Origin of the sequence: Candidatus Pelagibacter sp., assembly GCF_052049935.1 — a bacterium.
Classification (GTDB): domain Bacteria; phylum Pseudomonadota; class Alphaproteobacteria; order Pelagibacterales; family Pelagibacteraceae; genus Pelagibacter.
Genome location: NZ_JBNGZA010000001.1, coordinates 1 through 57,671 on the forward strand (window position 1 = coordinate 1; position 57,671 = coordinate 57,671).

Annotated in this window: 41 protein-coding genes (1 of these 41 running past the window's edge); 16 read left to right on the forward strand and 25 right to left on the reverse strand. The window is 30.1% G+C overall.

The window, feature by feature from the left end; translation table 11 throughout:
- Both ACTT90_RS00005 and ACTT90_RS00010 read left to right on the forward strand, forming a co-directional pair.
- Positions 1-990 (forward strand): tetratricopeptide repeat protein (locus ACTT90_RS00005; protein WP_440936859.1); only part of this gene is annotated, 990 nt, incomplete at its 5' end.
- A 36-nt stretch (positions 991-1,026) separates the two neighbouring features.
- A complete protein-coding gene (locus ACTT90_RS00010) occupies positions 1,027-1,728 on the forward strand; it encodes a glycosyltransferase (protein ID WP_440936860.1) in 702 nt (233 codons plus the stop codon).
- On the opposite strand, the gene ACTT90_RS00015 is transcribed toward ACTT90_RS00010, so the two are convergent.
- Positions 1,717-3,315, reverse strand: a complete 1,599-nt coding sequence (locus ACTT90_RS00015; protein ID WP_440936861.1) for a hypothetical protein — start codon at positions 3,313-3,315, stop codon at positions 1,717-1,719. The genes ACTT90_RS00010 and ACTT90_RS00015 overlap by 12 nt on opposite strands.
- 66 nt (positions 3,316-3,381) lie before the next feature.
- Between ACTT90_RS00015 and ACTT90_RS00020 the strand changes: the two genes are divergently transcribed.
- Positions 3,382-4,068 carry a hypothetical protein gene (locus tag ACTT90_RS00020; protein WP_440936862.1) on the forward strand — a complete coding sequence of 229 codons (687 nt, stop codon included), beginning with the start codon at positions 3,382-3,384 and terminating at the stop codon, positions 4,066-4,068.
- Between the two features lies 1 nt (position 4,069).
- Here the strand turns inward: ACTT90_RS00020 and ACTT90_RS00025 are convergent, their stop codons facing one another.
- On the reverse strand, positions 4,070-4,780 hold the full coding sequence (locus ACTT90_RS00025; protein ID WP_440936863.1) for a zinc-ribbon domain-containing protein: 711 nt from the start codon (positions 4,778-4,780) through the stop codon (positions 4,070-4,072).
- A 38-nt stretch (positions 4,781-4,818) separates the two neighbouring features.
- Between ACTT90_RS00025 and ACTT90_RS00030 the strand changes: the two genes are divergently transcribed.
- The 3 genes from ACTT90_RS00030 to ACTT90_RS00040 are packed head-to-tail and all read left to right on the forward strand — an operon-like array spanning position 4,819 to position 7,810.
- Positions 4,819-5,322, forward strand: a complete 504-nt coding sequence (locus ACTT90_RS00030; RefSeq protein WP_440936864.1) for an STAS domain-containing protein — start codon at positions 4,819-4,821, stop codon at positions 5,320-5,322.
- Positions 5,323-6,078 carry a prepilin peptidase gene (locus ACTT90_RS00035; RefSeq protein WP_440936865.1) on the forward strand — a complete coding sequence of 252 codons (756 nt, stop codon included), beginning with the start codon at positions 5,323-5,325 and terminating at the stop codon, positions 6,076-6,078.
- A 34-nt stretch (positions 6,079-6,112) separates the two neighbouring features.
- Positions 6,113-7,810, forward strand: coding sequence for a tetratricopeptide repeat protein (locus ACTT90_RS00040; protein ID WP_440936866.1), 1,698 nt, complete (start codon positions 6,113-6,115; stop codon positions 7,808-7,810).
- On the opposite strand, the gene ACTT90_RS00045 is transcribed toward ACTT90_RS00040, so the two are convergent.
- Both ACTT90_RS00045 and ACTT90_RS00050 read right to left on the reverse strand, forming a co-directional pair.
- Positions 7,807-8,862, reverse strand: coding sequence for a putative zinc-binding metallopeptidase (locus ACTT90_RS00045; protein ID WP_440936867.1), 1,056 nt, complete (start codon positions 8,860-8,862; stop codon positions 7,807-7,809). The two genes, ACTT90_RS00040 and ACTT90_RS00045, sit on opposite strands and share 4 nt — an antisense overlap.
- Positions 8,862-9,503, reverse strand: coding sequence for a hypothetical protein (locus ACTT90_RS00050; RefSeq protein ID WP_440936868.1), 642 nt, complete (start codon positions 9,501-9,503; stop codon positions 8,862-8,864). Before ACTT90_RS00050 ends, ACTT90_RS00045 begins: the two co-directional genes overlap by 1 nt.
- Positions 9,504-9,553: 50 nt before the next feature.
- Here ACTT90_RS00050 and ACTT90_RS00055 point away from each other — a divergent pair, with 50 nt between their 5' ends.
- Positions 9,554-10,390 (forward strand): AAA family ATPase, encoded by an 837-nt coding sequence (locus tag ACTT90_RS00055; protein WP_440936869.1) that lies wholly within the window; start codon positions 9,554-9,556, stop codon positions 10,388-10,390.
- On the opposite strand, the gene ACTT90_RS00060 is transcribed toward ACTT90_RS00055, so the two are convergent.
- Positions 10,387-19,533, reverse strand: a complete 9,147-nt coding sequence (locus ACTT90_RS00060) for an autotransporter-associated beta strand repeat-containing protein (RefSeq protein ID WP_440936870.1) — start codon at positions 19,531-19,533, stop codon at positions 10,387-10,389. The two genes, ACTT90_RS00055 and ACTT90_RS00060, sit on opposite strands and share 4 nt — an antisense overlap.
- Before the next feature lie 63 nt (positions 19,534-19,596).
- Between ACTT90_RS00060 and ACTT90_RS00065 the strand changes: the two genes are divergently transcribed.
- The 6 genes from ACTT90_RS00065 to ACTT90_RS00090 all read left to right on the forward strand — a co-directional run bounded on the left by ACTT90_RS00065 (position 19,597) and on the right by ACTT90_RS00090 (position 27,991).
- On the forward strand, positions 19,597-20,544 hold the full coding sequence (locus ACTT90_RS00065) for a LysR family transcriptional regulator (RefSeq protein ID WP_440936871.1): 948 nt from the start codon (positions 19,597-19,599) through the stop codon (positions 20,542-20,544).
- A 62-nt stretch (positions 20,545-20,606) separates the two neighbouring features.
- Entirely contained in the window at positions 20,607-21,170 is a 564-nt protein-coding gene (locus ACTT90_RS00070) for an invasion associated locus B family protein (RefSeq protein WP_440936872.1), read from the forward strand.
- Between the two features lie 7 nt (positions 21,171-21,177).
- The gene (locus tag ACTT90_RS00075) at positions 21,178-23,178 is read left to right on the forward strand and encodes a CHASE2 domain-containing protein (RefSeq protein ID WP_440936873.1); all 2,001 of its coding nucleotides are present in this window, start codon (positions 21,178-21,180) and stop codon (positions 23,176-23,178) included.
- Entirely contained in the window at positions 23,178-24,575 is a 1,398-nt protein-coding gene (locus ACTT90_RS00080; protein ID WP_440936874.1) for a tetratricopeptide repeat protein, read from the forward strand. Before ACTT90_RS00075 ends, ACTT90_RS00080 begins: the two co-directional genes overlap by 1 nt.
- A gap of 25 nt (positions 24,576-24,600) precedes the next feature.
- A complete protein-coding gene (locus tag ACTT90_RS00085) occupies positions 24,601-27,300 on the forward strand; it encodes a FecR family protein (RefSeq protein ID WP_440936875.1) in 2,700 nt (899 codons plus the stop codon).
- Positions 27,287-27,991 carry a hypothetical protein gene (locus ACTT90_RS00090; RefSeq protein ID WP_440936876.1) on the forward strand — a complete coding sequence of 235 codons (705 nt, stop codon included), beginning with the start codon at positions 27,287-27,289 and terminating at the stop codon, positions 27,989-27,991. The genes ACTT90_RS00085 and ACTT90_RS00090 overlap by 14 nt, the downstream gene beginning before the upstream one ends.
- Positions 27,992-27,994: 3 nt before the next feature.
- Here ACTT90_RS00090 and ACTT90_RS00095 read toward each other — a convergent pair whose 3' ends face one another.
- The 9 genes from ACTT90_RS00095 to ACTT90_RS00135 all read right to left on the reverse strand — a co-directional run bounded on the left by ACTT90_RS00095 (position 27,995) and on the right by ACTT90_RS00135 (position 46,502).
- Positions 27,995-33,661: a LamG-like jellyroll fold domain-containing protein gene (locus ACTT90_RS00095; protein WP_440936877.1), complete on the reverse strand. Its 5,667-nt coding sequence runs from the start codon at positions 33,659-33,661 to the stop codon at positions 27,995-27,997.
- A gap of 4 nt (positions 33,662-33,665) precedes the next feature.
- Entirely contained in the window at positions 33,666-37,334 is a 3,669-nt protein-coding gene (locus tag ACTT90_RS00100) for a prepilin-type N-terminal cleavage/methylation domain-containing protein (protein ID WP_440936878.1), read from the reverse strand.
- A gap of 6 nt (positions 37,335-37,340) precedes the next feature.
- Positions 37,341-38,135 (reverse strand): type IV pilus modification PilV family protein, encoded by a 795-nt coding sequence (locus ACTT90_RS00105; protein ID WP_440936879.1) that lies wholly within the window; start codon positions 38,133-38,135, stop codon positions 37,341-37,343.
- The gene (locus tag ACTT90_RS00110) at positions 38,132-38,713 is read right to left on the reverse strand and encodes a pilus assembly FimT family protein (protein WP_440936880.1); all 582 of its coding nucleotides are present in this window, start codon (positions 38,711-38,713) and stop codon (positions 38,132-38,134) included. The genes ACTT90_RS00105 and ACTT90_RS00110 overlap by 4 nt, the downstream gene beginning before the upstream one ends.
- Positions 38,714-38,802: 89 nt before the next feature.
- Positions 38,803-40,092 carry a type II secretion system F family protein gene (locus tag ACTT90_RS00115; protein WP_440936881.1) on the reverse strand — a complete coding sequence of 430 codons (1,290 nt, stop codon included), beginning with the start codon at positions 40,090-40,092 and terminating at the stop codon, positions 38,803-38,805.
- Positions 40,093-40,095: 3 nt separating this feature from the next.
- Positions 40,096-41,850: a GspE/PulE family protein gene (locus tag ACTT90_RS00120; RefSeq protein WP_440936882.1), complete on the reverse strand. Its 1,755-nt coding sequence runs from the start codon at positions 41,848-41,850 to the stop codon at positions 40,096-40,098.
- A gap of 25 nt (positions 41,851-41,875) precedes the next feature.
- Positions 41,876-43,525, reverse strand: coding sequence for a secretin N-terminal domain-containing protein (locus ACTT90_RS00125; protein ID WP_440936883.1), 1,650 nt, complete (start codon positions 43,523-43,525; stop codon positions 41,876-41,878).
- Entirely contained in the window at positions 43,525-44,697 is a 1,173-nt protein-coding gene (locus ACTT90_RS00130; protein ID WP_440936884.1) for a LysM peptidoglycan-binding domain-containing protein, read from the reverse strand. The genes ACTT90_RS00125 and ACTT90_RS00130 overlap by 1 nt, the downstream gene beginning before the upstream one ends.
- A gap of 29 nt (positions 44,698-44,726) precedes the next feature.
- A complete protein-coding gene (locus tag ACTT90_RS00135; RefSeq protein WP_440936885.1) occupies positions 44,727-46,502 on the reverse strand; it encodes a PilN domain-containing protein in 1,776 nt (591 codons plus the stop codon).
- Between the two features lie 136 nt (positions 46,503-46,638).
- Between ACTT90_RS00135 and ACTT90_RS00140 the strand changes: the two genes are divergently transcribed.
- On the forward strand, positions 46,639-47,631 hold the full coding sequence (locus tag ACTT90_RS00140; protein ID WP_440936886.1) for a type IV pilus twitching motility protein PilT: 993 nt from the start codon (positions 46,639-46,641) through the stop codon (positions 47,629-47,631).
- Between the two features lie 4 nt (positions 47,632-47,635).
- On the opposite strand, the gene ACTT90_RS00145 is transcribed toward ACTT90_RS00140, so the two are convergent.
- Entirely contained in the window at positions 47,636-47,944 is a 309-nt protein-coding gene (locus ACTT90_RS00145) for a hypothetical protein (RefSeq protein ID WP_440936887.1), read from the reverse strand.
- A 1-nt stretch (position 47,945) separates the two neighbouring features.
- On the opposite strand from ACTT90_RS00145, the gene ACTT90_RS00150 reads away from it, so the two are divergent.
- Entirely contained in the window at positions 47,946-48,278 is a 333-nt protein-coding gene (locus tag ACTT90_RS00150; protein WP_440936888.1) for a hypothetical protein, read from the forward strand.
- Here ACTT90_RS00150 and ACTT90_RS00155 read toward each other — a convergent pair whose 3' ends face one another.
- From ACTT90_RS00155 to ACTT90_RS00180, 6 genes are all read right to left on the reverse strand, one after another.
- Positions 48,279-48,665 (reverse strand): ATP-binding protein, encoded by a 387-nt coding sequence (locus ACTT90_RS00155; protein WP_440936889.1) that lies wholly within the window; start codon positions 48,663-48,665, stop codon positions 48,279-48,281. It abuts the gene before it with no gap.
- 5 nt (positions 48,666-48,670) lie between these two features.
- Positions 48,671-49,438, reverse strand: a complete 768-nt coding sequence (locus ACTT90_RS00160) for an ABC transporter permease (protein WP_440936890.1) — start codon at positions 49,436-49,438, stop codon at positions 48,671-48,673.
- The gene (locus ACTT90_RS00165) at positions 49,428-50,363 is read right to left on the reverse strand and encodes an ABC transporter ATP-binding protein (RefSeq protein WP_440936891.1); all 936 of its coding nucleotides are present in this window, start codon (positions 50,361-50,363) and stop codon (positions 49,428-49,430) included. Before ACTT90_RS00165 ends, ACTT90_RS00160 begins: the two co-directional genes overlap by 11 nt.
- Before the next feature lie 65 nt (positions 50,364-50,428).
- Entirely contained in the window at positions 50,429-51,595 is a 1,167-nt protein-coding gene (locus ACTT90_RS00170; RefSeq protein ID WP_440936892.1) for an iron-containing alcohol dehydrogenase, read from the reverse strand.
- 33 nt (positions 51,596-51,628) lie between these two features.
- Complete coding sequence (locus ACTT90_RS00175; protein WP_440936893.1) at positions 51,629-53,068, reverse strand: sodium:solute symporter family transporter; 1,440 nt, start codon at positions 53,066-53,068, stop codon at positions 51,629-51,631.
- 165 nt (positions 53,069-53,233) lie between these two features.
- Positions 53,234-53,524, reverse strand: coding sequence for a hypothetical protein (locus ACTT90_RS00180; protein ID WP_440930568.1), 291 nt, complete (start codon positions 53,522-53,524; stop codon positions 53,234-53,236).
- Positions 53,525-53,584: 60 nt separating this feature from the next.
- Here ACTT90_RS00180 and ACTT90_RS00185 point away from each other — a divergent pair, with 60 nt between their 5' ends.
- Positions 53,585-54,649, forward strand: a complete 1,065-nt coding sequence (locus ACTT90_RS00185; protein WP_440936894.1) for a tartrate dehydrogenase — start codon at positions 53,585-53,587, stop codon at positions 54,647-54,649.
- Here the strand turns inward: ACTT90_RS00185 and ACTT90_RS00190 are convergent.
- The 4 genes from ACTT90_RS00190 to ACTT90_RS00205 form a co-directional block, all read right to left on the reverse strand.
- A complete protein-coding gene (locus ACTT90_RS00190; protein WP_440936895.1) occupies positions 54,646-55,044 on the reverse strand; it encodes a GFA family protein in 399 nt (132 codons plus the stop codon). The two genes, ACTT90_RS00185 and ACTT90_RS00190, sit on opposite strands and share 4 nt — an antisense overlap.
- 7 nt (positions 55,045-55,051) lie before the next feature.
- Positions 55,052-55,234 carry a hypothetical protein gene (locus tag ACTT90_RS00195; protein WP_440936896.1) on the reverse strand — a complete coding sequence of 61 codons (183 nt, stop codon included), beginning with the start codon at positions 55,232-55,234 and terminating at the stop codon, positions 55,052-55,054.
- 346 nt (positions 55,235-55,580) lie between these two features.
- On the reverse strand, positions 55,581-56,114 hold the full coding sequence (locus ACTT90_RS00200; RefSeq protein ID WP_440936897.1) for a hypothetical protein: 534 nt from the start codon (positions 56,112-56,114) through the stop codon (positions 55,581-55,583).
- Positions 56,115-56,126: 12 nt separating this feature from the next.
- Positions 56,127-57,671, reverse strand: the 3' portion of a protein-coding gene (locus ACTT90_RS00205; protein ID WP_440936898.1) for an FAD-dependent oxidoreductase. The gene runs 885 nt beyond the window's last position; 1,545 of the gene's 2,430 nt are visible here — the last part of the coding sequence; its start codon lies beyond the right edge, outside the window; the stop codon is at positions 56,127-56,129.

Consider the following 57,671-nt stretch of genomic DNA (forward strand, 5'->3'; position numbering starts at 1 on the left):
ATTTTATTTTTTATGATATTTATGTATTCAATACATTTATTTTATAAAAATAAAGATCCTTATATTTTAATTGCATTTATCTGGATTTGTGCAAGTTTGAGTTTACCAGTTTTATTTGGTTTAATTGAAAAAGGATTTCCTTTAATTTCTAACTTGGCTGAAAGATATCAATACTCGTCAGTCGTGAGTTTAGCTATAATTATTTCTTGGATTTTTTTAAATAATTTAAGTTTAAAAAAGATCTACAGAAGTGTTTTTTGTGTAACTTTATTTATTGGAATAATATTTTTTTCAATATTTATTCTAAAAGATAGATCCTATGTTTATTTAGATAATAATGTTTTTATGAGTGAAATTGATGAAAAAAGTCCCCGTAATGTTCATAGGTATGCTTTCACAAATAATATAAAACAATCAATCATTTCAAATGATGAAAAAAAATACTTATTTAATTTATATCAACTATACAGCTTGGAACCTTATCATGATGATAGTATTTTAGAATTTTTAAGATATCAAATATTATTAAAAAACAAAAATGGAATAAATTATTTTGAAAATAAATATAAAGATAATTTTAAAGATTCTGCGCAAAAAAATTTTAAACTTGCAAAATTTTATTATTTTTTTGAGGAGTATGAAAAATCTCAAAATACAATAGAAGATATTTTTGAAAAATTTAATAAATTGATTGAAGAAAAATCTAGAGATAATATAGAAATAATTCTACAAAACCCATCAATTGATGATCTTTATTTTGAACTTGGTAAAATTAAATTTAGCTTAGAAAATTATCCACAAGCATTAGATAATTTCAAAGAAGCTTACTTGTATAATCCTTATCATGCTACCGCATTATACAATTCAGCTATTACACTTAAAAAATTAGGCCTTTTTAAAGAGGCCACAAAAGCATTTGAAGATTCAATTAAGATTAATCCTTTTTTAAGAGAACATACAAAAAACAAACTTATTAATAATATCGAATAATTTTGGTAAAAAAGTTTTAATAATTAAAAGTTTTTTATGAAATTAAGTATAATTATTCCAATTTTAAACGAAGAGAAAAATATTTTACCTCTGACAAATAAGATTAAAAATGAACTTAAAAATAATCAATTTGAAATTATTTTCGTAGACGATAATTCAGCTGATAATAGTAAAGATGAATTAATAAATTTAAAAAATAAATATAATTTTTTTAATCCAATTTTAAGAAAAAAAACAAAAAGAGATCTTAGCAAATCATGTTTTGAAGGAATCAAAAAATCAAATTTTGAAAATATTTTAATAATGGATGGAGATTTGCAACACAATCCTAAATATATAAAAAAAATGTATAATCTTTTTTCAAAAAAAAAATTAGATATTGTTATTGGAGCTCGAAAATTATCTATTAAGAATAAAGGTTTATCGGAATTTAGACGTTTTGCTTCAAATATATTAATTATTTTATTTAAAATATTTAAAATAGATACAACTGATCCAATGAGTGGATTTTTTATTATGAAGAAAAAATTATTTAAAAAAAATGAAGATAAATATTTTGGAAAAGGATTTAAGATTTTAGCAGACATTCTTATCAATTCAAAACCTAAGCTAAAATCAGCAGATTATTATATTGCTTTTAATCGTAGATTTGAAAGTAGTAGCAAAATGAATTTAAAAATACTTTTAATACTAATTCAATTTTATTTGATTTCTTTATTTAAAAAATTATTTATCTAAAAGTTTTTTTGCTATTTCATCAATAGCTAAATCATTATTTTTAATCCAATCTCTTGATTTTTTTGAGATTGAATTTTTAACATATTTTTTAGCATCAAATAAATTGCTAAATTTTTTTGTTGGTTTTTTAAACTCTTTATTAAGATCTGTGCTATTAATTTTATCTAAAACACTTTTTATCTCATATTCTGATAGTTGTTCTCTTAGTAGGTCAAATTGTTTATCCATTTCTTTTTGAATTTTTGGAAAAACTTCTTTTTTAAATTCATCTGCAATTAATTCCGGATCAACATCTTTTTTTGATGAAGATGATTTCTTTTCAATATTTTTTTGCAATATCGAATGGCTTTGTTGTAATTCTGATGAATGATACATTTGTAACATTCTCATATTTTGCATATCCATAATTTTTGACATTTGATCGAATTTATCTTGTAACTTTTCAGACTCTGTCTTGTTTCTTTGTTTCTCTTCAATTTTATTAATTAATTCTGGTTCCATTTCTGTTAGTCTTTGGTTTACATCATTTTTATAAACTGAAATTTTATCAAGAGTTTCATCGATTTTATTATTTAAATTATTTAAGGAATTTTCAATTTTAAGATTATAATCTTGTAGCTCACTAATTTTATTATCAAAACGTTGTTCTATACTAGAGGTTTCATCTAAAGATTTTGTTTCATTTATTTTTTGAATACTATCTTCAATTTTAGTTGATATATTAGTTAAATTATTTTGAATATTTGAAAATTGGATATTTAGTTGACCAATTTGATCTTCAAGATTAGCAAAATTTTTATTTGTTTCTTCTTCGTATTTACTAAATTCTTGATGATAGCTGTCATTTATACCTGATAATTTTGACTCCAGGTTATCTTCAGATCTATTTAAAGCTTCACTTAATTTGATGTCTAATTCATCGTTAAATTTATCTGAAAAAATATTTTTTTGGTTTAAAAGTTCATCTAATTTTTCGGTAAGTTCACTGCTATTTAAATCTAAGTCGTTAATCTTAGCATTTAAAATTTCAAGTTGATCATTTGAATATTGAGAAGGTTTTCTCTCAATCTCTTTATAAACTTCTTCATTTAGTAAAATTTCATCATCATAATTATCGCTGCTTGAAGCTACTTCATTGACAACTTCATCTGTTAAATTAATAACATCATCCACTTCCTCAATTAATTCTATAATTTTCTGATTTTTAGATACCTCTATCTCATCCTTAAGTTCTATAATATTATCATTAAGATTTTGAAGCTCATTATTAGCTTCCTCGACATCAGAAAATTGATTTTCAATTATCTCATTATTTAAAAAAATTATTTTATTATTTATTTCTTTAGATTTTTTATTTAGGTCGTTGTTATTATCTATATTGACTGTGGTAGTAATGGATGATTGTCCAGAACCAGCATAAGACATTTTTGTCTGCAAATTTTCATTTAAATCTAAAGTTTTTTTAGAAAAAATTTCTTTTAATTTTTGAATATATAGCTGTCTAGATAGTTGAAGTTGCTTATCTTTTAATAACTCGATCTTAGCATCATCAAGGGTTTTTTTGATGTAATTTGGAGTTTTTTTCATATAATTAATATCAAGTACGAATCATTTACATAATATCAAATGTAAATATGATAGTAAAAATTTATAATGTTAAGTGGATCTAAAAATAAATCTAAAACTGTTGAAGACGAATCAATAAGAGATAAGTCTAAATTTGTTGTAGTTGGATTTGTGGTAATGGTGATTGCCTTAATTGGATTTATAGTAGGTGAAATTTACACAAGCTTAAAATTATCTGAACAAAACAAATTGCTTTCTTCTTCAGGAAATATTCAACAACAAACTGATGATATTGTGATTGAAATTGCAAAACTTGGAAAAGATGTAAATAATGCTGAATATTCTTATATTCAAGAAATAATGAAATTTATGTCACCTACTGAATTCCAAAATTATAAGAATTCTATTTCGGGAATGGCAAATCAATTTAATGTTCAAATTAATAGTCTTAACGAGAGTGAATCTTTAAAGCTAGGAAAATTGTATGCAATTAATTATATTGAGTATCAATTTTTAAGCACTTTTGAAAATCTCACATTTTTAAAAAATAAGCTATCTGAAACTGAATTTAAAATAAATATTGTTAATGAAACAGTAAAAAGAGAAAATCCAAATTCAAATAAAATAATTGCCCAAGGAAGGATAGGAGTTTATGTATTTCCTGGTAAAGAAAAATTATTAAAAGAAAAAAAATCAGTTATCGAACAAGTCGAAAAACAAAAAAATAAAGAAAATGAAAAAGTTTCAGAAGCAAAATCTGAAGAAAAAAATTAATCTATCTAACTTCAATAAAAGGTCGTATATATTCAAAGACAGGAATTAGAAAGTTTATATAACCTTCAAGAAACGGGAACATTAAAACAAGATCACTCTTAATTGGGACCATAAAAATTGATCCAACAATTGAGAGAACAATTAACAAATAAAACAATAGCCTTGTTCTTCTTGATTGATTGGCTTGTTGTTCCTCCTCAGAAATTTCTGCAACTTTTTTCTTTTTAAGTGCTTCAGCTGCATCACGCATTCTATCTTTTTTAAATAATTTTTGGAAAAAATTTAAATTTTTATCTCTCTCAAATTTTAAATTATCTAAATTTTTATCCATTTCTTCTTTAGATGGAAGATCATCATCTTCATCTGTAAAAATTTTAAAATTAGAAACGTTATCATTAGTTTCTTTTTCTGCTTCTGCAGCTACTTCGTCAGGATCAATAGTAGACAATAATTCTTCAGGATCATCAACTGGAGGTTCCTCTGTTGTATTAGATATTGGCTCCTCATAACTTGGTTCTGTAGTAGATGGATTAGTTTGAATTTCAGATTTTTCTTTATATTTTGTCTCTTCTGTTGTTGGATAGTTTCCTTGATTTGGATGGTAGAACCATACTTCTGCACAAGAACCACATCTTACCTTGGAACCTTCAGCTGGCATTTGATCATCAGCTAGCCTAAACTTCTTTTTTCCACAAATACAGTCAATAATCATATGTTGTAATTTAAAATTAATAATATAAAAAAAGCCTTATGTCTATCGAACAAAAAATTAACGGAAACGTAGGAATACTATTTCTATCAGATGAAATAGACCTAGATAAATCACCACAAGTAAGAGAAAACATAAAAGATCTTATAGATAAAGTTAAAACAATAGAAGTTCAGCTTTCAAAAGTAAAATATATCGACTCATCAGGTATTGCAGCACTAGTTGAAGGAATGCAGCTATCAAAGAGTAATTCAAAAGATTTTTTTCTAACTGATGTAAGTAATGAAGTAATGAAAGTTATACAATTAGCTCATTTAGATAAATTTTTTAAAATTAAAAGCCAAACAGGTAAAGATGCGTTGGAAGGTAGCTCAGACCCAGCTCCTACACCTGATCCTGAACCTCAAGCGAGTGAAAATGTAGATCTTGCTCCATCAGAGGAAAAACAACCTGAACAAACAAGTCAAGACAAAGAAGAAACTCAACCTAGCATCAGGAGAGATGATGAAGGTGGTGAGGATGATAAAATAAAATTCAAAAGGTAAGTGTTTAGCTTACTCCTGTTTATTATTGGTGGAATATTTGGAAGTTTTTATAACGTTTGTATCTATAGATTACCCAATGAACTAGATATTGTTTCTAAAAACTCATTTTGCATCCATTGTAAATATAAAATACCTTTTTATCTCAATATTCCAATAATTTCTTACATTCTAAATTTGGGTAAATGCAAAAATTGTAATGAAAAAATAAGTTTGAGTTATTTTATAGTTGAACTGCTTACAGCGTTTTTATTTGTTTACTCTTATAATCTATTTGGATTAAGTTTTGAATTTTTTGGATATATTATATTTTATTCATCGCTAATTATTATTTTTTTTACTGACTTAAAATATTATTTAATATTAGATAAAATCACTATACCGATATCATTAATAGGATTGTTTTTTGTTATAATTGATCTCAATCCATTTAATACAAATTTTTATGACTCAATTCTTGGAGGAATAATTGGATATCTGACAATTTATATAATCCGTTATATATTTTTTAAAATAAGAAAAGTCGAAGGGATGGGTCTTGGAGATGCAAAATTATTTTTAATGATTGGTATTTGGTTAGGTATAAAATCAATTTATCTTATTTTGGCAAGCTCTGCTCTTGCTGGTGCAATTGTAGGATCCATATTTATTTATATTTATAAAAAAGATAAAAATTTTCAAATACCATATGGTTGCTTTATCGTTTTAGCATCAGCTTTATATCCCAAGTTAGGTTCACTCTTTTATAATTTGCTTTAAAGATATAATATAAATCTAATTGATTCGTTAAAATATGAACAAATCTTTAGTTACACATAACATAAAAAAAAATTATCAACTGCTAGACAATAGACAATTTGGTCTTGCTGAACAAAATGCTTTTAACTTATTGAAACAAGATCCAGAAAATCATGAGATTTACAATCTAATTGGAGATATACATTATAAACAAAATAATTTTGATAAATCAATTTGGTATTATTTTTCTTCATTAGATAGAAATTTTGACACAAAAGCTTTAAACAGATTAGGTACAAATATTTTTTTACTTAATAATAATCAAGCTGCTGAAAAAATTTTAACAAATCTTTTAGCCCATGACCCAAAATATATTCCTGGATATTTAAGTTTAGGTCTTGTTTATGAGCAAAGCGAGAAAACTGAAAAAGCAATTGAATGTTATAAGGCTGCTATAAAAATTGATCCTAAAGAAATAAAAGCCTATCTTAGTTTAGCAAACCTATACAAAGATAATTCTAAGTATGAAGAAGCTATCAAAATCTATCAACAGGGATTAATAAACAATTCAAGTAATCATTTTATACTTAGTAATTTGGGAAATTTATTTCATCTACAACATAAATATGATGATGCAATTGTCATGCATCAAAGAGCAATAAAAGCTAAACCAGACTCACATGTTGTTCACTTTAATTACGCTAATACTCTTTTGAATGCTGGAAAATATTCTGATGCTATAGAAATGTATAAAAAAACCACAGAACTAAGTCCAAACTTCAATAGATCTAAAATTAATTTAGGCACTACTTTGTTATCAATGTCAAATTTTGATGATGGATTTAAAGAATATAGCAATAGGATTTTTGAGGACAAAAATTTTAAAAACATTTTAGATAAAAAAAATTTAATTTGGAATGGTCAAAATATTGAAAATAAAAGAATTCTTATTATTGCTGAAGATGGACTTGGAAATACTTTGCAATTTTCAAGATATTTAGAAACATTAAGTCAGTTAAATTGTAAAATAATTTTTAAATGCCAGGAGGAACTGCATCATTTATTTGAAGACTTAGCATTTATTGAAGAACTTATTAGTTTAGAAAATGATTATGATGACTATGATTATTGGGCACCACTTCAAAACTTAATCTATCTCCTGACACCAGATTTAAATAGTAATTGTCCTTATCCAACAGTATTAAAAATTAATGATAACAAACTAATGGAATGGGAAACTTTAATTGCGGTAAATGATAACGTGAAGGTAGGACTAAATTGGCAAGGTAGTAAAGCAAATCCAAGAGTTGCTAGTAATTCAATAACTTTAGATAGATTTAAAAATATTGTTAATAATAAGTCAGCAACTTTTGTAAGTCTTCAAAAGGGATCTGCTGTGAACGAGATTGAAGAATTTAATTTGGGAGAGAGCATAATTAACTATGACTTGCTAATGGATACAGGTAGCAAAAAATTTTTAGATACAGCTGCAATTATAAAATATCTTGATCTTGTAATTACAACTGACACTTCTATAGCTCATTTAGCTGGGACTTTAGGTACACAAACATGGTTATTATTACCAAAAGTTTCTGATTGGAGGTGGTTAAATTCTAATGATGAAACTGTTTGGTATGATAATTTTAGAATTTATAGACAAAAAATTCAAGGTGACTGGTCAGAAGTCTTTTCAAGAGTAGAAAAAGATTGTTTTGAATTAATCAAAAATATTTCTGATTTAAGAAACACTTAATTCAATTTTTTCCAAAAATTCTTATCTATTTTATTAGAAATTTTTTTTAATCTAGAAATCATCAATTTTGATTTTTTAAGCAATATTTCATCTTTAGAAATGATTTGTTTAAAATTATTATGTTGAGTGATCATAAATGCAAAAAGTTCTGCCTTATCCTCTGCTAAATTATTTCTAGCATATTTAGAAATGTAACCTTTAACAGAGTTATCAATTACATTTTTGTCTATTAGTAATTCTTCCGAATAACTTTGTTGATTTAAGTTATTCCACTTATCATCTAAATAGATTGTTGTAAGGGCAGTATCTATTACATGAAAAAATTCATGATGAAACACGTGTTTAACAATTCCAGTTTTATTTTTTCCATAAGAATTCACTCTATTGATGTTTATATAAAAAACTCCAGGAGATTGATCGAAATGTCCAGGCGCCATACCAACGGGCTCAATGCCTTTATCAATTATTTTTTCACAAATCATAACATATTTAAGACCAGAATTATCTAAGAATGACTTTGGATAAAGATTAATTTCTTTGGTCAAAATATTTAAGCTATCTTTAAAATTTGATTTACTTTTTGTACAATTAAAATCATCTTTATTTTTAAAATCTTTTTCAGCTATTAAAATATCAATTCCTTTGGTGGAAGAAACTTTTTTTGCAAAAATAAATTCGTCAAGAACTTTAAGAGTTTTTTTAGAAGAATTGTAATTAGCAAATCTATTATATTTTTGATTTTTTTTTAAAGATCTAAATCTTATTAAGCATTCTAATCCACCGTCATTATTACAATCTTGTAAAGCTAATTTATCTATTTCTTCTTGTGTACCAATACCTAACCTAGTGTAAAGTTTGCCTCCTAAAGTTTCAACTACAGAACCTTTAATTTTATTATTTTTTTTTTGTTTTTCTTTTAAATCATCGATGTATTCTTTTAAAAATTTAACCCTACCCTCATAAAATTCTCGGTTATCTGAAGTATGAGATTTAGAACTATGAGCAATGTTTATTTCAAGAAAAAAAAATAAAACAATGAAAATTAATTTCATTAAATATTTTTGAAAAATTTAATGCTAAAACTTGAAGATATATCTCTATATTTTTCTGAATAGCACGAAGCAAAAATTTCTAAACTATTTGATTGTGGTGCGTCTGTTAATACAAAATTCAAAGAGTTATCCATTGGTTCTTTTTGATTTAAATCAAAACTATTGAAATACTCTTTCCACATTTCAATTTTTTCTTTACATTTATTTAAATCTCCCTGTTTTTTATCATTAAAGACTATAATGGAATAAACCTGGTTTTGAGAATTGGTATAAAAATAATAGTTATTAAAATGATCTGATATTTTAGATGGTTTAACTACATAGCATTTTCCATCTAATAAATTTTTTTCACATTCTCCTATAATTGTTAATTTTTTGTCATTAAGTTCAGCTAAAAAATACTGGTCAAATATTTCTTCTAATCTATTTTTAGGAAGTGTTACATTGGTGTTTTTGGGTTCTAATAATTCATTTACATCGCTAACATTCATTCCTTCTTTTTCCTCAGGTTTTTCCTCAAAGATTTCTTCTGTCTCTTTAATTTCTTGAATTTCTTGTCCTGGCAGATCTCCTGACTCTCCTGAAATTGCATTGAAATTTAGAAAAATTATGAATAAAAATATTTGAATTAATAGTTTCATTTATTTAAAAGACTATATATTAATAATTACCAATTATTTATTATAAATCAATGAGTGATGACCTTCAAAAAAATATCGATGAAATAAATAAGCTACCAGGTCTAAAAAGAGTTAAAGATGAGGTAAAAAGTTTAGTTGCTTTCTTACAAAGTTCCAAAGAGAGAAAAGATCAAGGTTTGGGTGATGGTCCCGCTCTGACACTTCATCTAATTTTTTCAGGAAACCCAGGTACTGGAAAAACTACAGTAGCTAGAATACTGGCTGCAATTTATAGAGATCTTGGTTTAATTCAAGGAGGGAAACTTATTGAAGTAACTAGAAGTGATCTTGTTGTAGCGGAAAAAGGAAAAACTGCCGAAAGAGCTGCAGACAAGTTTAATCAAGCTATAGATAATGTTTTGTTTATTGATGAGGCTTACACTCTAATTAATAAAAAAGATCCAAATGATAATGGTCAAGAAGCAATAGATGAATTGCTAAAATATATGGAAGATTATAGAGATAGATTAATTGTCATTGTTGCAGGATATGAAATAAATATGAGAGATTTTATTGCAGCTAATGCTGGATTAGCATCTAGATTTAAAAGAAATATTATTTTTGAAAATTATAATGATCTAGAACTTTATCAAATATTTTACAAAATGTGTCGTGATAACAATTATATGATAGCCAACGATGCAAGTGCTCCAATTAAAACTGCTTGTAAAAAAGTAATCGAAATTACTGGTGATAGATATTCAAATGCTAGAGATGTTAGAAGATTTTTTGAAAGTTGTGTCCAATATCAATCATTAAGATTATCCAAAAAAGAAAATAAAACTAAAATGGATTTAATGATGATTAAAAAAGATGATGTGGAAGCTTCAATAAAAAATTTTGCCTAAATAGCATTTCTCGAAATAAAAAATCTTAACACAAATCTTCTAGCGATTTCATAAGTTAATATAATAAACGCAATAAAAGTTAATAATGGCATATAATTTAAAAATTTCTTGTAACCAAAATATAATTCTTGCAAAGCTGTAGTTTCATCAATTTGAATTTGGTGTAATCTTTCAGCAATTAAATGAACTTGTGGCTCAGATAATTTTTCACATCTATCTAAAATCTTATATAGTTGTAATTTATCATAATAGTTAATCAATTTTTTAAGTTTTTTCTTAACTATATAACAATTAGCATCTAAATTTTTATAGACATCATTTACTGTTAACTTTTTCTTGACTATTAAACTGTCACTCATACTTTTGTAAACTTGACCAACTTCTGATTGGGTAGGATTATCTTTTAAAACAATTTCTATATTTTTTTCTAATTCATCTAAAGATTTTTCTCCGTCTTTAATGGTTCTTTCATCTTGTGTCTCTGGTAAAAATATTTCAGTAATATCTTCTTCATCAGATTTTTTAGCTATAACAGGTGGAATTTTTCCCTCACTAAATTCACCAAACAGTTTTCTAAAAGTTAAAGAAAATATATTTGAGTCCATATCGCTATGTTCATTTTGCATCATAAAAGCATTAGCCATAAAACTAGTATCAGTTTCTTTGTTTAAAAAATTATAACCTAAACCAACTGAATAATATGTTTCTTGATCTCTAGGTAAATCAACATTAAAAGATGACCCTGAAGTAAACCTTGCATTTGAAGTTGTGCCTTCTAAAAAATGATCTTGTGATGCAAACATTGCAACACTAAATTCATTATTTAAATTATTTTTTTCACTAAAATCCTTTGCGATTGAGAGACCAATTTCAGGTTTTAAAACAAATATATTTTCATTATCAATTGTGAGAGCTAATTCTCCCCCTGTTTCCTCAGTATCACTTTTAATTACATAAGTTGAATTTATTTTAGCAGATGGAGCAAGACTTAATCCAGCAATATCAATTTTTTTAATGTATTGGGCTTCTTGATTAAAACCAATATCCCAATAGTCAGAGACATATTTGTCATTTACAGAAGTGCCAAATACTGAAACATTTCTTTCACTTTCAGTTTTCGAAACATACATTCCAGAAATTAAATTTAAACCATATTTATCTTCGTCATATTGTCGAAATAGAGATGCATGCAAAGAGTAGGTTTTCGATTCACCATAATTGTTGTTATAGTCTGTATCTGTTCCAGTAAACCCATAAGAATATCCTGTGAATTTATTTTCCTCATTTTTAAATTGTTGTCCAAAAAGAACACCTGTAGTTTCTGACTCATATCCTGTATAGCTTGAGCCTATATTGTCTCTTTTTGCAGTTGTTCCATAAGTTCTGATAAAAGTAGAGCTATCATCAGATTTAAAATTATTAAAGATCGATTTATTTTTGTTGTTTTTTATAAAACCTAGAATATTTGTGTCTGAGTAATCATAATATTCATTAAATTTTTTCTTATCTTTAAATAAACCTGCTTGTTGTAATGATGAAAAAGTTAATTCATCTGTATTGTTAGCAAAACTACTGACTAATGATGTGTTAACATTTGAAGATGTAACACTATTTAGGGCTCTATTAAAATGACCATGGTTCAAAACAGGCTGATTGTATGCTGTAGCAAAAATTGTCCCTTCTAATTTGTCTAACTCGGTATTAACTGAATTTGTGTTCGAAGATTTTAATACATTCGCTACTTCTAATATTTTTCCTGCTGTAGCAGCATCAAATATTGCAGCTACATCTTTAAATTCTGAATTAGTTGTTAAACTTGCAACTGTATTAGATACTGCCACGGCATTATCTTCAATTTCTAAAAATACTTTTCTGTTTACAGTATCATAAGAAATTGACGTAGTTGCATCACCAAGATTACTGCTATTATTTGTAGTCGTAGAAGCAAAAGTTCCTGACAAAGTATTTCCCGATCCATCCGAACCATCAAATATTGTAAAAGTAATATCTGAATATGTGCCACTAGCAGGTTCTAAAACTAAAGAACCAGCTAAAGTTATATTTCCATCAACAACAACTTTATCTGCACTTGTTGTATTAAATTCAATTGTTGTTGTTGAAGAACTATCTAGCTCAAGATTTCCATCTATAGTTAAAGTTCCAATACTATTTCCTGGCGCTAAAGATCCACCAGTTGAAGTAACATTACCACCTATTTTACCACCACCACCTAATGTAGCTCCAGCTAAAGTAATATTGTTTGAAAATATTGTAGTAGAAGAATCATCTGCTGTTCCAGCATAAATTGTACCACTATTAAATGAAATCGGTCCAGAGATATCATTGTTACCCCTAAACGTCATTGTACCTGAACCTGAGTATGTAAATCCTCCGCTACCTCTTAATCTTCCAGAAAAAGTTTTTGTTCCAGATCCATTAATTGTTAGAACTTTAGAACTTGCAACATCTACATTACCTGCATCAGCTAACGATGCTGCTGTAACACTTTCATCTAAATCAAATTCTGCACCACTCTCAATAATAAGTTCAGTTGATGAATTAATACTTCCTCCTGAAGCTAACTGTAAAATTCCCTCTGTAACTCTAGTCTCACCAGTATAATTATGCGATCCTCTTAAAATTGACCTTACAGATCCCATCTTTTTAAACCCACCAGACCCTGCTAAGCCATAAATATCATTATTAGCTGTACCTGGGTTTACTGTTAGCATTCTTCCGCTTGCAATTGTTGTTGTAGTTCCGCTACTTGAAGCAAAATCTGCTACAGTAATATTTTCATTAACATTAAGTGAGCCTGAACTTACAGTCATATCAGCACTTGAATTAACTGCTGAAGTTGAGTTTAAGTTCATAGTACCACCACTTAAAGTAACTCCAGTAGTATTAGAAAGAGCACCGGTAACTGTTAAAGTTCCAGCTGATATTGTAGTAGCTCCAGAATAACTTCCTGTACCTGCAAAAGTTGTTGTGCCTGATGAAGTTTTAGATAATGCTCCAGCTCCACCTAGTGTTGCTGATGAGGCAATTGTTCCTGAGCTTAAAGTATGCTGGTTAGATGCATTAATAGTTCCTCCACTAATTGTACCTGAAGTTAAATTTACATTTGCAACAGTGTCAGTATTTGAATTTAAATTTAAAGTACCACTGTTTTCTACAGTAAGATCTTCATCATCAGGTAAAAAATTAGATGCTGCCATTGTTACAGTAGTGCTAGCACCGGATATTCTCGTATTAATATTATCATTTGAACTATCTGTGGTATCGATAAATGCACCGAGTGTATGTGATGCTGCTATAACTATATCTCCTTGACCTTTGACTTTACCTGTATGTGATGAAATATCTGTAACAGTTAAAATATTATCACTTTGAATGTGAATTCCGCCAGCTCCAGAAACTGTGTTTACAGTATTGTCTTCAGCTACATAAAGTCTAGAAGCTGCTCCATTTAAAGTAATATTAGCTGTGCTTAATAAAGCATCTTCAGATTCTAAATATAATCTTCCATCTCCAGAGACATTTATTGTTGTAGAGTCAATTGAAGATCCACTTTGAAGTCTTAATTGACCATTTGTAATAGAAGTAGTTCCTGTATAAGTACTATCTCCAGTTAGATTTAATCTACCCTCACCTTTTTTTGTAAAACCACCAGCACCAGAAATAATACCACCAATAGTTCTTGTAGTTGATGATCCATCTGCGTCACCAGTTGTTAATGTTTTTGAGCTAGCAATTTCAATATTACCATTACCAAAAACGCTTCCTATCTCATCAGTTTCGTCAACATCATAAACAGCACCAGAAGCTACTGATACAATAGTATTATCATTTAAAGTTCCTGAAACAGTTAATCTTCCATTGCTAATTGTTGTGTTTCCAGAATAAGTATTTGTTCCACTTAATGTTAACGTGCCAGAACCTAATTTTCTTAAATTACCTGAGCCTGAAACTACTCCCGACACGCTAGTATTGCCCGAATTTCCTGCAGATAAGGTTACGGAACTTGCAATATCGATTGTACCAGCGCCAGCTATAGAGCCAACTTGATCAGTTGCATCTACATCATAAGTTGCTCCTGAGCTAACTGTTACATTAGTTGAATTATTTAAAGATCCAGTTACTCTTAATGTTCCTTCAGTAATTGAAGTGTTACCTGAATAAGTATTAGTTCCTGACAATATTGCAATACCGTTACCAGTTTTATTCAGCGCACTACTCCCACTTACAACGCCACTTAACGTTAATTGTGTTCCATCAACATCTAAACCAGAATCAGCAAGCAATTGAACTCCTCCAGCAAAAGAACTTGTTCCTGTTGAAGTTGCAATATTACCAGAGTTTCTTAATGTTTCAGTTGTTGAGTAATTTACATTTTGAAAATCAATAGTTGCTCCAGATTGAACAATGGTAGTGTTAGTTGTATCTCCTAACGCATTATTGGCTGTAACAGCAATTGTTCCCGCAACAACTGTTACTCCTCCAGAAAAAGTATTGTTACCTGATAATGTTAAAGTTCCTGTACCTTGTTTAGTTATTCCTCCAGTACCAGAACCTGTGCTTTGAATTACTCCAGAAAAAATTGTAGAAGAATTATCACCACCAACAGTTAATTGGGACTTGTGTTCAATGTCTAGTGTACCTGCTCCTGCAATTGATCCTATAGTTTCATCTCCACTAGTATCAAATGTTGCGCCAGACGAAACTGTTACAGCTTGCGTATCATTTAATGAACCAGATAATACCACACTACCATCCGTAATTGCTAGAGTTCCAGAATGCGTGTTTGTTCCAGACAATATTAAATCACCATCCCCTGCTTTTGTTAAAGTTCCAGAACCAGTAATAATACCTTGTAAAGTTGAAGTTGTTGATGATGCAGTGTTAATAGTTCCAGCACCTGTCATCGTAACGCCTCTATTGGCACTAAAAGTAACTCCCGAAGTAATAGTTAAACCACCACCATTAAATATTATGTTGTCAGCATCTGCAGCTCCTGGAGTAGAACCCAAATTATTCTCTGCTGATATACTTAAGTTACCAGCTCTAATTGTTGTGTTTCCGCTATAAGAATTTGTACCACTTAATGTTAAAGTACCTGTTCCTGATTTAACAATAGAACTTGTTCCGGTACTATCTGTTATAGCACCTGCATAAGTAGTATTACTACTTTGATTGATTGTTAGTGTGGTATTTCTTAAATCTATTGAACCAGTAGAGGTACCCGTTAGAGATGCAATAGTATCACTAGAACTCATATTTAAAGTTCCTTGAACATCTAAATTTACTGTATCAGTAAAACTACCTTCACCTGAAATAAAATTAGCAGTGGCATATCTATCAATATCTAAAGTTCCAGTTCCAGTAACTTGATCTCTAAAATCATACTCTCTAGTATTTGAACCTTCTGCCTTCAAAGTAAAAGTATTACTTCCTAAAGCAACTGCAGTTGTAGTGTTTCCATCAGCACTACCAAAAAATATTTTTCCAGATACGCTAGATCCGTTTGGTCTCATTAAAACAGATGCATTAGAATTTAAAGTAACAGTTCCTGTAAGTGTTGCATTTGATCCTGAACTTGTTGTTAAAGTTGCTGCTGTTCCCCCATTCAAGTTATTGTTACCTGAACCTGCTAAATTGATATCCACTCCATAAGTTCTTCCACCTCCTGTGCCTGGATATAAATTTAAAGAACCACCACTTTGAACTGTAACAGATTTTCCTGATGCAAATGAATTACTATTTATTGATGCTACTCCAGTGTTTCCTACTGTTACATCAAAATTATAGGCATTTGATGTACCACTTAAAAATCTGAATTGACCTCCATTAATTGTTACATCTCCTGTAAGATCGTGGGTATTGGCAGCTCCTAATGCAAATATACCAGATCCAGTTTTTGTTAAATTATTATCTCCCTTAATATCTCCATTGTAATTAACTCTTCCACTTGAATTACTTACATTAATTATCGCACTATCATGAGTTATATCTATACCCCTGTCAGTATCTAAAGTAATTGTTCCAGAATTTGAAAATTGTAATGTTCCATTTCCAATTTGAATATTATCATCATCAAATGAACCAGGGTCTACACCAAAGCTAGCATCGGCTGGAACAACTAATGTACCACCAGTTATAGCAACACCTCCAACAATTTGATTTGATGATCCCAAAGTTAGTGTTCCATTTTGAACTGTTAATCCTTTAGCGCTTGTTGAACCAAAACCAGTTATGTTACCAAGTATTGTTTGAGATCCTGCTCCAGTTTTAAATAATTGACCATCCCCATAACCAGGCCCTGCAACATTTGCATTAGTTGAAAGTGTTCTTCCTGTTGCAACGTTTAAAGTATAATCTCTATCTCTTGTACCAACACTATCAAAAAAAACTTCTGGAGTAAAACCGTCGCCAGCTACATCACCATCTATACCACCAATAGTAATATTAGAGTCATTTTTAAAATATACATTTGGAGTAGATGAAGGTGATTGGAAAACTAGTTCTGTTGTTGTTGGAACAGTTCCATTAATATTAAAAGTACCACCAGAAACAATTGTATTACCTGTATAAGTGTTTGTTCCGTATAAATCTAATTTTTGATTTCCAGATTTAATGATATCTGCAACACCAACAACAGAATTATTAACTGTAATATCATTAGCAGCTAAGAACGTTAGATTTCCTGTACCACTAAATGCATTACCTGAGCTTGGAGAAAAAGTCATTGTACCACTTGTTGCTGAAACTGTTGCGCCACCATCAACTGTAATTGTACTTGAGTAAGTATTGCTGCCCCCAGTATTAATTAAAGCACCTGAGTTAGAAAGATCACCTGTTCCATTTCCAGAAATTGTAATTGCATTAGAGAGACTTTGCTTAACTCTCATTTCACCGCCTGAATTAATATCTATATCAGCACCACTATTAATTGACGAATAAGCACCTAAAATAAATTTACCACCACTATTAATAGTTATATCTGTGTTCGCTAAAGAAGCTGTCTCTGATGAAGTACCTTTAATTCTTAATGTTCCAGCATTAATAACTGTGGAACCCGTGTAAGTATTGGCCCCTTGTAATTGAAGTTCTCCAGCACCAGTTTTTATTATTCCTGATGCAACTGTAGTTGGGTAAGTACTGCCAACCCCATCTTGGATATTAGCATTAATTGTTAAATCAACACTTGAGTCTGAGGTAGCATCAGCCACGTTAAATGTAACATCTCTACTTCCAGCAGCGTTGTTATGAGTTAATGAAATTGTGCCATCACCAGATGTACTATTAATGGTAGATGCACTAGATCCGCCAACAGTTACAGTACCGTCTAAACCTAAAGCTATTTCAGCGCCACTATAAGAATGTCCATCTGATATATTTATTGTTCCACCATTTAAAGTCGTATTACCTAAAATTGAAATATGTCCACTTTCATTTGTAAATGTTCCATTTAAAACCATTGATGGCCTTGAAGAAGCATTGCTCGTTCCAAAAATGTCATGAGTATCTGCAATCAAAGTACCATTAACAGTAACTGTTCCAGCAGTTATAGTATTTTGAGAACCTTCAATTTCTAATGTAGCATTAGAACCAACAGTTATATTTCCAGTCCCAATATTAATTTTGTCCTCAACCTCTACTTTACCTGAACCTGTAATAGTTAAGCTGTTATTTTCTGAGCCTTGACTTGTAATTACTGTATCAGAATCTCCATCATACAATCTTAAAGTATCACCAGAAGCTACACCAATACTTGCATCTGCATTTAATTGAATTGTTGAATTATTAAACGCTGTATTATCTGATCCACCTTCAGAAAGATATAAAGCCCCAACATTTCCAACTCCTGTTCCTTCAATTGTAATTACTCTCGTATTAGATTGAAAATTTTTATCATCTAAATCTAAAGTAGCACCACTTAAAACATTTACTGTCTGAGAACTTGTGCCGGCTGTACTTGCAATTCTGAACGTACCAGCGTTAATATTAATTGTACCATTAAATGGATTTGAACCTGTAATAGTTAACCGGCCAGAACCTGATTTATTCCAAATACCAGAACCAGTCACGCTTCCAGTTAATGTTTGATTACTCGAAGAATTAAAAGTTAATGTTCCACTGTTTGAAATTGTACCTGCATAGGACGCACTTGCACCTAACGTTCCTGTTATCTCTAAAGTTCCTGCACTAATTGTTGTATTACCAGTATAAGTATTTGCACCTGCTAAAACTAAAGTACCAGCTCCAGATTTTGTAATACTTGCTGCAGGCTTGTTTGTTGGCCATCCCAATGTTCCACCTTGTCCATTAACCAAGGGTGCATTTACATTTAAAGTAGAATTTGAACCAATTGTAAAATTTCTATTAGCTGGAGTATCACTACCAGTACCAAGACCATAAGTTCCATTATTTGTTGCATTGAAATTTGCTGTAGCATTCATACCTAGAGTAATATCTCCATCCAAATTCATTCCAGCAATCGCTGTTCCTCCTGAAGAATGATTACCATTAGTGGTAATCGTTGCACCATTAACCAAAGTTACAGCACCAATGTGATTAAAACGATTTGAACCATTTGCTAGAGTCCCACCAGCTGTAAATGTAACTGTAGGTGAATTTGCCTGATGATTTCCAAAAATATCATGTCTATTTAAAGTCAGTGTTGAATTAGCATTTCTAATTTCAATTGCTGTTAAAGCTGCGGTAGTACCTGTAATTGTAATATCACCACCGTTAAGATTTAATGTTCCTGTAATTGAGTTAGTTCCAGCAAGAGTTAAGTTTGTAGTCCCAGTAACAGCAAGAGTTCCTCCTCCAGAAAAATTTCTGCTATAAGTTCTAGTTCCTAAATTACTTAAAGTATATGTTGCATTAATTGTATTGTTTGAACCAGAAGCACCAGTTAAAATCCATTGTGTAACATTATGGGTGGTATTGGTATTTACAGTAATAGCGTATGTAAAATTAGTATTAATAAGTGATAATACTAAACTTAAAAAGAAAACTTTTTTTAATTTTTGAAAATGGGTAATGCTAATTAAACAAGAACAATTATTAGTTAAAATCTTTACAGATTCTTTAATATTATTTTTAATTAGAGCATACTTCGAATCATAGTTTTTCAACCCTTGATTTAATAATAAAATTTGTATATATAAATTGTTTATATATAAAAAAATTCTATATTTATGATCAAAAACCTTGATTTTTTAAGCCCAAGATTTCTGCAATACTTTTCAACTGTAGTTGAAACAGGAAGTATCCTAGCAGCAAGTGAAGAGATCAATGTTTCCCAACCATCCATAACAAGAGTTATTCAAATTATAGAAAAAAATTTAAACACAAAATTATTTGTTAGAAATAAAAAAGGTGTCAAACTTACAGAAGATGGTCAGGAATTTTATTTAAATGTAAAAACAATTTTAAGTCATAGTGAAAAAGCAATAGCAAGCATTCAGTCAAATAAAGTTTCAATTCAAGATGAAAACATAGAATTTAAAATTGGCCTTGCAAATACATTGTCACAAACTCACAAAGAAAGAATTCTTTGGGTTCTAAAAAGAAATAATTTTGACAAAAGATTTAAAATTTCAGAAGAAGAAAGTTTTACTCTAAATGAAAAAATCTTAGAGAATGAAATCGATTATGCATTTACTTGTATTCCAATTTCAAAAAAAAATATTAACAAAATAAATTTATACAATGATAATTTTTGTGTCGCTTTTTACAAAGGTCATGAATTTCAAAATTTAAAAACAGTTGATATTGAAAAAGTTAGATCTACTCCAAATTATATTTTTAGAAATACTTGCGAATTTTTTTATTACGAACATATGAAGAGAACTAACAAAACTCCATCATATGATGAGATAAGAGATATTATTTCAAATAGAAAAAAAGCTGGTAAGAATAGAGATGTAATTTATACAAACAGTGATACTACAGCAGCTTCGTGTATTAGAGCTGGAATGGGTATTGCTGTCATTCCTGAAAGTGTAGCTATAGATCAAAAACTTCTTTATAGACCCATTTCAAAGCCCGCACTTTCAAGAGAAATATGTCTAATTCGAAATATTAAGAATAAAAAAGAATTAGATGCTAAAAAATCAACATTAAGAAATGCTATTTGGCTTTAATTTTTGATCTATAATTAAATTACCTTTTTACTTTAGAAAATAAAATATTATAAATAAACCTTATGATATTTAAAAAACTTCACTTAAAAATTCTTGTTTTACTTTTTTCATTATTTCTTACTCAAACTGTAAATAGTGATGAAAGTAAAAACCAACCAAACTCTCTAACAAAACAATATAGAGATTGGGTTTACAGATGTGTAAATGTAAATAAAAAAAATCAGTGTGAAATTGTTCAAACGTTAACAATTAATAATACAAACATTCAATTCTCATTTGCTTTTTCAAATTTCATTAATGATGAAAATGAACTTAAGGAAGTATTTAACATAATTACTCCTCTAGGTGTAAATGTACAAAAAAAAGTTGAAGTAAAATTTCATGAAGGTACTGCGGTAAATTTAACTTTTAATAAATGTGAAGTATTTGGTTGTGTAATAAGTTTAACAAATAATAGCAAAGATGATGCAGTTGTAAGTTTGTTTAAACAAATTAAAGCTTCAATGAACAAATCAGCTTTTTTTGAACTTAGTATTGATGCATTTCAACAAGAGCCACTTGTAATCAAAAGTTCATTACAAGGATTTAACAACGCTTATAAGGAATTAAGTAAATCGAAAAGCTAATCTTTAAATGAACAATGTAAAAAAATATTCTGGCATTGTTTTATTAATCCTTTTAATTCTCGCAAAAATTCAAGACAGCAACTTTGTAATGAAAGTTGAAAATATTTCTTATGATATTTATCAAACTCTATTTATGGAAAAAAGTAACTACGATGAGGTTGTCATTGTAGATATTGATGAAAAAAGTATAGGGGAAATTGGGCAATTTCCATGGAGAAGAGATGTTTTTGCAAAACTAATTAATAGATTAAATCAATATCAAGCATCTGTTATTGCATTTGATATTTTCTTTAGTGAAGAAGATAAACAAAATCCAAAAAGAATTTTAGAGGAATTTAATATAGAAAATAATGAAGTGATTGATAGTGATCAATCACTTCTTGAAAGCATTAAAGGATCAAATGTAGTTCTTGCAGTTCTTGGGGATGTATCAGCTTATAACAAAGATAATCAATCAAAACCTAAAACAAATATTATTTCTCGTGGAATGGATGCTTCAGAATATGTTTATAGTTTTAAAAATAAAATCACTTCACTAGAAAAATTTAACGATGTAACAGCAGGAATAGGAACAATTTCTTATCTTGATAGTCCAGATGCAGTTTTAAGATCAGTTCCGATTGTATTAAAAATTGATGGTGATATTTGGCCTGCTCTTAGCTTGGAAAGTTTAAGAGTTCTTCATGGACATAAAAGTATTTTAATTAATTCTGATGAAACGGGAATTAATTTAATTAAAACTAGAAAATATCAAATTGAGCCAGATCCTAATGCAATTGTTTACATAAACTATAAAGAGTTCAACAAAGAAAATTATATCCCAGCAGTTGATGTTTTAAACATGAGCGTTAATGCAAATAAACTCAAAAATAAAATGGTTATTATAGGTAGTTCAGCACAAGGTTTATTTGATTTTGTAAAAATTCCAAATGGTGATGTAATTCCTGGTGTTCAAACTCATGCTCATTTGATTGAAAATATTGTCAATAATGATTTTATAATAAAAAATTTATACACAACTATTGTAGAAAATCTTTTACTTATTGTATCTTTAATACTTGTTTTAATTGTTCCAAACAAAATTTTACCTAAATTCAGCATAGTTTTTTTTAGTGGATTGGTTTTAATTCTAATTGTATCAAGTATGATTGTTTATCAGTTTAACTACTTTGTTGATGTACTTTATATAATTGCAAGCTCCTCATTATTATTCTTAACCACTCTTTACTTTAGATACTTAAGAGAAAATGAAATTGCTCTTGAAAATGAAAAGAAACAAATTGTATTAAAACAAGAAAGAGAGATTGCAGGCGAAGTGCAGAAAAAATTATTTCCAGGCGATTTTTCAAATAAAGATTTAATTTTTGCAAAAAATGTTCCTGCAAAAGATGTGTCTGGCGATTACTATGATTACATTTCTATCAATGAAAATGAGGTTTATTTCACTCTAGCTGATGTATCAGGTAAAGGTGTAAAAGCTGGTATTTTGATGGCTAATGCAGCCGCTGTATTTAGATCAATGGCTAAACTTGAAAAATCAGTGTCAAGTATTGCTCAATTTGTTAATAACCAAGTAGCCGACAATTCCTATCAAGGTATGTTTATCACTGCAGTAATAGGGAAATTAAATATAGAGAAAAAAGAAATTGAATATATAAACCTCGGACACGAGCCAATAATGATTTTCGATAAAGAATATAAATTTGAATACTTAAAATCTACCTTACCACCACTTGGGATAATGAGCATGGATGATGAAAACTTCTTTCAGACTAATAAAGTAAACATTCAGGACAAAAATTTAATGATTTATACCGATGGAGTTACTGAAGGATATTTAGAAAATGGAGATGAGCTTCAAGTAAAAGGTCTTGAGCAGGAATTAATTAAGAATAAATTTATTAAACCTACTGAGATCATAGATCACATAAGTAAAATTTTAACTAAAATAAATGCACCTTTAAGAGATGACGTAACGTGTATAGTTGTTTCGGGCCACAATAATTAATGAAAAAAATATTCTTAATTACTTTAATCTTATCTCTGACTATTCAAGCTAAAGCTGAAGTCACTTATCTTGAAATTTTAAAAAATCCAACAGACTTAAGATTAAATCTTCAGTATGCTAAAGAACAAGAGACATTAGGTGAATTTAAAAGTGTGATTGCCACCCTAGAGAGGCTAACAGCTCTCTACCCCACTAATATAGATTTAAAATTATACTTATTATCAGTTGCAGTTAAAACAGATAGCACGGAAAAAGTTTTAAGATTAATTGATGAAATTAGACAATCTGATGAAATTAATGACGATATTAAAAAAAGAGTAGCTCAGGTATTTGATGATATTAATAAAAAAAGAATTGATGAAGAGAAAAATATTGCTCGTCAACAAGCGAGAGAAATTGTTGAGGAAGAAGAAAGAAAAAGATCTCAGTTAGCTGACAATAAGAGTAGCTGGACTTTTTATCAAGATTTTGGATGGAAAACAGCAATACACTCTAATGTTGGAAACATATCTAGCTCAGGTACTCAATTTTCTGCTGGAAGTGTCGTCAATATGACTGGTATTGAAGGTGATAATATCGAAACTATAAATACTTTAACTGGAGCAATTTATCAAATTGATGATAGCTCCAACATTTCACTATCAGCGGGCACTTCTTCTTCAGAACAAAATAGAGGAACTTCTGAAGAAAATGACACTAATACATTTTCATCAAGTTATAGTAAATTTTCAAAATCAAATTCTTTCAGTGCTTCTTATTCTTTTACCGATACCAATACAAGGAGAGCAGCTGATACATATGCAAATAGTTTAAATTTAAATAATACATTCAATTTTAATGATAACCATAAAATAAATGGGGGTTTGACTTTTGCAACAAACAAAGGAAATCAAAATCCATCAAATGCAACTCGTAGAACATCTAATACATGGAAACAAGGTTATTCTCTTGGATACGATTTATTAATGGGAGAAGGTGCACAACATAAATTAAGTTTTAAATATTCTTTTAATGATACGCATGCAATAGCAAACTACAATGGTTTTGATGATCATACTTTTTCAGTTTCTTATACAGAAAACTTACCAATAGGTAATTTTACTATTAGTGCATCTGAAACAGACAAGCAATATGATCAAGCAGACAACTTTGTTAACTCGTCAATAACAAGGGAAGAAAAATCAAACACATATACAGTTTCTTTGAATGGAAATTTAGGCCAAGTTGTTAGATCATCCGCGCCATCAATAAAATTAAATAATTTTCTCAATAATCAATTAAATTCTCTATCATATAATTTATCATGGTCAGAAACGAACAATGAAGGAACTTTACTTCAACACAATTATCACAAAGACACTATTAATTTTGGTCTTACAAAAAGGATTTATTATTAATGAAAAAAGTCTATAAGGATCTCAAATGAAATTACTTTACAAATTTTTAGCCATATTTTTAATATTTTCTAATATTTCGATAGCTGAAGAAATTGGTATTATTGGCTTTGTTATTGGTGATGCTTTTAACCAAAATGGTAAGAAACTCAATGTAGGTGACCCTATTTATTATGGAGATACAATTTCAACTAAAGAAGGAGGGAAATCTCAAATTCTTTTTGTAGATCAAACTGTAATGACTGTTGGCTCTAATACTGAGCTAACGATTGATGAGTTTGTTTATGATGCGGAAAATACCGATGGTAAACTTCTATCGACAATAAAATCAGGAAGTGTAAAAATTTTAACGGGAAAAATTAGTGAAAAAAATCCTGAAAACCTTATTGTAGAAACACCTGCTGGAACTATAGGTACTAGAGGTACAGAGTTCAAAGCAGCGGTTGATCCAGAAACATCGAAAAGTAAAATTTTACTTATTGGACCAGGCCCTAAAAACTCACTAGGATTAAGACCTGGTGCAGTAGAAGTTTCAAACGCAGCTGGAACAGTCTTGCTAGACAAACCTTATTTGTTTACAGAGGTAAATCAAAATACTCCTCCAAGACAACCTGTTATTGTTCCACAAACAGAACTAAAAAAATTTCAAGAATTAGAAATAGAGCCTGATGCTCCTGTTACAGAAAATAATCAGCAAGAAGAGGAAACTCAGTTAGCGCAAAATGAAGAGGAAATTAAAGAATTAATAAAAGCTGAAATTTTTAATGAAGATGAAGATCTTGGAGACCTAGTTTTAGATACATTGGTAACAGCACTTGCTAAAGACGATGGTGGTATTACCGCTCAACTTTTAGGAAAATCTTTTTTAAATAGTGGAAATATTATTCCAAGAACATTAATTCCTGATGACGTGAAAGATCAATTGCCTGAAGGTATTGACATAAACTCTCCTGAAGCAGATGAGTTTTTTGCAAACGAACTTCAAAATGAATTAGAAAAAGTAATGTTGGTTTCTGCAAGAATTGAAGATGTTGAATTTGTTCCAACAGAGTTTAACCAATTTAATGCTAGTTTTAATGATATTAAAGTTCCAATTTTTAATGATGAAACAGGCGATGTCGTGTTTTTAGAAATGGGAGATATAGATTTTAAACCACAATTTGCAGGTTTAAGTGGAAATAGTTTGGATATTGGAGAAACTGTAATACCTGAACAAATTTTTTTAAGAGGACAAGAAAGATTAGCAATAGATTTAGAAAAAGGAAAATTTTTTGAGCAAGAAATTGATCCTCAAATGGAAGCGTTGAATCAACAATTTGAGACTTTAATTGCTACAGGTGCTTCACAACAAGAATTAGATGAAGTTCTTTTCCAAATGGATCAAACAATATTTGAGGCTAATCAAGCTGCACAAGCCTTTGAAGTAGCTACTTTCCAAAATCAATTTGGAAATGAATTTAAACTTGATGTGTTTTCTAATGAAGAGTTTAGCAGAACAAAAGAAAGTTTTATTTTTGATACAAATAAATATTCCAATGAATGGAAAAATGCCTCAGAACAAGGTTTAGTTCCAATATTTGAATTAGATGGAAGTGTAAGTAGATTTGAAAAAGATGAAGCTGATATAGAATGGCAAGTAAGAGATAATCAATATGAACAACTTTTTTCACAACAATTTCCTGATTTATTTCAACTAGAAAAAAAAGCTGAAGAATTGGCATTAGAAGTAGAACAAGAAAGAAAAGCTTTTTCAGCTAGAATAGATCAAGCTAAACAATCAGGAGCTTCAAAAGAAGAACTTGCTCAATTAGCAAATCTAGCAGATCAAGAGCTGAAAAAGAATACAGAGGAATTAGTTCAAACACTAAGTGAGGTAAAAGTAGCGTCTGCTAGAAGAGATGTAATTGAATTAGGCGCAAGTGCATTATCTGCACTAAAAATAGATTTAGAAACTACAGAAAAAAAAGAAACTACAGAAAAAAAAGAAACTAAAGAAAAAACTGAGATTAAAGTTGAGACAGAAGTTAAAAAAGAAACTCCAGTTTTACCGAAAGAAAAATTAGAAGTTCCAATTATATCTTTTGATAAGGCGCTAGGAAGATATTTAGATGCAAGATTTGTGCCCGTTCCTGGTGGTTTACCTATTTTTAGAGGTGATGTTAATACGTTTTCAATTGGAACTACGACTTATGCTGATATGAATACAAGATCAACTGGAACAGACACATATACAGGTACTGCTACAACATTGACAGTTCAGTCGGCTGGCTCTAATGCTGCAAGTGCCGTAAATAGTGTTGGTGATGTTGCGGGATCTTTCACTCCTACTCACACAATTGATTTTAGCAATAGAACAATTAATCAAGGCATAACAGCTAAAGTTCAAATTGGTCAAGCTGGCACAAGATCTTTCACTATTGATAAAGATGTAAATTATACTTCTAGCACATCTGGCAATGTTACGCCTGCCTCATCCTTTAAAGTAAACAGTAGTGGAACAGTAACAGATATTGCAAGTTCAGCAACAGGAGATATTTCAAAAACAGTACCATCTAGTGGCTATGAAGATGGGGCTTCAGCAAATTACTTTGTAACAGTTGAGTCTAATTTTCAAAATCAATCTGGAAGATCTTTTGCTGATACGGTTGATACAACTTTAACAGTTCAAACTGTTGATGGTTCTGATACGAATAAAGTTTCTGGAACAGCATCCAATGGTAGAGATTAAAAAATCTAAAAAAGTAATTCTCTATTTTTTTTTATTTTCAATAATTTTTATTAATAAATCATTAGCTGATATTTATCTCACTAACTGTCAAACTGTTGAAAAGAAAAATGAAACTAAATCGGTTTCAATGGTATTTTCTTTAAATAGAAATAGTGTTGTTATAAATAAAGTAAACAACAATAAAGTTAAGTATAAAATTCAAATTACTCAAATTCATGATAAAAAAAATTTAATCTTTGATGCAAAAAATAATTCTTATACTTTAAATTTTAAACCTGGTTTTTCTTACCTCAAAAAAAATGAAAGTTTTGACGTAAACAATTCCTCAGAAATTAATCTGGTAAGTAAAAGTTTAAATGGAATTAATATAAACTGCACTAAGCCAAAAATGATTAAAAAAGAACAAGGAAAAGATTTAAAGGAAGTAAAGATTGATCAAAAGAAAATTCAAGAAATTATGGAAAAACTTAAAAATAATCAAGGTGTTCAAAACCAAGATTTAAATAAAATCATGGAACAGTTAAATAATTCTAACTCACCTACTAAGATTGATGCATCTCAACTAACAGAACTACTAAAATCAAAAAGTTTTATTGGTCAATTAACTTCAGGAAACACTGTAGATAAAATTAAATCTGAAGATTTTCTTAAGATGATTAAAAGTGAATTTGAAAAACTTATAAATAAATAAAATCTATCTGTTGTTCCATGATATAGGAGTAACTGTTACCACGTTTCTGCTTCCTATTGCTTTTACAATACCAATTTCTTGATTTAAACTTGTATCACCATAAACAAGTCTAACTAGGATTTTTCTATTCCCAGGTGTAAAATCATCAGTATCTAAACTCTCATAAAAAACTTTAGCTAACTCTTCTCTCCATTTTTCTATTGTAATCACTTGAGCTGTTGGTGGAGTAATTACCATTGCTGTTGGGTTAGTGTTAGATGCAAAATTTGTTGTTTTTGTCCAACCAGTAGATAAGGTATTATCACCAGTAGTATTAACGTCTACAGAGTCTTCACTTGGTATATAAATACTATTATCGCTTCCATCAGTATAAAACGAAACTTCTGCTCTAATTGGGCCTAAAATTACATCAATTTCATTACCATCTTCTTCAATATCTGCACCTGTAAAATCTCCAACACTGCCACCAAATCTTACAATATAACCATCAACATCTGAACTAGCCATTCCATTTCTTGTCAAGATACCAGTTGTTGTAGCAGAATTAGTCTGTTGAAATGCTAAGAAATTATTTGTGTTTGCTGCAGGATGGTTGTTTATCCAATTATTAGCTTCAAAAGGTCCAACACGAACACTTGGTTGGGTTGATCTTAAAGTAGTTACTCCACAACTAGATTGATTGACTAAATTAGTTTCAATATCATCAGCATCATCCAAATCAATATCTAATCTTAATCTCCAAAATTCTTTGTCTTTCCATGGTCCAGAAGTATATCTCCAAAAACCAGATCTAAATATTCCACCCTGACATTCGTCTGTTCCATTAACCCATGCTTGACTACCATTAGATGCCCCTAAAGATTCAATTGCAGTTAGGTCAGCAGCTGTTGTTACATTAGCTAAATAACCTTGGATACCACAAAGATTTTGGTAACTAGATTGAAAATCAGCTTGATTATAACTTAATCCGTTATCTTTAAGTTGGTAATAATGTTGTGCTCCAGTAGGTTTCTCAACATCTCCTAACTGTACATAAATTTCTCTAGTGCCCGCTGTAGATGCATTATGTTCAAAATACATTGATTTAATTAAATCTAGGTAATTTTTACAAGTAGCATCTCCTGTTATTGTTACTTCTGAAGTTTCATTTCCAGATGCTGATAAACCTAAATCGGTTAATTCTGTTGTACCTGCAACTAGTTTATCTCCAGTTTGGCTTCCACTCTCAATTTTAACAATTGCTTTTGTAACTCTTCTATCATAAAGTTTAATTACTCTTTTTGTGGCTATTCTTATTATAGGATCTTCATCGTTTTCCATTCCACCATATTCTAAAATTAATCCTCTAATAGAATACAAGTTATTATCTGAATAACTTGCATCCCAGTTGTGTAAGTCATTCCAAGTTAATTCTTGATCATCAGGAAAATGTGTTCCTAATAAGTGTATACCATGTTCTGTTTCAGAAACGTTATTAGGCTCCCATGTTCCATTCCAATTTCTGTAAGGCATTCCATCTACAAAAACTTCACCAATTTGTTGACCTGCGGGATTTGCTCTTGTCCACGTTCCATTATTTGCTGAAGGAGTTTGATCAGAAGCTCTTGTTGGTGAAAAAGCTAATCCTCTACCGTCCCATAACATACCTTCTGGTCCTGTCATCCATCTCCAAACAGGACACTCAGTATCAGCTACTGAATCGTCTACATTACTAAAAGATGCATTAAAAAATAATTTTGTTCTATTGCCTGTTTGTGGAACAGGGGCATTTGTTGACAATGCAATTTTTGGATCTTTGTAAAATAAAGTTAATCCTGATTGTGATTGAGGATTATTATTTGCATTAGTTATGTTACTACTTTTTCTATAAAATTCATTTTGTATTCCTTCTATAACCCACATTTGAGCTGTACTCGCTGTATAATCAGAGAACGATGAAGAATTAATATTTGCTCTAGTGTCTAAATCAACTAAGCTAAATGAGTTTGATGATGCATTTCTAACTCTATAAAAACCAGTGGAAAATTGTGTCATCCCATCTAATTCCATTTGATTACCAGCACTGATATCTGCAATTTTTATAATATCATCATTAGTTAAATTATGATTTCCACTTGTAGTGATCACAGCAGGATTTGCTTTTGATATAGCAGTTATGGTTCTTGGAGATTTTCCAGCAGATGTATATTTTTCCACAATATTTCGTACATAACTTACAGAAGAACCATAATCCTCTCCACCTCTATACATTGGTATGTTTTCAAAATCTCTTAGTGCTCTAAAATCAGCAGTAGCCTCGGCTCTACTAGATCTTTGCCTAAACCCACCACATTTATTTAAATCTGCATTAGAATTTGAATCATCTGAAAGTCCAAGACCACCCATCCATCCATTTCCTACTGCTTTTTCAGTAATAATATCGTCTTCAGCCTCACTCGTTATTGTTGCCAAATATCCACTTTTACCAAAATAATCTAATTGTCTAGATAAAGAGAATGCTTCATTCATTCTTCTATTATTATTGTTATACAAGTTTTGTTGAGCTACAGCAGTACCTTCTGGTCTAGCTGGGAATTGGTAAAACTCATAAAAATGATTGTAACCATCTCTATGTTCATTAACGTGTAAAGGTCCTAAAGAAAATAAAATAGTTCTTTCACCGAGAGAAGGTGTTGACTCTTCGTCATCATCATTATTTGTACCATCTGTTCCATCACTACCCTCATTTGCATAAGGATTCTCTCCATCTTCTGCATCAACTTCTTTAGAATTAAAATATTTTATAGATTCAAATGCTTGTTCCCAAACATCAATATCAGCACATGGAGCATCAGATTCATCTCCTTCATACATTGTCCAAACTTGAGGATTAAAAATTGTGGGTGTTTGCTGTAGATTTAGTGTTGGTCCTCCAGTTATAGTTCCACCAGAAGTATTCTTCCAAACTCTATTATTGAACCAAACAAAAGTATTAGCATTGTAATTTGTAGCAGAGCTCCAATCCGTAGGTTTTTCTGAGTGAACTAAAGTTAATACACCTGTTTCAGCATTCCAGCCTGGATAATCTACAGTTTGACTTCCTTCACCTGTAATTGCAGATGGATAATCTTCTGCGGTTTTATCTAGCTTTAAAAAATCTTCCTTTTCAAATTCATCATTTGTGTCACCATCACTATTTAAATCTCTTGGTGCAACATATGTATCTTTTTCAATTGTTGCTCTAGCTACACAAAAATTATGATCGCTATAATCAACTTCAGCAACACCTGCTATAGTATCATTTGTATCGCCATCCTGATTAATATCATGATCTAATTTGAAATGATCAAATCCACCATATTCTACAATATAACCAGTAATACAATCTAGTCCTGCACCATCATTACAATTTGGAATTCGTCTTAAATCATTCCACTTACCATTTGTTCTACCAGATCTGTTTATTTCCATATCTGCATATGGTTCTCCATCGCTATTTGGTTCATCGTTTTGCCAATTAACATAAGAGACAGCCATCCCCATCAAAGGACCTGACTCTGACTGCATGTTTGTTGCATTGTTTGTAGGGTTTCTCCAATCTGAATTAGACAACCAAATGTAATGTTGGTCTGATGCTCCATCTAACCTTGTTCCATAATAATTAGCTCTAGTTTCACCAGCAGCTACATGGAATGGGGTTACTCCAGTACATCCAGCTTGAGTACTACTATTACACATCACTGCATCTTTAATAAATTCATTTTCTGCAGCACTTTCAATTGACACAAGATATCCTCTCATACCACCACATGTAGATTGTTCTGCTCTTCTTTTTGCTTCCCACCAATCAATAGAGTCTCCATTGTAACCTAAGTCTCCACTACCTGATGTTACGTTTGGAGCTGTAGAAAAATATTTATAATAATGACCGTAGCTATTATCACCTGATGAAGTCGTAAATTGAACACCATCACATCCACTACCTAAAACCTCAGACCAGTCATCTTCTGAAAAATCATCTCCTGCAGCTTTACCATCATCTTTTTCTAAATAATAAAGTTTATTTTGATATTTGGCACAATCCCCTTCATCATATGACGAACTTGCACTAAAATCTGTGAAGCTATTTGCATTATCACATTGTTCAAGTGCTCTTTTAAATACATAAAAATTTGTGTTTGTATTATCTTTTGTTTGAATTTTAATATCTCCAGCAGTTCCATCTTGTCCAATGTAAGTGTTTAATGGTGTTTTAAGCGGAGTTCCTTCTTGACCTGTTAGAGAATTTAAATCTTCCTCAGTTAAAGCTATTAAACCATCTCCAACATCACCTTTTTGAACTGGTGCCGAAACAACTAACTCTAAAGGAATAATTTGGCCATCTGGTCCAGAACCACAAGATAGAATTTTATAATAAACCACGTCTTCACCAGGAGGGACGTTTATAGATGGAGGATTATCATCATCTGAAGTTATGGGATATTTTACTAATTCAGTTTTCCAAAGGGTTCCTTTATTTCCTATACCATAAATTGTTGCATCATTTCTTTTATCTGCACTTCTTGATGTATTAAAATCTTTAGCTGTATTTCCTGATCCCTCATTAAATTTATAGTATGAAACTAATCCTGGTTCTGATCCTGACAATCTTCTTCTGTTATTGTTAGCAATATCATCTCCTGTTCTAGAAATATCCCATATTCTCATCTCTGCAATATTTCCTTTCCAGGGTACACCTTGAATTTTTACTTCTCCATTAATGTAACTATTTAAAGTGAAACCATGTAATCCTTCACCAATAGCTAATGGCCAAAGATCTCCCTCAGGAAGTACTTCGGGTGGATTTGTATAACCAGATTTTGATCTTGATCCAATATCTGCATTATAAGTTCCAACTAGAACTCCATTTTGATAAATTCTTACATTTCCAGTATCAGTTGACCCTGGTGTTCCGCCATCCCATACCCAAGCTATATGGGCCCATTCTTGTTTAATTGGAGTTCCAACAGTTCCACTTCCACCCAATACCTTTTCTCCGAGTCTTGGAGACCATCTATCGTCCAGAACTTTAAAAACTAAATCCCATTCTCTTCCCCATTCAAACGCATGCATATTGTAATCAGAATCATCAAGATCCTTCATATTTTTAATCCACATTTCTATTGTAAATTGTTCAGTTGGGAAATCGTTGAACTTTTCAACTAATGCAAAAGATCTATCTTGATAATCAGTACCTACAGAAGAATTTCTAGCATCTACACCTTGAAAGTAAATTGACCTAACAACATCTGCATGACGCATAACAAAAACTTCATAAGACATTTCCTCAAATTTAGCTTCATCATCACCAAGTAGACCTTGTATTCGTTGAGCATAATAAACGTCTTCGTCTGTATCTGTGTAACCATGTCTATTTAAACATTGGTTGTCTGAATCTTCTATATTTAGTTCATTTTGGATATCAACTAGAGTAAAACTATTAGAATTCAGTTGCTCTGTAATCCATCTTTGACCCTCTTGCAAACCTGTTTCTGCTGCAAGGTTAACCTGTTGCATCACAGAATTTCTTGATACACTTTTTAAATCAGTATCATAATAAAAAAACATTGAACCGGTCATCAATGACAATGCAGCCACAACAGCTATTACAAAAACTAGAGCAAAACCTTTTTGTTTTTTTTCTGAATTCATAATTTTATGAGTCACTCCACATTTGTTGTCTGTTTATATAACTATGAGTAGTTTTACATCTATTTGATAACATACCTATTACAACATCTTCCCCATCAACTTGAACAGTTTGTTCAGAGATTTTTATTGAAGGTTGAACATTTCTATCAGGAAAATCAAATGTGATTGAAGCTTCATCAAGTTCACTTGTTAATGGAACTGTTTGTCTTCTGAATACCTTCTCTCCTTCTTTACCTTGTATATATCCTTCTATAGTCATGGCTGCTTTAGTTTTATAAACCGTAACATTTTCCATGGCTGTTTCAGAACAATCTACTCTATCAACATAAACCTTTTCAGTGGTAGCAAGCTGATTACCTCTTAAATCAGTTGCAATAATTCTTATTGAAAAATATTTTTTATTTGATGGTAAATTTGACCATCTAATATCGCTATCATCATTTAAAACTAAATAAAACTTTTCATCTTTTTGGTCTAATCTGAACCTTGTCCCATGATCAACATCTTTATCAGGATCATCATTTGGAACTTCACCTAAATTAAATCTTACAAAATCATGATCATCAGGCTCTTGTGTGTCATTTGCATAAATCTCGCCAATTACTAATTCTTTGTCATCATCCTCTGCGAAATTGAAATCATTATTATTTGATATAACTGATCCATTAGCTTCTTTAAAAGAAACTCCAGTAGGTGTTGTATTTTCTATGTTAAAACCTATGTAGACTTTTTGAATATCAGAAATTCTATTGTTCGAAGTATCTTCAGTTTGAACAGCATAATAAAAAGAATCTTCATTTTGTTCATCATCATCGTCAAAACCATCTGGTAAAGTTGCATATTTAAAAGAACCATCTGCAAACACATGAATTTTTCCTCCTGCAGTAGTTGTAACAGTTGCCCTTGCTCCACTATAGCTGTCTTTATCTTTTGTATCATACATCTCACCAATATTTGGAAGCTCAGAATTATTCGCCCAAACCGCCGTTGTTGCTCTCCATGTGCCACTTAATCTACAATCCATAATTCTTGTTGATCCATCAACAACTTGTGTTTTTACTGATCCAGACTCAGCAAGATCTCCAGATACGCTTCCAATTTGAGCGCAACTATCAGTGCTTCCATCATGATCAACTAAAATTTCTAAATGCTCTCCTTGTGGATCGTATGATTTACTTAGCAGACCATATATTCTGTTTACTGTTAGGTAATCTGTATCCATATAGTAATAAAGATTTTGAGCTTTAGGCATTGGTTTATTTGCAGCTGTTTTTGATGGAATATATCTGGGTAGTCTTGCAATTTGTATATTAGAATATCTATTATCTGGTTGAGAAAAAGATGCTATAGCCACTGAACCTCTTTGAAATCTTTTAAATCCTTCTGTTTTTAATGCATCTGGTACATCTGCTGCATCTGGCAAAGAAATATCTGTGCCTGAAGAATTTTCGGTGTAAGGAAATGTTGTATTAGTATGATCATGCAGATCACCACTGCTATCAAATCTTAGATCAAAAGCTGTAAATCGTTGACTTAGGCTATTGGCGACATGAGGTTTATTATCAACATTTGCTCTAAATTTATTTGGATGGTAAGTAAGTGTTACGGTATTTTTAATTCCTGTATTTTTTCCTTTACCGCATCCATTGTGGGTTGATCCTGGATTATAACTAATTTGTGAAAACGACTTACTTTTTGTACACGCTCTAGTACCAGTGTTATCAGGCCTTACATCATTAAATCTTCTAAATAATCTATTATAACCATCATCATTATAATCTTCTATCGCACCAGAGTTTGGAGTAGACCAGCCCATTAAATGACTCATGTTTTCATGTGAAAGATAAGACCACTGACTTCCACGACCACAATTTCTATAGTGTTCAAATTCATAACCTTTAAAATGATGAAGTATGATTGAAGATCCATTACCTTGAGCAGCCCACCATGACCACAAATACATATCATATGTCATGTCTGCAGGCTCACCCCACCACATATCTTTTTCATCAGCCGTTAATCCATTCCATTCCGCTTTATCTGTGCTTGATAATGAATTAACTAACTCGGTAGTGTTAAATCCTCCAGTTCCATTCAAACTTGCATAATCTATTCCAGCACACGCTCTAATTTTACCGTCAGGCCATTTTTTTTGAACAACACTTGGTCTTTGATAGCCAACCGCAAAACCTAACATATCATCATCTAGCCATACATCCATTTGTGGATTACAATCTGGATAACCTCCAGAGCAAACCATTCCTTTTAAAACAAATGAGTCATATTCTTCTGTTGAAACTAAAAATGCAGGTGATGCAAGGTTCTGTTGAATATAGAATGATCTTCCATCTTCAGTTAAATCATAATTTGGTCCACCCCATTGACTTTGTGGACCTTTACTTTCATAGTTTGCACTTCCAAAAGTAAAGCCTTTAGGTTCCCAAGTATGTAAATTAATGTCAGAAAACTGAGGGGCATCATATTTCATAACTCTTATAGTATAATCTTTATAAGCTTCATTTTGATCTACCCATCCAGCACCTTCGCAATTAGTGTCAAGATTTGCTTTTAGCCTTATTCTAAAATCTTGATAACCATCAGAATTAAAAGTGTAATTTGTATCAGTTTTATTTAATGTTCCAGAAATCGTTAAGGACCCATTCCACTCTCCAGCGTCTCCGGTATTGTTACTATTTGCATCATCAAAACCTGATGCTGCAGTTAAACCTGGAGGTATTGTAGTTTCTGTTGCAACCGTCTCCAACTTTAACCTCATCGATGAATGACCAATTCCAGGTATACCAGTGATTTCAGGTGGTTTTTCAGTTTCAAATCTTATTTCATTATGAGTTCTATCAATACTTGAGGTTCCAACTTTTTCACCCTGATGAAGTACAATAATATCGTCATTAGTTACAAAGTTTGCTAATTGAATATCTCTTTTAATATTGTTCGAGCATGTAACTTGCAAACTACCTGTAAAACCTAGTACTGCTGTTCTGTTTTCGTGCAAATCTTCTTCATCATAAGCATAAAACGTTTTTCCACCAAAATTCAAATTTCTCATGTATGCAGACGCTGTATAAGTTTCTGTCACTTTTTCATCTTTTGATCTAAGTTGAATTTCAAAATCAATATGTTTGCTTCTAAGTCTAATTCCTAGATTATTAAAAAACTGAGCAACTGGCATCCAGTCATGATCAACTGTAGTACCTGAATCATCTGGGTCACAATTAGTAGTATTCCAAACTTTTTTCTTCAGTACAGTTTTGTCTGTTATTGGAGAATATGGTATTTGAAGTTCATATTTGACTAATTTTCTTTGTATATCACCATCAATATCTTCTGTATCAAAACAAAATGATACAGACTCTCCAAATTCCGTGTCATCTGTAACTTCTGTTCCATCGTCATTTAAAACTTTGACTGGCATTTGAACATCACCATCTTCACTATCTGGATGTTTGTAACCTGCAAGTTTTGCATCTAATTGTAAAACATGTAGGGCAAATCTTGCTTCTTGTTTCATATTATTATGATTAATTTGTCTTACGAATGTTCCCTGAAAATTACTATAGATTGTATAAGTTGCACCCATTACAATTGTTGAAACAACAACAGCTACAAGAGCTTCAACTAATGAAAATCCTTTTTCTAATAAAAACTTTTTCATATAATTCTAAGTTCCTGCTAAGAACATCCTTCTGAATCTTTCTTCTATACTTCCTTGTTGTATTGTAATTGTTACTCTTAATATTCTTTCAGTTTCTGTTACTTCTGTTCCATTTCTTGTAACTGTAATGTCTCTATCTACTTCTTCAACTTCAATTAATCTTTGATCACCATCTCTTGGTGGGCCTAAATGTTTTTTTAATAATTCACCCCAATTAGCTAGATCTGTTTGAACTTTTGCATTTGTTATATCATCTGTATAGTCAGTGTCTTCATATCTAGTTAAATCTAAATCATGATATGGTTGTAAACTTCCTTCTGCATTTGAAATAAAAGTTATTGGTGCGTTCTCTCTTGCATCTGCAGCAAGATTTAAGTTGGGAGTGCCTTCCGGCACATCTGATCTTTCTAAAGACAATGTAGTTATATTGTTATCATCAAAATCTGTAGAGTCTGTTACCTCATACTCTCCACCTACTCCTTCAATAATAATTCTATCACCATCCCCAGGTAGTTGAGCTAAACCTCTAACTTCTAATTCACTTTCTCCACCATCTGTATCTTCATTAACTCTGGGGTTACCAAATTGAGCAGCAACAGGATTAAAAACTGCAGCTAACTCCTCAAAAATTAATTCAACTGCATATGCTGCTTTGTCAAACTTTCTTAAATTAGAAAAGTCTCTTTCTTGAGTAGATTGCAATGTCATAAAAACTGTTACAGCTACACCTAAAACTGCAGCAGCAGTCATACCTTCAACTAATGAAACACCCTTTTGAAATTCAGACTTTATATTTCTCACATTCTTTTCCCGTTATTAAAAAAACCAGATTGATAGGTATGTAGATAATCTTTTTTTCCACCTGCATTTGAAGATGCTTGTATTTCTAATCTTAAACTTTCAGGTGCTGAGCCATCTGGTAAAAAACAAATAAAATTATTAGCTACAGACTCATGACTACAACCACCATCTATAGCTGTACATCTTTTAATCGTCATATGCTCTAATTTTTTAGTAAGATCTGGTTGAGCTATTCCTTTGTTTTCAGTTTCTCCAAATCTTTTACATCTAGGAGTGTTTGCTGCGATATTTTCTTTATGATATTCCACATTGAATCTATCGGCGCCAGACGCTCTCCAAATCTCTAAATCTGCTGTATTGTTAGTATCATCATTTACTATTCTTATAGAGTATGCGGTTCCCTCCTCTAGAGAAATCTGTCTTACATAATTTATTTGACCTCTAATTGTCGCTAGATCAGTTTCATAATTTTCTTGATCTCCAAAGTTGTCAATCGCTGGAAATCCAACCGCAGCTATTGTTGCTATAACTCCAATTGTTGCCATTAATTCAATGACACTGAAACCATTTTTCTTCATACAAAAAGTTTATATTAAATTTAGATCTATAATTAAATAATTATATAACAAAAAAAAATTACGCCAAATATAAAGATATTGGATTTTATCTATCCGACAGCTTGGCCTATGCTGAATATAGGCATATACAAAGCTATCATAAGAACACCAATAATTGCTCCTATTAAGACAATCATCAATGGTTCAATTATTGAAGATAATGCTGCAACTACACCATCAAATTCTTCCTCGTAATAATTTGCAATTGATTGAAACATTTCTTCCATATTACCAGTTCTTTCTCCAACAGCTGTTAGTTGGGCTAAAGCTGGAGGAAAGATGTGTTCTTCTTGTTTAAGTAAAGTCGATAAAGTTTGACCTGTTACGATTAATTTTCCTACTCTTTCGAGTGCATAAATAAATACTAAATTTGTTGTTACTGATTTAGATATCTTAATTGTATCAATAATACTCACACCTGCTCTTGTAAGATTTGCCATAATCATACACATTCTTGATACAGTGGCTTTAACTATTAAATCCCCAAATAAAGGAAACTTTAAAAATCTCTTATGCATTATATGTCTAAATCCTTCTATATTTTTATACATGAACCCATAAGTGACTCTTATAATAACAATAATAGCTAATATTTTTAAAATATTTCCTGGGTCTGCAATAAATCTACTAGCATTAACTATTACTAGTGTTGCAGCTGGAAGTTTAACACCCATTGCTCCATACATTTTTTCAAAAACAGGAACAACTTTCCATAGCATGAAAATTGTAATAGTTGTTGCAACAGTCAAAAGCATAACAGGATAAAATAATGCGCTTTTGATACCAGATCTTATTTTTGCATTTTTTTCTAAGAGTTCTACAAGTTTAATTAAGAATTCATCTAATTTACCACTGGCTTCACCAGCTGAAATCATATTTAAATATATATTGTCAAATACTGTAGGATGTTTTGAAAAAGCATCAGTTAAGTTCATACCACCATTTAAATCTTTAACAATTCTATGAGCTGTCATTTTCATTTTCATATGAACAGTTTGATCTCTGATCATTGCTATAGACTCTAATATAGGTAGTCCTGCTTTTATCATAGTTGAAACTTTTTTTGTAAATTGTAATAATTCTTTAGGTGGAACCTTAGCCCAAGGACCAAAGTTAAGGTAAATGTTACCTTTAGAAATTATTATTGGTGCATTACTTATTGGAATATCATCTAATGAAGGTGGCCCTTTTGACTCCGATTTTCCATTTCCTTTTTTAATTGATGTTACAATTATCTTTTTTTTTCTTAACTCAACAGCAGCTGACTTAGGATCTGCAGCTGAAATTTGACCAGTTATTTTTTTACCAGATTGAACTCCAGCGTATTGAAAAGTTGCCATAAATTAAACCACTAAGATTCTTGAATATTCTTCAACTGATAGTATACCTTTTTTTATAAAATTTCTTCCAATTGTTTGCATTGTTTTAAAACCATCTTTGATTGCTACTTCCAGCATTTCATCTCCTCTTGCATCTCTAAGAATTGCAGCCTCTAAATTTGGAGTTTTTTTCAAAACTTCATAGATACCTTGTCTTCCTTTGTATCCAGTATTATTACATTCAGTACATCCCTCACCTTTTTTAGGATTGAATGTCGTAAGTTCTTCTTCAGTAAAACCAAATTGAAGTAAATTTTCTTTTGTGGCTTTTTCATCATCCTTTAAGCAATTTGAACAATTTTTTCTGGCTAATCTTTGAGCAACTATCAAACTTAAGGCTGACGCAACCATGAAACTTGGTACACCCATATTTACTAATCTTACAACAGTTGAAACTGCATCATTGGTATGAAGTGTACTTAACAGCAAGTGACCTGTTAATGCAGCTTTAATTGCTATATCAACAGTTGATTTATCTCTTATCTCTCCAACTAGAATTACCTCTGGGTCTTGTCTTAAAAAAGATTTTAATATTGCCTCAAATGTTAAACCGATCTCATTATTAGCTTGAATTTGACCAACACCTTTCAAATAAAACTCAACAGGATCTTCTGCTGTCATTATATTAGTTCCTGGATTATTTATCTTTTTTATACAACCGTACAAAGTTGTACTTTTACCACTACCTGTTGGGCCTGTAACTAAAACCATGCCTTGAGGGGCAGTTATGGCAGCAACTAAATTATCATAATCTTCTTTGTCTAGACCTATTTGCTCTAGTCCTAAATCTGGTCCTGCTGCAAGTAAACGCATAACCACTCTTTCTCCTTCTTTAGCAGGAATGACAGAAAATCTAACGTCTATATCAACATCATCTTCATTTTTTGGAGTTGGATTTTTAAATTGAAGCTTCCCGTCTTGTGGTAATCTTTTTTCAGAAATATCACAGCCTGACATAATCTTTAATCTTGTTACTATCGCGTTATAATTTTCCATTAAAAATTGTTTGAACTGAAGTTGTTCTTGTAAAACACCATCTTTTCTAAATCTTACTTGGGCTTCTCCTCTTCTAAATACTTCTATATGTATATCACTGGTGCCACTTAAAAAAGATTCAACCAATAATTTATCAACAAACTCAACCACATCATTTTCTCCACCTGTGTTTTTAGCATTGGGAACCTTTACATTTAAGTTTGGTTTATTAAGCGTAACAGGTTTTGCTTGTTGAGTATTTGCGGTTGCTTTAATTTCTTGTGTGGCTTCAACAACAGTTTTAAATTTTAAAGCTTGATCAAGATTAGTGGGTTTTGCGACATATAATTCAACATTGCAACCTGTCATACTTTTTATTTTTCCAGCTAACGTAGATTTTGTTGGATCAAATAATGCTATCTTAAGAATTCTGCCATTTAATTCGAATGGCAACATTTCATTTTCCATAATAAATTCTTTTGGAAGTTTTTTTACTGCATCTTTTTTTATTGTTTGTTCTGATAGAACAATTTTTCTTAGAGCGTAATTACGAGATACAGCTGCAACTATATCATCTTCACTAACTAAATTATCGTTAATTAAATATTCTAAAACACCTAAAGGTGCCTTACCATTATTTTCATATTTTTTTTTTGCTTCAGCAAAATTTGACTCAGATAATTTTCCTGAATTCTTTAATAAATTTGAAATTTTAATGCTAATTTCTGGGTTTATAGAAGGCATGATAAATTATATAAAATAATATAACTTATACAATATTTGCACTAATAAATATCAACAACTGAGTTCTATTGTCTTCTCTTGTTTCTGCTCTAAAAAATGTACCTAATAAAGGTATTTTTGAAAAGAATGGTACTCTATTCGTGTTATCATTTCTTGTATTTTTATAAACACCACCTAAAACAGCTACCTCTCCTGAAGCTACTCTCACAATTGAAGTTAAAGATTCTGTGTTTGTTGCGGTATTTGATGCTGCTGAAACATTTGCAGGTACAGTTCCTGGTGAGCTATTTGTAATACTTAAATTTAATTCAATTTGGTCATCATTGATTACATTTGGTGTCACACTCATTGATAAATTTTGATCTATTGTTACAGTTGTACTTGCTGCACTACCAGCTCCATCTAATTCTTTTAATAATTGGTTTCCTTGAGCTAAAGTTGAAGATTGTCCATCTAAAGCAAATAATTTTGGATTTGAAATAGTTTCTGAGTTTTTCTTGTCTATAGACATAGAAATAATCGCTTTTAATCTCGTTATTCCAATGTTACCCATAATTACGGCTCCACCCGCTAATGTTGCATTAGTAAATGTAGTAGTAGCATCTAATGCACCAGACTCTAATTGTGCAGCAGTATTTTGAGTTACAAACTCTAGTCCATCACCTCCAGGAGTACCTTCAACACCTACATAAGTTATACCGTCTCTTCCATTTTCTAATGCACTAGCATTAAATGCTGTTAGATTATTGTTAAATTGTTCATTGAAATCATCTGTAGCATTAATCAAATAAGCTTCAATTAATACCTGTTTTTTTTCAAGATCGACTTTTTCTATAATAGTTTCAACTAAATTTAAATCTTCTGGAGACCCTCTAACAAGTAATTGATTATTACCAGCGTCATCTGAAATTTCTACTGTTGTTTCACTGCCTAGTAAATTTTGTATTGGCTCTATTACATCTGCTGATGTTTGATTAAAAACTTTAAATATTTCCGAAACAATTATCGTTTCTTCATTGCCATCAGTATCAATTGTTGTTCCACCACTTCCTAATGTTATTGAATTTTTGTTTACTTCTAATGTTCTATCAATTTTATCTTTTTCTAATTGAACATAAACTTCACTTGAATGAACTCTAAGTAAACCTGAATCTTTATCTTCAGTCATCACAAGATTATTAATATCTAAAAGGGCATAAACAGCAGATCCCCATTTAATATTTTCAAAATCAATTGTTATATTTCCGCTGACTTCTTCTCCAATAATAATATTTCTTTGTACAAGACTCGCAAATAATTTAAATGCAGATCTAATATCCATATCATTTAATTTTAGTGAAACTTCATTTGTTTCTAATTTTTTTACAAAATCATTATGATCTACAATAGCAAGGGGTTTTTTTTCACTGTCTCCATAATTACTCAATGAAACTCTTCTTGGTGATAGCTTGTTCTTCTTTCTTTTGTCTCTTATGTCTTTTACCTTTTCAGTAAATTCATCTGAAGTTTCTCTAAAATTTTCAGCTGTTGCTGTAACATCAAAGGCATCTATCTGTTGAATAGCCCCACCATCTTCTTGTTCAAAAGCCATGTCTGGTTTACCAGATCTACAACCTGATAATACAGTCAGGACTAAAGATAATAATATAATGTTAATTCTAATAAAATTTTTCATTAATTAAATAAATCCTCTACGTTAGTAATAGTTTCTCCATCAGTTGAGGCCTGTTCATTTGTGTTCACTGTAGCATCATCATTAATTTGAGTATCATTTGTTTGAATAATATCATTAGTCTCAATTTCATTAGTTGGTAGCGAAGCGATAGCTTGACCTACAATTGGTGTATTAATTAAAAACTCAAATTCAATATTATCTTCTAATACAATCATCATATTTTTTTGAATTGATACTATTACTCCATCCTTATTTCCGATTCGATCACCTTCTCTAACCATATATTGACCATTGTTAATTTCAACAATTGCTAAATTTTTCTTATCGATTTTAAAATCATTTACACTCTTTTTATCTAAATTCTCATAGTCGATATTTCGATTTGCATAAATTGGTATTTTGATTAATTGATTTTCGTTAATAACAAGAATGCTATCATCAAAGTTATTAAAATTAACTAGTTCATCAATTTCTCTCTCATATCTTCCAGCAATATCACTTAAAGTCTCATTTTCATCTGTTACATGTATAAAAAATGGTAAATGCAACTTTTCTCCAATTAACAAAATATCATCTTCTACTTTATCATTATAAGAAGCAAGTTGAATTGGATCGATTTTATATCTGTCAGCTATATCATTTAAACTTTGTCCTTCTTTTACGATATGAATTCTATGAGGAATGACCAATTTATCACCTGTTACTAATTTTCTTGAACCCGGATAAATAGCATTGGCAAGCTCTATCTCTCTTAGTGAAAAACCATACCTAAATGCAATCTTTTCTATAGTTTCGTTTTCTAAAATTGTATGTGTTGTTGGTATTTTTGCTCTATCAAATTTTTTTATTTTAGTTCTTTGAAATTTATTACTAGATTCTTTGCTTAAAGCTGTTCCCTTTAGTGTGTAATCTTTTAACGAATAGGCTAGCATTGGATCAATGTTAAGTACTGTAATTATTTCTTTTTCTTTAGGCTGAGTTTCAACAACAACTACTTCTTGCTCTGGTTCTTCTGTAAATAAATCTTCAGTAACTTCTTCAACAATATCCTCTGCTATAATATCCTCGGGTTCTTGAGTTTCTTCAGGTTGTACTTCTACAATTTCTGGTTCTTTGATAATACCAATTTCATTAGTAAATGGATCTGATTTTGCAACAGAATTTAAAAGCATTAAAAAAGTTATAATAAATAATCTAATTATCATTTTTTCTTTTTCTTACCTTTCTTCATCAAACCAGATAACACATTCTCAATATCAAAAACTTCGTTTTCAACAGGTTTTAAAGACAACCTTGAATTAAATTTTTTTGTTATATCTTCTTTGGGCATTTCTTCTTCTGTAATTTTTTTACCACCTTCTGCCGAATATAATCTAATCTTATCTTCTAACGTTAACTCAACCATAGCTTCTATCTTGCTATCATTTACAACAACACTTTCTGAAAAATTATTCATCATACTAACAACTGCTTGATCGTTTTTTGCAACACCTGATAGTAAAATATTATTTTTTTCCTCAATTCCAAAATTAGTAATTCTTACATCTTTAGGTACAATTTTATTCAATGAGGCGTAAAGATTTGCTGTTGTTTTTAAATTTGATCCTAATGAATTAGCTACTTTTTTATCTTTATTAATTTTTTCTATTTTAGATTTATAACCTTCAATAAGATTTTTTTTACCATCAAGATCATCTTTTAACGCAACAATATTCTTTAGTTGTGTTGAATTATTCAACATCTTTAAAATTTTAAATGGAACAACATGTCCAATAAATCCTAAAAAGAAAATCACAGATATCATCAGGCAAAAATTTCCAAGAGCTTTTGATCTTCTGTTTATTTTTACTTGATTAAAATTTGACAATAAATTTACTGTAACTATTTCATTAGTTTGAAGATTAAATGAATTTAATTTTCTTGATGCAATTCCAATTGCCTCAGAAGCTAGAGATTTATTAGATAAAGAGTCGATATATTTTTTGGCATCACTAGAAAAATCAGATGAGTCCTCTGGATTATAATGTTTGATAACCACTTCTCCTAACTGACGTTCAATCCCTTTAGATAAGTTTTTTATTTTTGTTTTATCTGTGACAACTGTAATAATGTTAATTGGATCAAATTCATACTTGGTTTCATATTCCACTAAAGATTGTTTTATTTGAGAACCTAGTCTCTCAAAAATTTCATCCCAAAATTCAGTCTCAACACTCTCAACCTCCTCTACAGTGTCTAATAAAACTTGATCGGCTTCAATAATATTTAATTCTGAAAATTGAAATCCTTTATTAGAACAAATTGAAATACTTTTTTCATCTTTTGTGTAATTGAAAATTACATTAGGAGTTTCAAATCCTTCTTTACCTAACAAAATTCCTTGAGCATTCATGTGTGAAAAAGGTGCGAGATCAATTACCACAGGATTGTATCCAGCAAGCCTAAATATATTCGAATAAGCTTCAACAAATTTTTTTTCCATTGTAACTAAAACGATATCCATTATGCCCAGCTCTTCATTTGTGTTAGAAATTATATAACTAGTTTCAAACTCTTCTAAGCTTTCCGGGGTTTCATCAAATTGATCCCAAAAACCTCCAAATTCAGATGCCTCTCTTAAGCTGTTCTCGTCCATTATTGGAATTTGTAAATTATAAATTTGGGCTTTTGAAATATCTAAAGATATAGCAACATCTCTTGTCTTTGTTTTAATTGAGTCTAATGCATTTTTGACTTGATCACTTAAATATGTTGTTGCCGATAAAAAATCTTGGTCATCTCCAATACCAGCAATTTGTTGATTAGAAAAATTATCAACTTTGCATGTATCTTTTTTGAATGAAATTTCAGCAGCTTGGATATATTTGTCTCTAAAAACTACTCCTATTACTTTATCTTTTTTTGAATGTGAATTTCCGATTAGTTTGATTATAGGGGCAAATGCTTTTGCTATTGGTGGTCCAATTTTATCAATCATAATTTTTTAAAAAACCTATACGAATCACAATAATAAATACCGAATCGGTACACAAGCATTAGTTGTGCTACTTTATATATATACTAAAGTCAAAAAGAACTTGAAAAATAGTTACTTTTAGAGCATCTACTCGATTATGAGTCTTCAAGATAAATTAAAAACATATCCAAAAGAGTATGATTTATCAGATATTCATATAAGATCGAATCAACCATTTGCTATTAGAGAAAATGGTGAAATTAAAGTATTCAGTAATGATGTCATATCGAGACAGGATATTGAGTCTTTTTGGAAACAATCTTTAGACAAAGCACAATATGACTATCTTATATCAAATGGAGATTTAGACTTTGCAGTTGTAGTAGATGGTCAAAGATTTAGGGCTAATGGATATTATTCTTCTTACGGTCCAAGCATGGTTTTAAGAAAAATTATTAGTGAAATACCAAATATTGAAAAACTTGGTCTTCCTCCAGCTGCACACGAATCTATTACACATAAGACAGGTTTGGTTTTAGTAACAGGTCAAACTGGATCAGGAAAATCAACATCACTTGCGGCGATGATAGATCAAATAAATTCTCATAGAGCTGAAAATATTATAACTATAGAAGACCCAATAGAATTTGTTCATCCAGCAAAAAAAAGTATTATTTCTCAAAGAGAAGTTGGAAAAGACACTGGAAGTTTTGCAAAAGCATTAAAATCAGCATTAAGACAAGACCCTGATGTAATTTTGGTAGGGGAAATGAGAGACTTAGAAACAATTTCTTTAGCGCTTACAGCAGCTGAAACTGGTCACCTTGTGTTTGGTACTCTTCATGCAAGTAGCGCATCTTCAACGATAACAAGAATATTAGATGTATTTCCTCCTGCGCAAAAAGAACAAGCCCAAACAATGTTAGCAGGTTCAATCAGATTAGTTATGTCCCAACAGTTACTTAAAAAAAAAGGTGGAGGAAGAATTGGTTGTCATGAAGTTATGACAGGTACTCCGGCAATAAGAAATTTAATTAGAGAAGGTAAAACTGAACAAATCCAATCCACATTACAAACATCTGCTAAAGATGGAATGTTTACAATGGAAAAATGTTTGGAAGGTTTAAAGTTAAAAAAATTAGTTGATTAATTAATTATTTTGGACTTTGAACAAATCTTTGTTGAGGCAAAATTGCTTTAAAAATTCCAGTTCCTTTACAATTGTTTTTTGTAGTCTCGCCTAAACCTCTATTTTTGCTTGATGGATTAGGATTATTTTCTCCTTCACAAATTAAACTTAAATTCATTTCTCCTGTGACTTCCACATTTACATCTCTAAATTTGATGCCACTTGCAGTAGACTTTGTAATTATATTATTGTAAAAATAATTAGCAGCTATAAACGCAAAAAATGCAATAAAAAAAGTTTTTATGTTTTTAAAGTTTTTTCTAAATTTAATCATCTTGCTTAGTATTATATCTATTTTTCCACAAAGTTCTAATGCAAATATTTACGAATTAAGTTGTCAAAATAAAAAAAATACAACAACTTGGGTTTATTCATTTAAGCGAAAGCAAGTGATATTAACAAATATCAATAAAGCTAAAACTAAAATTAATTTTAAAATGAAGAGACAAACACCAAGCTCTTTCTCATCTAATGGTGTTGTTTCAGGATACGAAACTAATGTAACTTGGGCTAAAAACACAAAAGAATTAGCAATGCTACAAAAATCTTTAAGAGGATCTAATCAGTTTTATAAGTGTGCTGAACCAAAACTGCTAAAAGAAGAATAATTAAAATATTAAAGTTAAAGATGTGCCACCATCATCTTTGTGTTCGTAACTCATTTTTTTTGCTATACTTTTTATAAAATGTATACCTAAGCCACCTGGTTTGATATCGTCAAGCTCTCTTGGTTTAATTTTATTAGTTGAAACTCTCGCTCCAAAATCTCTTAACTCAACTTTCAAACTATTATCAGAGATTTTTTCTAAATTAATTATAATTTTTTTTGTTTTATCAAAGTTATACGCATGTCGTATAATATTCTGTAATGCTTCGTCTACAGCTAGTTTAACTTCAAAACTATCTATTTTATTTACATTTTCTTTACAAAAAATTTCGATATTTTTCCTTACACCTTTTAATTCTGCAGGATCAGATTTAATTTCTAAAATCATTAATATTAATTTTTAATATTATAACCTTTTTTTAAAAGAATGCTGACAACACTTACACAAACTAATAAAAAAACTACCATTGATATTACGCTTATCCATATATTGAAATCTGATACTCCATAAAATGAAAATCTTAAACCATTAATTAAATAAACTACTGGATTAAAATAGGTTACCATTTGCCAAAATGGAGGTAACATGTCTAAAGAGTAAAGACTTCCGCCTAAAAAAACCATAGGTGTTATTACTAGTGTTGGAATAATAGACATTTGCTCAAAGTTTGAGCTCATTAATCCAATTAAAAAACCAAACAATGCAAACGTAAACGCTACAAGAAGGAGTAAAAATATCATAAGTAATGGATATTGTACTTCAACATCAACAAAAAAAGTTGAAGTGATGAATATTATTAAACCTACAATCAAAGTTTTTGTAGCTCCAGCACCAACAAAAGCTAAAACAATTTCGAAAGTTGAAATTGGAGCAGCTAAAATTTCATAAATAGTTCCATTAAACTTAGGAAAAAAAATACCAAAAGAAGTGTTACTTATTGATTGAGTTAATAAAGTTAACATCAATAAACCTGGAACAATATAAGATCCATAACTTACGCCATCAATATCTTTGACATATCCTCCAATTACTGAACCAAAAACAATAAAGTAAAGAGAGGTTGATAAAACTGGAGACAATATTGATTGCATTAATGTCCTTCTAAATCTATCCATTTCATGAAGATAAATTGCTTTAAGTGCGTAAAAATTAATTTTCATTTTTTTCCTTAACTAAACTTACAAATATTTTTTCTAATGTGCTTTGCTCAGTCTTTAAATCTTTTAACTTTAATCCAGCATCCTTAATATCTTGCAATAAGGTAGTTATCCCTGTTTGTTTAGCTTGTACATTATATGTGTAATCTAAAGCCATGCTGTCATTAACAAGTGAAAGGTTGTATTGATCTAAAACCTTTGGTATCTCATTTACTTTTTCTTGAAGTTCTACAGTAAGTTTTTTGTGACCCATCTTTTTTAATAGCTCTTTTGTCTGGTCAACAACAATAACCTCTCCTTGATTGATAACACCTACTCTATCAGCTATTGCTTCAGCTTCCTCTATGTAATGAGTTGTTAAAATAATAGTTACACCTGTCTTTCTTAAGTCTTCAACAACTTTCCACATATCTTGCCTTAATTCCACATCAACTCCTGCAGTAGGTTCATCTAAAAATAAAATAGAAGGCTCATGTGAAAGAGCTTTTGCAATAAGTACTCTTCTTTTCATTCCCCCCGATAATTGTCTTAGCCTTTGATCTTTTTTATCCCAGAGACTTAATTGTTTTAGAATTTTTTCAATATGTTCTGGATTTGGTTTTTTTCCATATAATCCTCTTGAATATGAAACATTATTAAAAACTGTTTCAAAAGACTCCAGTGTCAATTCTTGGGGCACAAGTCCTATTCTTGATCTCGTTTCTCTATAATCGTCAATTATATCAAAACCATCAACATCAACTTTTCCTCCTGAAGGCTTAACAATTCCACAAATGATACTGATTAATGTTGTTTTGCCTGCCCCATTGGGTCCGAGCATTGCAAAAATTTCACCTTTTTTAATTTCAAGGTTAATGGTTTTAAGTGCATTAAAACCATTATCATAAGTTTTAGATAAATCTTTTATTGAAATTTCAACTTCTGACATCGTTGAATATATAATTGCTAAAAAAATTTATACAATTAAATTTTAGTTAATTTAAACTAGGAATTTCAATTAAATAGTTTTCCAGACATACTGTATTTGTACATTATTTTCATGTCATCAAAAGTTAATTTTTTTGGGTTACCCCCAGTTGAAGGGTCTTCTAATGCGAGTTTAGATAACTTATCTATTTCTAAATCTTTTTCAGAAATCACATCTGATAATTTATGTGGAATATTAAGTTTTTTTCTTAAATCTATTGTCCATTGAATAAAACCATCAAAAGATTTGTTATCCAGATTTATATATTCACATATTTTAATTATTTTTTTTTCAATAGCATCTTTATTAAATGTTAAGACATAAGGCATAAATATTGCATTGGATAATCCATGATGAATATTATTTAAACCATTTACTGGATGACTAAGAGAGTGAATTGCACCTAATCCTTTTTGAAAAGCAGTTGATCCCATGCTTGCAGCTGTTAACATATTCGTTCTCGCTTCAATATTTGATCCATCTTCAACAGCTTTTATCAACCATTCTTTTATTAATCTTATTCCTTCCAAAGCAATTCCATCTGCCATTGGATGAAAACCATGTGCACAATATGCTTCAAGGTTATGTGCCAAAGCATCCATACCAGTTGCTGCAGTAATATTTGCTGGTAAGTTCACTGTTAAAATTGGATCTAAAATTACAATTGAAGGTAAAAATTTAGGATGAAAAATTATTTTTTTAACACCTGTATCCTCATTAAGAATAACTGATGCTCTTCCAGTTTCTGAACCAGTTCCAGCTGTTGTTGGTACTGCAATAATGGGTGGAATATTGTCTGAGTTTGCTTTTTTCCAGTTATCTCCCACATCTTCAAAATCCCAAAGAGACAAATTCTGTCCAGACATGAATGCAATTGCTTTACCAACATCTAATCCACTACCTCCTCCGAAAGCAATCACACCATCACAATTATTTTTTTTATAAACTTTAACTCCTTCATAAACATTACTTCCAGTTGGATTTCCTACGACATTTGAATACAACTCAACTTCAGTACCTAGATCTTTTAAATTATTTAATGAATTTTTTATAATCTCAGAATTACTCAAACCTTTATCTGTAACTAACAGTGGTTTCTTAATATTTAAGTCTTTACATGCGTTATTTAAATCTTTAATTCTATTTTCTCCAACCCACATGGTTGTAGGAAAGTTCCAATTATAGTTATTCATGAACTGATATTTTTAAGTGATTATTTTAATTAATCAATTTTTTTTAATTTTTAAATAAATAGCAGGTAAGAAAGTTGCGATTACAAATGATAAAAATAATAAAGATTGAGATATAAATGGACTAAAAAGATCTTTTTGTATCATTGTCCCAACTAACAAACTTTTTGAAAAATCTGGGGATGGAAATAATAAAAATCCTCCAATTAAACCTATTATAATTGCTCTATAAGCAAACTTTTCATTTAATTTTTTGTTATAAAAACTGTAAAAAATTGTAATTACAAAAGCACAACAAAACAAATCTGCTAATAAAAATAAATATAAAATACTAAATCCTTTAGAAGCCACATAAAAAGCAATTATAGATAGTCCAATAATTATATATTTTGATAATTTTAAATAATCAGTTTTTTTATCTAAATTAAAAGTAGCTTTACCATCAACTACTATTAAACTTGAAATGGCATTAATTAAAGTATCAACTGTAGAAATAGTTAAAGCTAATGCTAAAATTATTATTAATAAAGAAATGTATTTTGTATTTTCATTTAATAAGAGTGTAAAAAATCCTAAATCTGGAATAATTTTTGAGTTAATTGAAATAGCAACCAGACCTGAAAACCCCATAAAAAAGACAATTGGAACTATAATAAAAAAGGAAACTAAAAGACTTTTTTTCAAAGTTTCATAATTTTTTGCAGCATATACTCTTTGCCAATTTCCTTGATGAAACAAGTTTGTAGCCGCAACTGCAATAAAAAAAGTCAATCCAGCTGTATAACTTGGAATATAATTTGCACTAACTAAATGGGGGCTTTTTTCTTTTATGAATGCTAGAGAAAATTGATCAGCATTAAAATTTAATATGTAATTAAATGAAACAATTAATAAAATAAATATTACTATCATTTGAATATTATCAGTAAAAATTGAAGCTCTTAAGCCTCCATAAAGTGTGTAAACTAATGTTGATATAATGATTATCAAAGACGTGATCCATAATTCAGTTCCTGAGATATAATTTATCAAAAAAGCAACTGCAGTAAGTTCTGCACAAAGAAATATGAACATATAAAAAATGCTCATTAATAAAACTAATTTGAATAAACTCTTACCAAATTTTTTTCTAACAAATTCGATTAAAGTTGATCCTTTTTTAAAGTCTTTTCTAATTTTTTTTCCAAGAAATATAAAAGCAATCATTGGAAATGCTGTTCCAAGTGCATAACCAATTACAGCACCCATTCCACCCCAAGTAGCTGCAGAAGCTGGGCCGAATAAAATCCAGGCTCCTAAGGCAGAAGCAACCAAACTTAAAGTTAAAGAGAAAGACTCTATATTTCTATTTGCAGTTAAATAATTAGATAAACCTTTAAATTGCTTAGAATAAAATATTCCTAAGAAGCTAAAGATTAAACTGATTGATATGACTACTAAAAGTGAATTTGATTGACTTAATAAATAATTTTCCATTTTTCCCTTTCTGAATTACCGGACAGGTTCTAAGGGTTTAATCTCAGTCTTTTACGACACCCCTTAAATATATTATAGATTAAATTAAATGTTTTTCAATAAGATAATATAGAGTGAATATTATCAATGAAATACATATCATTATAAAAACTTTTTCTTGATTACTCATGTTCTTTTATTTTCCATTATTTCTATCATACATTGTGTAGCATATTCTCTCCACTCGGAAGATGATTTATTTTTTAAACTATTTAAATGATCTCTATTATTTTTAATATCTTCTTTGTGTTTTATTTTATCAGCTTCTTCTAACTGTAATTCCATATTATCTAAATTTGTTTCCATAGCTGTAATCCAATCTTTTCCAAGCTTTACACACTTTTCATCATCTTTTTCATCACAAATTTGTTTAAAAAAATTAAAGATAACATCGTCTGTTTTATTTAGATTACTCATTTTTATAATTTTCTTATTATTAATTGAATATTTCAACTATTAATTTTATATATTGCTATCATGAAAGAATATAACATTGCATGTATCGCTGGAGATGGAATTGGAAAAGAAGTTCTTCCAGAAGGAATTAAAATTCTAAATGAAACAGCACAAAAACATCAATTTAAAATAAATTTAGAAGAGTATGATTTTGCATCATGTGATTATTATGAAAAGCATGGAAAAATGCTTCCAGATGATTGGAAACAAAAATTAAGTAAACATGATGCTATATTTTTTGGGGCTGTTGGAATGCCAGATAGAGTTCCAGATCATATTTCTTTATGGGGATCATTACTTCAGTTTAGAAGAGAGTTTGATCAGTATATAAATCTAAGACCTGTAAAATTATTTCCAGGAATTAATCCTCCATTAGCTAATAAAAAACCTGGTGACATTGATATGTTAATTGTTAGAGAAAATACTGAAGGTGAATACTCATCAGTTGGTGGAAGAATGTTTAAGAATAGTGATAGAGAAATAGCTATTCAAGAAACTATTATGTCTAGACATGGGGTAAATAGAGTTCAAAAATTTGCTTTTGAATTAGCTAAAACCAGAAAAAGAAAAAAATTAACAAATGCAACAAAATCAAATGGTATTTCAATTACAATGCCATTTTGGGATGAAATATTTAATGAAAATAAAAAACTTTATCCTGATATAGAAACTGATCAGTTTCATATTGATATTTTGGTTGCAAGATTTGTTTTAAATCCGGAATGGTTTGACGTTGTTGTGGCTTCAAATTTATTTGGTGATATTTTATCTGATCTTGGACCCGCATGTACTGGAACTATAGGTATAGCTCCGTCAGGAAATATCAATCCTGAAAATAAATTCCCATCGTTATTTGAACCTGTTCATGGATCAGCGCCTGATATCGCAGGACAAGGAATAGCAAATCCAGTTGGTCAAATTTGGTCTGGAGCTATGATGTTAGAGTATCTAGGAGAGAAAGAAGCGGCTAATTCAATAGTTGCTGCAATTGAAAAAACTATATCTGAAAAAAGTAACAGAACAAAAGATTTAGGTGGAGATAGCAACACAATTAATTGCTCAGATGCAATTAAATCAAATCTTTAAGGATACTTTTTATATTTTGGGAGTTTGTCAGTAATTTTATAATAATCCGATTTTCCTTTCATAAAAATATTCATAGATGTTTTCAGTTTTGTAGGTTTATTAAAAATACCAGCAGATATACAGATTTGATTAGTTCCCACAACTTTGAAAAAAATACTTGCTCCACAATTATTGCAAAATCCTCTCTTTGCTCTTTTAGAAGATTTAAACCACTTCAACGTTTTTTTATTTAAAAACTTTAACTCTTTCTCCTCAACTTTAGTATAGGCTGCAAAATTTCCATGAGTTTTTAAACATTGAATACAATGGCAGTTTTGAACATCTCTATGATATCCTGTGGTCTTAAAGCTTATGTTTCCACACAAACACTTTGCCTTAAGTGACAATTTTTTCATTTAAAAATTATTTTCTAAGACAATTGTTGATAAGAATAGCCATTAATATCCAAACAATAAAAGCCTCACCATGTGTAAAATTATAATCAGCACCTGCAAAGCCAGCAATAATATTTAAAGCGTAAATAATTATTGTTGATACAACTAAACTTACGACCAGATTTATTAATCCATTTATATATTTAATCATGAGTTTATTTTGATTAAAAAAAAATTAATTGAAACAAAAAAATTTAAATTTGATTCACTTAAGAGGGGAGTTGTTTTTGATATCGAGATACTACTAAATCAATTGGTTGTATTCAATTAATATATTTGCCTCAAATGAAAATATATAAATTGATAAATCTTTATTGTTTTTATAAGCTTAATATTAAGGAGGTAGAGAATGAAAAACAAAACACCACCTGATACTTAGCTGATCCAAAGCTTAATTAAGCAACCAAAAAAACTTAAAATCCAATCGGATTTAAAAGCCACAGAGGCAACGTAGAGGAGCCCTTTGGTAAGTTAGCTAAAGGGCGAACCTCTAAAACTTAATTTAAAGTTTTAGTAATTTCTAAAGGTAAAGGTGCCTCAGGATATTTAATCTTGCAAAGCTCCTCGTATTTTCTACAAAAATTAATTATCGTTTCATAAACTTCATCAGATTTTTTTTGATCTTTTAATAAATCTAATTTTTTTATCATCTCATCTCTTTGATTTTCCAATTCTTTTACTTGTGCTCCTGATAAATATTCTCCAGTTTCTATTTCCCAAAAAGTATCATTAAGCTCATCTTCTTTAAGTGTATTCAATTTATTTTGTAATTCTTTGATTACCTCATCATCTGTTTTAGTATTTCTCATTGGAGAATTTAATAACTTTCCTAAACATTTATCTTTTAAACCATTAATAAAATGATCATAAGGTCTTCCTTCAGATAAATCTCTGAAGTGATTTGAACTAAAATACTTATTAATTGCAGATTTTGTTGTTATTTTTTCTTTACCTTTGATAACTGCTATTTGAACATAAACTTCTTGGCAAATATATTCTTCTAAATGTTCAGAAACTGATTTGGGGATCATGATTTTATGATTTTATGATTTTAATCGATCATTATTACTATCAAAAGCAGGCTCATCTATTACTACTGCTTTTATTTTTTCACCTTGGATATCAATTAAAAATTCATTTCCAATTTCAGCTAATTTTGTATCAACGTAACCAAAAGCTAAGCTCTTATTAACTCTGTAACCGAAGCCTCCAGATGTTGTTAATCCGACAATCTGTTCATTAAAATATATAGGTTCATTTCCATGCGCATCAGCATTTTTTGCAAAAACTTCCATATAAACTAATTTGATTTTTCCACCTTCAGAATTTAGTTTTTTCACAACAGCTGATCCAATAAATGTATCTTTTTTTTCTAAATTAAAAAATCTATCTAGGCCTGCTTCAACAACACTTATTTCTGGTGTCAGTTCAGTTCCCCACCCTCTATAACCTTTTTCCATTCTTAATGAGTTCATTGCATGTGCTCCAAAATCTATAATATTAAATTCTTCACCGGCTTCACATAAAAGGTCGTATAATTTTGCCATATCATTCATTGAATGATGAAGTTCCCATCCAAGTTCACCCATATAATTTACTCTTAATGCAACAACTGAAATATCTTTTACTTTTATCTCTTTAGATTTTAACCATGGGAAATTTTCATTACCTAAATCAGTATCAGTTATTTTTTGAAGTACTTTTCTAGAATTTGGCCCAATAATTCCAATCACACCTCTATCTAATGTAACGTTCTTAATCTCAACTCTTTCATCTTTTAATTTATTGTGATTTAACCAATCTAAGTCTCTTATTTCTGAAACAGCTGCTGATAATGCATAATAATGATTGTCTTTTAATTTGGTGATTGTTAATTCACTTTGAATTCTACCAATGTCATTCAAAATATGAGTTAAAACAATGCTGCCATCTTTTTTAGGAATTCTGTTAACACATAGTCTATCTAGAAATTTATAACTATCTTCACCAGTGATTTCATATTTAGAAAAAGTTGAGAGATCAATTAACCCTACATTGTTATGAACTTCTTCACATTCTTTTTTAATATAAGATTCTATGTTATTTCTTTTATAACTAAGCTCTTCCTTTACTTTATCTTTATTAAACCAAGCTGGTTTTTCCCAGCCATATAAATCAAAATACTCCGCACCTTTATCTTTTAATTTTTCATATATAGAAGTTGTTTTCATTGGTCTTCCAATTTCAACAACATCATGAGGTAAAGGTGTTACATACATTCTTCTGTATTGTTCTTTAGATTTTTCAACTGAATATTCTTTATCTACCCAGCTCATATATCTACGTGGTTCAAATTCCATCATATTAATTTCTGAGTCTCCATGCACGATCCATTGAGCCATATATTTTCCAGCTCCACCTCCATGTGCAATTCCAATACTTGCTGCACAAAACATCCAAAAGTTTTTAAGTCCTGGTGCTGGACCCGCTAGAAAATTATCATCAGGTGTATGAGTTATGGGGCCACAAATTATTTTTTTTATTCCAACATCTTTAAATTGAGGAATTCTATCCATACCCCTTTCTAAATGATCAGCAATTCGATCTAA

Bases quoted from the DNA above. Each gene is read 5' to 3' on its own strand.
- ACTT90_RS00030 (WP_440936864.1), top strand. From the start codon at position 4,819: ATGTCTATCGAACAAAAAATTAACGGAAACGTAGGAATACTATTTCTA.
- ACTT90_RS00015 (WP_440936861.1), bottom strand. From the start codon at position 3,315: ATGAAAAAAACTCCAAATTACATCAAAAAAACCCTTGATGATGCTAAG.
- ACTT90_RS00010 (WP_440936860.1), top strand. From the start codon at position 1,027: ATGAAATTAAGTATAATTATTCCAATTTTAAACGAAGAGAAAAATATT.
- ACTT90_RS00045 (WP_440936867.1), bottom strand. From the start codon at position 8,862: ATGAAATTAATTTTCATTGTTTTATTTTTTTTTCTTGAAATAAACATT.
- ACTT90_RS00170 (WP_440936892.1), bottom strand. From the start codon at position 51,595: ATGAATAACTATAATTGGAACTTTCCTACAACCATGTGGGTTGGAGAA.
- ACTT90_RS00085 (WP_440936875.1), top strand. From the start codon at position 24,601: ATGAAATTACTTTACAAATTTTTAGCCATATTTTTAATATTTTCTAAT.
- ACTT90_RS00100 (WP_440936878.1), bottom strand. From the start codon at position 37,334: ATGAAAAAGTTTTTATTAGAAAAAGGATTTTCATTAGTTGAAGCTCTT.
- ACTT90_RS00180 (WP_440930568.1), bottom strand. From the start codon at position 53,524: ATGAGTAATCTAAATAAAACAGACGATGTTATCTTTAATTTTTTTAAA.
- ACTT90_RS00095 (WP_440936877.1), bottom strand. From the start codon at position 33,661: ATGAATTCAGAAAAAAAACAAAAAGGTTTTGCTCTAGTTTTTGTAATA.
- ACTT90_RS00130 (WP_440936884.1), bottom strand. From the start codon at position 44,697: ATGCTTTTAAATTCTGTTGCAAAATCAGATCCATTTACTAATGAAATT.
- ACTT90_RS00050 (WP_440936868.1), bottom strand. From the start codon at position 9,503: ATGAAACTATTAATTCAAATATTTTTATTCATAATTTTTCTAAATTTC.
- ACTT90_RS00200 (WP_440936897.1), bottom strand. From the start codon at position 56,114: ATGATCCCCAAATCAGTTTCTGAACATTTAGAAGAATATATTTGCCAA.
- ACTT90_RS00120 (WP_440936882.1), bottom strand. From the start codon at position 41,850: ATGCCTTCTATAAACCCAGAAATTAGCATTAAAATTTCAAATTTATTA.
- ACTT90_RS00090 (WP_440936876.1), top strand. From the start codon at position 27,287: ATGGTAGAGATTAAAAAATCTAAAAAAGTAATTCTCTATTTTTTTTTA.
- ACTT90_RS00080 (WP_440936874.1), top strand. From the start codon at position 23,178: ATGAAAAAAATATTCTTAATTACTTTAATCTTATCTCTGACTATTCAA.
- ACTT90_RS00040 (WP_440936866.1), top strand. From the start codon at position 6,113: ATGAACAAATCTTTAGTTACACATAACATAAAAAAAAATTATCAACTG.
- ACTT90_RS00115 (WP_440936881.1), bottom strand. From the start codon at position 40,092: ATGGCAACTTTTCAATACGCTGGAGTTCAATCTGGTAAAAAAATAACT.
- ACTT90_RS00155 (WP_440936889.1), bottom strand. From the start codon at position 48,665: ATGATTTTAGAAATTAAATCTGATCCTGCAGAATTAAAAGGTGTAAGG.
- ACTT90_RS00165 (WP_440936891.1), bottom strand. From the start codon at position 50,363: ATGTCAGAAGTTGAAATTTCAATAAAAGATTTATCTAAAACTTATGAT.
- ACTT90_RS00125 (WP_440936883.1), bottom strand. From the start codon at position 43,525: ATGAAAAATTTTATTAGAATTAACATTATATTATTATCTTTAGTCCTG.
- ACTT90_RS00135 (WP_440936885.1), bottom strand. From the start codon at position 46,502: ATGATTGATAAAATTGGACCACCAATAGCAAAAGCATTTGCCCCTATA.
- ACTT90_RS00075 (WP_440936873.1), top strand. From the start codon at position 21,178: ATGAACAATGTAAAAAAATATTCTGGCATTGTTTTATTAATCCTTTTA.
- ACTT90_RS00175 (WP_440936893.1), bottom strand. From the start codon at position 53,068: ATGGAAAATTATTTATTAAGTCAATCAAATTCACTTTTAGTAGTCATA.
- ACTT90_RS00185 (WP_440936894.1), top strand. From the start codon at position 53,585: ATGAAAGAATATAACATTGCATGTATCGCTGGAGATGGAATTGGAAAA.
- ACTT90_RS00145 (WP_440936887.1), bottom strand. From the start codon at position 47,944: ATGATTAAATTTAGAAAAAACTTTAAAAACATAAAAACTTTTTTTATT.
- ACTT90_RS00160 (WP_440936890.1), bottom strand. From the start codon at position 49,438: ATGAAAATTAATTTTTACGCACTTAAAGCAATTTATCTTCATGAAATG.
- ACTT90_RS00055 (WP_440936869.1), top strand. From the start codon at position 9,554: ATGAGTGATGACCTTCAAAAAAATATCGATGAAATAAATAAGCTACCA.
- ACTT90_RS00110 (WP_440936880.1), bottom strand. From the start codon at position 38,713: ATGAAGAAAAATGGTTTCAGTGTCATTGAATTAATGGCAACAATTGGA.
- ACTT90_RS00020 (WP_440936862.1), top strand. From the start codon at position 3,382: ATGTTAAGTGGATCTAAAAATAAATCTAAAACTGTTGAAGACGAATCA.
- ACTT90_RS00065 (WP_440936871.1), top strand. From the start codon at position 19,597: ATGATCAAAAACCTTGATTTTTTAAGCCCAAGATTTCTGCAATACTTT.
- ACTT90_RS00025 (WP_440936863.1), bottom strand. From the start codon at position 4,780: ATGATTATTGACTGTATTTGTGGAAAAAAGAAGTTTAGGCTAGCTGAT.
- ACTT90_RS00190 (WP_440936895.1), bottom strand. From the start codon at position 55,044: ATGAAAAAATTGTCACTTAAGGCAAAGTGTTTGTGTGGAAACATAAGC.
- ACTT90_RS00140 (WP_440936886.1), top strand. From the start codon at position 46,639: ATGAGTCTTCAAGATAAATTAAAAACATATCCAAAAGAGTATGATTTA.
- ACTT90_RS00195 (WP_440936896.1), bottom strand. From the start codon at position 55,234: ATGATTAAATATATAAATGGATTAATAAATCTGGTCGTAAGTTTAGTT.
- ACTT90_RS00070 (WP_440936872.1), top strand. From the start codon at position 20,607: ATGATATTTAAAAAACTTCACTTAAAAATTCTTGTTTTACTTTTTTCA.